Origin of the sequence: Aeromonas sp. 600479 (assembly GCF_049175515.1) — a bacterium.
Taxonomy (GTDB): Bacteria; Pseudomonadota; Gammaproteobacteria; order Enterobacterales; family Aeromonadaceae; genus Aeromonas; species Aeromonas veronii_A.
This window is the reverse complement of record NZ_JAAKVF010000003.1, coordinates 1-57671: the sequence shown is the minus strand read 5'-3', so window position 1 is coordinate 57671 and position 57671 is coordinate 1. Positions and strand designations below refer to the sequence as shown.

Sequence of the window (57671 nt, the reverse complement as noted above, 5' to 3'; positions counted from 1 at the left end):
CCTCTTTCTCGCTGTTGGCCTGCTGCAGCTGTTCATTCTGTTGATAGAGCGCTCTTACCTGGGCAGAGATGGTATAGGCCATCTCCTGCAGCAGCCGACGCACCTCATCGTATTCCACAAAGCGCAGCGGTGCTTGCTGTTGCTGGTAGTTGCCCTTGCCGTAACTGCGCACCAGGGCTGCCAGCGAGCGCAGCGGTCGGGTGAGCCAGCGGGTAAGCCAGATACAGCCGATGGCCACCAGCAGCAACATGACGGCGATGCTGACGGTCAACAACTGCTGAGATTTGTTTAGCTCGCTCACCCTGTCATCGCTGTAGCTGTAGAGGGTGATGGTTGGGGTGATGGTCTCTTCCAGTTGTGGCCAGCCGATGGTCAAGAGCTGTGCCATCTGGCTGGGTACCCGGTCGTTCATATCTTTGGTGTTGTTGTGTGAGCCTTCGTAGAGACGGGTATCTCCTTGTGAAATCACCAGATACTCGCTCCCCTTCAGATAGGGTTCCAGCAGTTGGGCCATCTGCCTCCAGGGGAGGATGGCCATCACAAAGCCCGCTGGGGTCTGCATCACCCCAGCCCGCTGATGATTGCGATAGATGGGGGCCACCAGCGCCAACCCGCCACTGCGATCCTGTTCCATATCGCCGATCAGCAAGGGATCATCCACAGGCATCAGCAAATGCTTGCCCTGTTTGGCTTCCCGCGTCTCGCTCCATGCCATCAGCTGTGGCATCAGGTTACTCGATTCAAGGTAAGAGGCTCGGCCGTTGATGTACTCTACTACCCGACCCTGATCATCGATCAGGTAGGCTGAGGTCAGCAGACTGTTGGACTTGATAAAGGCCGCCAGCGCCAGGCGGGCATGACTGGAGAAGAGAAAATTCTCGAGTGCCTGATTAAGCACCCGATCGTTGCTGAGTTGTTGAAGCTGGGTTCCGATCAATTCGCTGCGAAAGCGTGCCTCACGGGTCATGCTGGTGAGGGCTCGCTCCAGTTGGGATTGTTCGCTCTGGGCAATGATCTGGTGTTGACGAGCCAGCAATATGCCGCTTACCAGCAGCGCTGGCAGCAGGGCTGCGGTGAACAGTATGACGATGAGCGTAGGACCGAGACGAAAGGTGCGGTGGCTCATTTTGACTTGACCTGCTGGTATTGCTGATCGGCCAGTTGCTGCATATAGCGAGCTGCTTCAGCGGCACTGCTTCCCTCCTTGAAACGCTCGAACCCCTTGTCCATCGCCTGCCAGGCAATGGACATGGCGCTCTCTGAAGGCATGGGTGTACTGAGGGTGAACTGTTCCAGCAGCACCTTTTCGTGCAGGGCGGGGTATTGGTTGATGGCGGAAAAAGCCCGCTGGTTGATTGGTAACAGCGAACCCTGTCGATAGATCAATTGCTGAATATCGTCCCGCTGGATAAAGGCCATCAGGGCTTTGATGACGGTCTGACGTTCTTCATCTGCCATTGCCCAACGAGATACACTCAGGACGTAGGCGCCGCTCATGGAGTGCATCGGGCGATCTTCCCAGTGAGGCAGCATGGCAACCCCAAGCTGTTCTCCCATGTTTTTCACCAGGTCATTGAAGGCCCAGTCCCCGTTGACAAGATAGGCACTCTTGCCGTCGTTGAAATTGGCGAGAGCGGTATCATAGTCGCACTCGGGATCGCCCCACTTCTCTCTGGCGACCGTACGGTACGCTTCCAGTGCCTGAATCATGGCCGGCGTGTCGAGTGTGATGCGCCCTTCGGTCACTGGCGAGCCACCAAAAGTGAGCAGAAATGCTGCAAAGTAGTACATGTCGTGGTAGGGCCAGCTGACGGGCTGGATCCCCTTGGCCTTGAGGGCCGGAGTGATGGCTGCCAGTTGCTGCCATTGGGTCACCGGTGTTGAGACCAGCGCCTTATTGTAAAACAGCATCAGATGGTTGCCCTGCATCATGGGCATGCCCCAGCGTTGCTGATCCAGGGTGACATATTGCAGAGCACTGCTCATCAGTGCAGATGAGAACCATCCGGTTGGCAGGGGGGCGAGGGACATCTGTCGGTAGAGGCCGATAAAGTCGGACGGGATCAGCATCAAGTCGGGCAGCCCCCTGGCTTGCGCAGCCAGCAGGATGTCTGCCTTGATCTTGCCGGGCTCGATCTGGGTGACGTGAACCTTGTGATTGCCTTCCTGATTGAATCGCGTGATCACGTCGTCGATCACATATCCGGCCTGCTGGGAGTGCCACAACTCCAGCACTGGCTCCTGGGCTCGCAGTGGCTGGAGGCCAGATAAGATGCAAAGCAGTAAAAGATGATAAAAAACGCGATTTATGGTCATGTTACCATCACATCTGTGCCTTGAATCCAAAATGAAAAATGTAACAAACAACCGCTACTGTCGGTAGTGTGGCGGATCAACTAATTGACTAAAACAATAAAAAGCCCGGCGCTTGGGCCGGGCTGAGGGATAAATTGCTTATCCGGATTACCTTCGAGGCATCTATTGTGGATGTTGTTTGAGGATGTCGTATATCTCCTCTTTCAGTTTGAGTTTCTGTTTTTTCAGATCCCTCACCTCGGCGCTATAGTCGCTGGCGTGATGTTTTTCCAGCTTTCTAATCTCCGCATCCAGGTCGTTGTGCAAGTCAAACTTCTTCTGGAAATGGACATCACTGCTCTTCAGTTTCGAGATAAGTTCTCTGTACTCTGGGAACATGTAATGGAGCCTCCTTGGTTTCGTTTGATTGTGCCTTAGAGACCAAACTACCCCTTACCCCCCCAGATAAATGTGATCCGGATCCAATTCGGCAACAATGGTTTGCTGCATAAAGAATGTGGTTTTTAACTTGTTGAATCAAAAGCAGATCAGATATTCATTAGTCAGAGGGAGAGGGATAAACTGGAATCCTGATCACAGTTGTGACGGCGGGATGATGGTCGCGAGCCGGTAAACGGCAGCAAAAAAGGGGCATAGCGCCCCTTCATATAACCGGTATGGCATTTACTCTTTTTTCTTTTTCTTCTCGGGCAGCGGCTTGCCGTCGCGGTGGATCACCTTGCCCGCTTCAAAGCCAATCTGGGCGGCAAGCTCCTCCAGATCCGCCGACTTGGCCTGATCCCCGATGGCGTATCGATAGTTGGCGATGGAGAGCTTGTCTGCCACCGGCGTGCCCGGGACAATGGGCTCGCGCCAGCCCTGGCCGATGTGAGCCACCAGGGTGCCATTCATCAGCAGCTCGCCAACAATCTCCTGGGTCGGGTTGCCCTTGCCGTAGGTGAGACCCTGCGGGTGCTTCTTGCCGACCAGTGGTTCGTTGCTGGCCGGGATCAGCTTGGTGCGGATCAGCCACTTGGGCTTTTTGGTGTTGCCCACCGCCTTGCCGGTCTGGTACTCGTTGATCTTGATGGTCTTGATCATCTGGGCCATGAAGTCCTTGGTCAGCGCCTTCTGGGCGTCGCTGGTTTCATCGATGGCGATGGGGGCCACATACCAGGTCTGGGTGGCTTGAGCCTTGGGAGCGGCAGGGGCAGTTTGCGCCATGGCCAGGGGGCTGAGCAGGATGGCAGCCAGCAAGAGTCCTATCTTCTTCATTGTGATTCCGCTTTTGTTTCAACAAGAATTTTGTTTTGCCAGCGACGACTGCGCCAGCGCCAGAACATGGCCAGACCGCGCACCCACTCGTCGCAGGCCAGCGCCAGCCAGATACCGACCAGTCCATAACCCTGCATGATACCGAGGAAATAGGAGAGTGGCACGGCAATTCCCCACATGGAGAGCAACGCCATGTAGAGGGGGAAACGGGCATCCCCGGTGGCCCGCAGGGCGTTGATCACCACCAGATTGAAGGTGCGGCCGGGCTCGAGGATAAGGCTGATAAGAAACAGTTGCGCCACCTGGGTGATGATGTCGGCATCATCGGTAAAAAGGCTGATGATGGTGCGGCCGTTGAGGGCCGCCGCCACGGCGATGACGCAGGTGACCGCCAGCCCCAGCTTGAGGCTTTTGAGCAGCTGCTGATAGGCGCGATCGAACTGTCTGGCCCCCGCCAGATGGCCGATGATGATCTCGTTGCCAAGGCCGATGGAGAGGCCAAACAGCAGGATAAACAGGCAGATCTGGAAGAAGTAGGATTGGGTCGCCAGCGCCTTGTCCCCCAGCAGCCCGACAAAGGCTGTCACCACCATAAACTGCAGCATCCAGGAGAGGTTCTCTCCTGCCGCCGGCAGGCCGATATGGAGTACCTTGCCGAGCATCTCCCGGCTGGGGTGGACGATATCGCGCACCACCAGTCGAATGCCGGTCTTGCGGGCTACCAGCCACACCAGCAGCACCACGCCGACCAGTCGGCCCGCGACCGTGCTGATGGCGACACCGGCGACCCCCAGCTGGGGCAGGCCGAACCAGCCGTAGAGCAGCAGCAGGTTGCCGACGAAGGTGATGAGGTTGACGATGAGGGTCACATACATCGCCTGACGGGTGTGGCCGTGAGCGCGCAGGGTGGCTGCCAGACAGAGGGCTGCTGCTTCCGGTAACAGGCAGAGACCGATGATCTGCAAGTAAAGCGTCCCGTCGCTCATCAGGTTGGCAGGCAGGTTCATCAGCGCCAGCATGGTGCTTGCTCCTGCCATCACGCCGATGGCGGCTACCAGACCGATCAGCAGGTTGAAGCCGATGGCGGTGTGGATCACCACCCGACTCTTCTCTCGATCGCCCGCCCCCAGATACTGGGTGATCACCACACTGGTACCGATGCTGACGAAGCTGAACAATGTGATGGCGAGATCGAACACCTGATTGCCGACCGCCAGCGCGGCCACTCCCTGATAGGAGACGTGACCCACCATGAAGGTGTTGAGGGCACCGGTCAGAAAGTGCAGGGCGAGATCGATAAAGAGCGGCCAGGTCAGCGCAAATAGCGTGCCCGGGCCTGCATGGGATTGAGATTGCATGGCATGTCCAACAGCTGGGAGTGCACGGGGGAGTGCCCTCTGGGGGCGCATTTAACACCAAGGCCAAGGCCGGTGCAATCCTTGTGCAGGATTGCACCGGCCAGGGGAGCAGGCCAAGGGATCAGGCAGGCGTGGCGCCCGCCTCCTGTTCGCTTGGCAGGGTGAGGCGAGCCGAGTCGGGCAGGGCATCATCCTGCGGCCAGTTGGAGCGGATGGCATCAGTGGTGCTCTCCACCACCGCATCATCCTTGAACACCGGCTCGCGGTAGCAGCGAGTCAGGCGTAGCGCCTGATACATATCGGGGCAGAGGATGATCCCCTCATCGCCCACCCGCACGCCTGCCTGCTTTAGCCAGTGGGTCATCTGGCCGTGGCGACCCGCCATCACCATATGGATGCCGCGCCGTTTCAGCTCTTTGTGCAGCTCTCCCACCATGCTCATCACGCTGATGTCCTGATGGGTGAAGCAGGCGACAGCATCGATCACCAGACACTTGGGGGCTCGGGGATCCTGCACCAGCAGGGCCAGCACCCGCCGCTTGAAATAGGGTGCATTGAAGTAGGTGAGCGGTGAGTTGAAGCGATAGACCAGAATACCCGGGATCGCCTTGGCCTGTTCGTTGTCCCCCAGGGTACGTACTACCCCCTCGTCATCCATGCCAAGCAGCTGGTCGGTGGGGCGCATCACATTACGCAGGAACTGGAATAAGCCCAGCAACACGGCGAGGGTGATCCCGGGGATTACCCCCATGGTAAGCACGCTGATAAAGGTGACCAGCGCCAGCCAGAAGGCGGAGCGATCGGAGTGACGAAGGGCCCAGAGGCCACGAAAATCAGTGAGCGACAGGGAGGCCATCACCAGTACCACCCCGAGGGCGGCGGTCGGGATGTATTTGAGCGGCGCCGTCAGATAGAAGGTGATGAGGGCGATCACCGCCGCGGCGATGATAGAGACCAGCTGGCTCTTGCCGCCGTTGGCGTCGTTGACCGCGGTGCGTGAATCCGCCCCGCTGATGGCAAAACCCTGTGAGACCGCGGAGGCGAGGTTCGCCATACCGAGGGCTCGAAACTCTTTGTCTGCGTCGATTTCGTAACCGTTTTTGGCTGCAAAGCTGCGAGCGGTCAGCATCATGGAGACGAAGCTCACCATGGCCAGGTTAAGGGCGGGCAGTACCAGCTCCCGCATCAGGCCGGGGGGAAATTCCGGCATCTGGAACGCGGGCAGGCCGGAACCCACCGCCCCCAGGGTGGCGATATCAAACTGGCCGAGATTAAAGCCCCACACCAGCGCAGCGGTCACCACCATGGCCACCATGGAGGAGGGCCATGCCGGTTTGTAGCGCTTGGCCAGCAGCAGGGTGAGCAGGGCTACCAGACTCATGGCCAGGGTCGGCAGATGGGTCTGGGTGATATAGGTGGCGCCGCTGGCGATCCGCTCGATGAGGTAACGTTCGCTGAAAGTGAAACCGAAGATCTTGGAGAGCTGGCCCACCATGATGGTGATGGCCACACCATTGAGCAGCCCCATCAGGATCGGGCGGGAGAGAAAGTCCGCCAGCACCCCCAGCTTGAAGCGGCTGGCAATCAGGCACCAGAAGCCGGTCATGGCGGTCATGGTCATCACCAGTTGCCAGTGACGGGTGGGGTCGCCTGCGGCCAGCGGCGTTACCACGGCGGCGATGACCGCACAGGTGGCGGCATCAGGGCCGACGATCAGCTGGCGGGAGGTGCCAAACAGGGCATAGACCAGCATGGGCAGGATGCAGGAGTAGAGGCCGACGATGGCACCCACCCCGGCAAGCTCGGCATAGGCGATGGCGACGGGCAGCGCCACTGCCGCCACCGAGAGTCCGGCGCGAAGATCTGGCATCAACCAGGCGCGCTGGTAATGCAGCAGGGCGGCGAGGCCCGGTAGCCAGCGTTCGAGAGAGAAGAAGTCGCGCATTATTTAACCCATTGAGTTACAACCAGCTTTTCCCCTAGTGTGCCCAAGGTTATCGAAAGATTGCAATCAGGTTATGGCCAGTTTACCTGAAGGTCAGGCCAGATAGCCTGCCAGCGTTTCTCCTTGATGCGCTGGGTAAAAATCTGTTTGTCCTGGCGACATTTGGGGTTGGCACTCACTTGCAGCGACCAGTTGATGGCAAAGCCGTAGGGGGCAAGCCACTCGAACTCGCCATCCCGGGTGAGGCGTACGCCGATGCAGGTGGGCACCTCGACCCAATGGCTGAGCGCCTCAAGGCTGCTGGCAAACGGCGCTACCAGCTGGCGAGTATGCATGCGGGCCTGATTGCGCACCTCCCACTGCTGGCCGGGCAGGCGTTTGGCGAGCCAAGCTTCGTGCTCCGCTTCGGCCAGCCCTTGCGGATCGGTTTTATCGAGATAGATAAGGTCGATATCGTTGAGCGGGGTGGGCACCGCCTTGTGGTGAAGGTGATCCCAGATGAGGTTGCGGATAAAACCGGCCCCCAGCGCCCAGTCGGGCAGATTGAGCTCGGCCGCGGCTTGCAGGCAGGCCATCCGCTGCGGATCGGCCCGCAGCAGGGCTTCTGTTTTGGCTTGGAATTGCTGTTCGAGGACGGTGTTCAGAGGTTCAGTTGTTGGCATTGCGGCGTAACCAGACATCAATGTAGCGACAGCTCGGCACTATAGTGAGCCCCTCCGCCTGAGTCCAGTTGAAGAAGGCGCGCGCCAGCTGATCGGCAATCCCCTGCACCCGCAGCTCGGGGGGGACGAAAGTACTGTAGGCGTCGATGGTCTTGGCATCGAGGCGCCGGTAGCGCAGTCTCGACTCTTTCCCCTCAACCATACAGATAAACTGTTGCTGGTTGGCCTGATGAATAATCTCGCTCATGGTGGGCACCTCTGGCATCAAGATGGTGTTGTTGGCACAAGATAGCGGTTAGCCAAGGTATAGAACAGATAATGAGAGCCCGTGGTCAATATCATCCCCCTTTGACAGAGGGCGCATCGATATCGCGATGTAGATCAAGGTGCCCGATGGTGAGTCGGGCACCGCGTTAGTGTCAGCACAAGATTATTGGCAAAGGGGAGGGATCAGACCCAGGCTCGCTCCAGCAGGGTGAGTAACTGCTCACGGTCGGCGTCCTTGCGATTGAACAGCAGGGCACCGTCGTTGACCGCCAGATCGCGGATCTCGGTCAGTAGTGAGCGATCGCTTACCCCTGCCTCGCTCATGGTGCGCGGCAGCTTGACCGCTTGCCACAAGGTGTCGCGCAGGGTGCGAATAGCTGTGATGGTCGCCTCCGCCCGCTGATGGGCCGGGGTGGCAGCAAAGCGCTCTGCCCCCACCAGCGGCAACAGCAGCCGGGCCAACTCGCTATCCACCTCGGGGCGGTTGTAGTCGAGCACGGTCGGCAAAAAGAGATTCATGCATAGCCCGTGGGGCAGATGGCAGCGGGCTCCCAGACTGTGGCCGAGGGCGTGCACCAGCCCCACCATGGAGTTGGAAAAAGCCATGCCAGCCAGCGTGGAGCCTTCCGCCAGTTGCAGCCGCAGCTGTTTGTTTTGCGGGTCGTGGATGATTTGCGGCAGGGCGCTGGCGATCTTCTCCACCGCCATCAGGGCCAGCGCATCGCTCACTGGGTTTTTCGCTGTGCCGATAAAGGCCTCGATGGCGTGGGTCATGGCGTCCATGGCGGTAGCGGCGGTGATATTGAGGGGCAGTCCCTGGGTCAGGCGCGGGTCGAGCACCGCCAGCTGGGGCAGCAGGAAGGGGGAGGTGAAGGGCACCTTGCGCCCGCTCGCCTCATCCTTTATCACCGCAACCAGCGTCACCTCTGATCCTGTGCCCGCCGTGGTGGGCACCACCGCCAGCGGCTTGAGGGGACGGGTCAGGCAACCGGCGCCCGAGTAGTCGAGCAGATGATCCCCCCCCATGGAAGTGAGAATGTTGACCGCCTTGGCGGTGTCGATGACCGAGCCGCCCCCCAGCGCCACCAGACTGTCGCAGTCGAGCTCGCGATAGCGTTTGGCGATCCGCTCCACCACGGCGGTGGAAGAGTCGGCCGGGATCTCGTCCCAGATGGCGGCGACCGGCAGCTCCCCTTCGGCCAGCACATTGGCCAGCAGGGTGGCAAGGCCGGTGGCATTGACCCCCTTGTCGGTCAGCAGCAGCGGGCGACAGGCCCCGAGGCTGGCCAGCTCGCTGGCCAGTTGCTCCAGCGCCTGTTCACCGGCCAGCAGTTTGACCGGGCAGAAGAAATCGTAATAGCGGCTCATTTCAAGGCTCCTTGCGCGTTAGCCGGTCACCAGACCCAGATAGATGTTGCAGGCCCGGCCGATCTTGTTGGTCGGGGCGGGATAGTGGCGCAGCAGCGGCCGCGCGATAAAGGCGGGCAGGATCAGGGACTGCAACTGCTCAAGCCCCCGCACCAGATGCATGGCGACGGTCAGATCCCCCTCCACCAGCAGCCGGTTTTCGCCAAATGCCTGATTGACCCCGAGCCGAAAGCTCAGGGCGCGAAAGGCGATATTGGGGTGTTTGAAGCGCACCCGTAGCGGATGGATGGTGGCATGGGGGGCGACAGGCGCACCGGGATACCAGCGGCCACCCTGCTTGTGCATGTTCATGGCGTAGCCGATGCCGCCTACTTCGAGGCGAATAGCCAGCCCGTCCGGCAACGGCGCCAATTCGCGGCGTACCGCCTCATCGGTGCGGGCGGCGCGGCAGAGGGTACGACCCACCACCCAGAGCAGAGTGGTGATCCAGAGGCGGCGGCCAAGGGCGGCCGCAGGTTCAAACATCCGTGTTTGCATGGGGATTGGCTCCTGAGATGGCTGACCAGAAGAGGGCGAACGCACTGGCTTGCCAGTAGTCGTCCTCTCCCAGCTCCGGTTGATCGACAAACAGTGATGCGCAGGCGAGGAACTGGCCTTGACACACCTCCAGCAACAGTGGTGCGGGAGCCTGCATCAGCTCGCCGCTGGCCTGTCCCTTTGCCAGCAGAGCAGGCAGAAAGCGCAGGGCATCGTTCAGGATCTGGCTGCGGGCCGGTCTGGCCAGCAGCGGAGAGTGAAAGAAGCCCAGCACGAATTTGAGCTCATTGGGATGCGCGAGCATCCACCCCATCGCCAACTGCCAGTAGTGGCGGGTCTGGTCGTACAGCGGCAGGGTGGGATCTGCTTCATGGATGGCGCTCCCCATCCGGGTCTTTACATCCTGATAGAGGGCGAGGATCAGCGCCTCCTTGCTCGGAAAGTGGTGGAACAGAGTGCCGTTGGCCACCCCGGCCGCCTTGGCGATACGGGCGGTGGCGGCCCCCTGCAGGCCATCTTCGGCGCAGAGGGCGAGGGCGGCATCCAGGATCTGGCGGCGCTTGTCGGTCATGGTTTGTGGCTGCGGGATAGCCTGCTTCATTGTCATCTCCATCAGCGCAGGAAGAAGGCCATCATCAGCTTCTGGATCCAGCTGTGGTAGGGGGGATGGATCAGGGAGCCGGTGGTGAACTTGCCGCGGGTCAGCACGGTTTTTGCCTTGGAGAAGGTAAGAAACCCCTCGTGGCCGTGGTAGTGGCCCATGCCGGAGGCGCCGATGCCGCCAAACGGCACATCGTCGGCAGCCACCTGAAACAGGCTCTCGTTGATCGCCATGCCGCCGGAGTGGGTCTCCCGGGTCACTCGCGCCTGCAACTCGGGATCGAAGCTCATCAGATAGAGGGCCAGCGGGCGGGGCCGCTCGGCCACATAGGCGAGCGCCTCCTCCAGGGTGTCGTAGGGGATGAGCGGCAGCAGCGGCCCGAAGATCTCCTGCTGCATTACCTGACACTGACCCGGCACCCCGGTCAGCAGATGGGGCACCAGCAGGCGACGCTGGTCGTCGCGGGCCGGGCTGCCACAGGGATGGAGCTGGGCACCCGCCTGTTCGGCTTCATCGAGCCAGCTGACGAGACGTTGATACTGGCGGTCGTTGATGATGGCGCCGTAGTCGGCGCTATTGAGCCCCTGCGGGTAGAGCTTGCTGAAGTGGCGGCGATAGGCGGCGATAAAGTTATCCACCTCGCTGCGGGGCAGCAGCACATAGTCGGGGGCGACGCAGATCTGCCCGGCGTTGAGGCTCTTGCCGAAGATCATCCGCTCGACCGCGGTGGCGACCGGCATGTCGGGGGCGATGAGACAGGGGCTCTTGCCACCCAGCTCAAGGGTGAGGGGGGTGAGCTGGGGCGCGGCGGCGGCCATCACCAGCTTGCCCACCATGGTGGAGCCGGTAAAGAGCAGGTGATCGAACGGCAGTGAGCTGAACGCTGCCGCCATCTGGGCATCTCCCTCGATGATGGCGATCTCGTTTTCGTCAAACACGCTGGTGAGCATGGTGCGCAGCACGGCGTTGGTATGAGGGGTGAACTCGGAGAGTTTCAGCATCGCCCGGTTGCCCGCCGCGATGGCGGTGATGAGGGGGCCAAGGCTCAGCATCACCGGAAAGTTCCACGGCACGATAATGCCGACCACCCCGAGCGGCTGGAAGTGCACCTCCACTTTGGCGGGGGCCAGCAGCAGGCCGGTGTGACGGCGGTGGGGCTGCATCCAGCGTTTGAGCCGCTTCTGGGTGTAGTTGATCTGCATGATGCAGGGCAGCACATCGGCGATCAGGCTGTCGTAGTGGCTGCGCTGACCATAATCTGCCGCCAGCGCCTTGCACAGCTGTCCCTTGTGGGCGAGCAACGCCTGTTTGAGTTTGGTCAGCTGCGCCCGGCGCTCGGCCAGGGTAGGCATGGGGTGAGCCAGACTCGCCCGCTTGAGCCGCGCCAGCTGATCCGGCAGGGACATCTTGATGGCGAGGATATCCTCAGGAGTGTGTTGAAGCTGCGCCGCACCCATGTTGTTCTCCGCATGAAAAATGACCGACTGATTAGTCGGTCTAAATCTAGCTGTTTGTTACCGGAATGTAAAGCTGGCAAGCTGTCTGCCGTTCACCATGAGCCGGACGCAAGAGAGAACTGTGTGTCTCCCCACACTTTTGTGGTTTGCTCGTTGGTGACTTATCTAATAAGGGGTAGTTTTTGGCTATTAACCTACACGGAGAGAGCACTATGACCAGGGAACTGAACAGCTTGTTGGCCCGGCTTGAAGATGTGGTTGAGCGGATGCCGGATTGCTTCAACACCTACGAATTCGCCCAGAAGCTGGCACTGCAATATCAGCCGGAATTCTTTGCCGCGGGCCACTCTCTGGCCGAGCACGAGGGCAAGGTACTGCGGGTGCTGCACCAGAAGATCGCCGAAGCGCTGGCGGGCAGCGAGATGGTGATTGAAGGGGCTCTGCTCCCCTGCGTCACCCCCTGGGGGGAGAAGGCGACCTCACCGCGTTGGCACCGCAAGCACTGAGGATCCGGTCAGGCAGATCACTGCCAGATAGCAGATAACGAACAACGATAAAGGGCGCGGCGCTGGCAACAGGGCCGCGTTTTTTATGCTAATTGTCGCCAGCAGCGCCCCCGCTGCCGGGAGCAAAGGCCCGCTCTGTGATCCCATGCCGGGATATGGGGCCGTCAGCCGGGTAGACTCTCCCTTTTGTCGCAGGGTTTGTCACCGTAGGAATTTCTCATGACCCATAAAATCATTCTGGATACCGACCCGGGTATCGACGATGCCATGGCCATCCTGTTTGCCGAGGCCCACCCCGCCATCGAGCTGCTCGCCATCACCACTGTTTTTGGTAACGCCACCATCGACAATGGCACCCGCAACGCCCTCTGGCTCAAGCAGAAGTACGGCATGAAGGCGGATGTGGCCAAAGGTGCTGCCGCCCCGTTGCTGCGCGAGCCGGTTGGCCCCACCACCATAGTCCACGGCCCGAGCGGCTTTGGCGATATGGAGGCGGGGGAGGTGACTATCGCTCCGGATCCTCGCCCCGCTTGGCAATATATTGTCGAGGCGGTGAAAGCCGCGCCGGGGGAGATCACCATAGTCACTATCGGCCCGCTGACCAATCTGGCGCTGGCGCTACAACAGGCGCCCGAGATCGTCTCGCTGGTGAAACAGGTGGTAGTGATGGGCGGCGCCTTTGGCGTCAACGGCCATCGTGGCAACGTGACCCCCTATGCCGAGGCCAATATTCACGATGATCCCGATGCCGCCGACCGGGTCTTTACCGCCGATTGGCCTGTGGTGATCATCGGGCTGGACGTGACCCAGCAGAGCTTCTTCAGCAGCGCCTATCTTGATGAGCTCAAGGACAAGGCGGGAGAGCCGGGCCGTTTCCTGTGGGATGTGAGCCGCTTCTATCTGCGCTTCTACTCCGAGAAACTGGGGCTCTCCGGTTGCCACGTCCACGATCCGTCCGCCATCGCCTATGTGATTGATCCGACCCTCTTTACCCTGCGCGAGGGGCCGGTACGGGTTATCACCAGCGGTCCGGCCATCGGCCACACCCTGCAAAAGTTCGATGGCAAGCGCCACTCCCACGATGACTGGGCAGCCTATCGTCCGCAGCAGGTCGGGGTGGCGGTGCGTGATGAGGCGCTGCTCGCTCTCTATCGCGAGACGCTGGTGGGTTGGGGCAAGGATTGCTGAGCAAAGGGGCGCTATAGCGCTGAGGCGGGGGCTGTGATCGGCGCCAAACAATCGGGGCGCATGGCCGCTTATACTGCCTGATATCAAGACTTTGGGAGGGATGAAGATGGCCTGGATTTCCTTGATCGTAGCGATTGCGCTGATCTGGTGGTTGATGAAGCTGGGGCGTGGCGCCCTGTTCGAGATCCGCCTTGCTCCCGGCAAGGTGGTGGTCAAGCAGGGCAAGGTCTCACCCGCTTTTATTGACCATGCCAAACAGATCCTGCGCCACGATACGGTACGCGGTCGCATTGTGGGGCAGCGCGATGGCGATGGTGTGAAGTTGATCTTCTCCCGCTCTATCCCCGAGCCGGTGGCCCAGCGGTTTCGCAATATCTTCCCCTATGGCGATTACCGCCAGCCAACGGCGCCACTGCCGGGGCCAAAATCCCGCAAGGGATAAGCACCGGAACGTGGTTAATCAATAGCAAACGGGCCTCCAGTGGAGGCCCGTTTTTTATGGCACTTGGCCAAGAGAGGGCTGACAGCCCTTACTCCTTGCCGTGCAGCTCGCGCTGGGCCTTGACCGCCGCTGCCTTGACGGCGGTGCCTTGATTGCCCCAGGAAGCGCGCAGGGTGTTGACCAGCTCGGCCACCTGTTCGTCGTTGAGAGCCCAGCCATAACCCGGCATATGGTAGCCGATATGCCCCTGCGTAATGGGCGTCTCGGCACCGTGTAGCAGCACGTTGATCAGGCTCGACGGATCGCCCGCCAGCACGGTGCGGTTGTTCACCAGCGAGGGAATGACGTGGTCATTGCCCTGGCCGTTGACCCCGTGACAGGTGGAGCAATACATGGCGTAGTCCGCCTTGCCGCTGGCACTGGCATAGGCACGGGCCCCTTTCTCCGCGACCGGCTCATCTTTCAGATCGGTGAGATAGGTGGCGATGCTGGCCAGATCGGCGTCGCTGAAATACTGGCTGCTGTGAGTGATCACTTCCCCCATGGGGCCCGCGACCGCTTCATGCTGGCTGCGGCCGGTTTTCAGCAGATCGATCAGCGCCTGCTTGCTGTAACGGCTGCCGCGAATGTCGGGGGCATACCAGCCATCCAGCGCCGCCCCGCTTAGGTAGACAGGGTCCGCCTCAGTCAGCGCTTTCTCCTGCATGCCAAGCCCGCGCGGAGTGTGGCAACTGCCGCAGTGACCGGCACCCTGCACCAGATAGGCGCCACGGTTCCACTCTTCGCTCTTGCCCGCCACCGGGGTGAAGCGGCTGTCGTCGTGGTAGATCCAGTTCCATCCCATCAGCGGCCAGCGCATGTTGAGCGGCCAGGGGATGTCGCTCTCTTTGTTGGCGATGGCCAGCGGTTGCACCTCCTTCATCAGGTAGTGATAGAGATCTTCGAGATCCTTATCGCTCATCTTGGCGTAGGCGGTGTAGGGCATGGCCGGATAGAGGTGATGGCCGTCGCGGGCCACCCCTTCACGCATCACCTTGATGAACTCCGGCAGGCTGTAGTTGCCGATACCGTGGGTCTTGTCGGGGGTGATGTTGGTGGCAAATACGGTGCCGATAGGGGTCGGGAATCCTTTGCCGCCTGCCAGCGGCTTGCTGGTTTCGCTGGTGTGACAGGCGGCGCAATCGCCCAGCTTGGCCACGTATTCCCCTGCCGACATGGCGGGGGCTGCGTGGGCGGCAAGGGCGGGCAGCGCCAGCAGCAGGGCGCTGGCAGTCAGTGACAGGGCGCGGCTCATTGGGCACCTCCCTTGCTCATGGCAACCAGCTCGTTGACGGCGCGCCACGCTTCGTCGATGGCGGCGTGGGCGTAGGGGCTCCAGCCTGCATCCGAGTTGGCGATGGTGATGTTGCCGATCGGTTGGCGACCCAGCTCGATCCACTTCTCGCACTGCTCCTCGTCATCAAACAGGGTGTTGGTGATATAGGAGTAGCCGTGAGACCAGCGGTTGACCGTGATGGCGAGGATATCCTGCTCATGGTTGAAACCGGCGCTGCCGAGCATTCCCTGCAGTTGCTCGCGGATCATCTGCTCGTGCTGCTCGAATGGCATGCCGAGGATCATGGCGCGCCCCTTGCGGGACTGCTCGCGTGCCGACAGGCCGCTGCCCGGCAGGGTCGGTACATAGACCATGTGCAGGCACATGGGCTGATCCGGGTTTTTGGGATGCTCATAACCACCGAGGTTGACCGGATAGTCGAGTTTGACCCGACTGTAGGGGGCTGCGGGGGAGTAGACCTCGTGCACCCCCAGCTTGACGAATGCTTGCCAGTTCTTGATCACCACCTTGGTGTAGACCAGCGGCGCCTTGACGTTCTGGCGCAGAGCCTCCTTCTGGGGCTCCGGCATCTCGGGCACCATATAGGGGATCATCATGTTGTAGCCCGCCATGATCGACTGCTTGGCCCGTACCCGATGCAGCTTGCCCTCTTTGATGTAGGTGACATCCACCGCCAGCTTGCCATCGGCGAGGCGCACGTTTTTAGCCTGTAGCGCCGTGCTGCCAAGACGCAACCGTACCTTGTGCTCGGGCAGGTCGAGTTTGCTGTAGTCAAACTTGGCCAGTACCACATCCTGCATGGTGTGACCCGGCGCCACCTGCGGAATGAGCTTGCGTACCATCAGGCGGGTGAGACCGGCGTTGCCATCGGGGAAGTGGAAGATGTAGGGATCGTCCAGCTCCGCCTGCTCCTCGGCATCAAGCGGCGTCAGATTGAGGCCGTCGAAACCCGGCAAGGCGCACAGACGCGCATCGGCGCAGGCGGTGGCGTCGATGCCGACCGCCTGGAAATCGTTGGTGCGCTGCTGGAAGTAGGTGATTGCCCGCTCGCTGAGACCCACTTTATCGCGCAGGAAGGTGGTGTAGCTGTTGCGAGTCACCCACTCGTCCTGCTGCTCGCGGGTCATGCCGCTCAGGTAGTCGATCTTCGATTCGTGCAGGGCCAACAGGGCGGCCTTGTCGGCATCATCGAGGGGGAAGTCACCGATAAATTCTGCCAGCGGCCGGCCGTTCAGGCGATCGCGCGGGATATCGTCCGCCACGTTGTGGCCCGGATCCCCGTTCACTATCTTGTTGACGCCAAAGTGCTTCTCGTCGAAATAGACGCCGCGGCTGAGCCCCAGATCCGGATAGAAGGTCTGCTGGAAACCGGCGGCCAGCTCGTCGATGTTGACCTCCAGCGCCTTGAGCAGACCGAGTGCCACCGGGCTGTAGACCGAACGCGGTGATTGCAGGGACTCACTGCCGCCGTAACCCAGACGCAGGCCATCGGGGGTGGTGAACTCGTTGCGCTTGGCGTGGCCGCCGAAGTCGTCGTGGTTGTCGAGTAGCAGGATCTTTTTATCCGCGCCGAGCAGTTGCTGATAGAAGCAGGCGGCGGCCAGACCGCTGATCCCGGCGCCGACGATCACCAGATCGTACTCCCCCTCAAGGGGAATATTGGCAAAATCATACTGCTTGCCGTCACGGGCGATGCTGTGGGCCGGTTCGAAAGAGCCCGGGTGGTTGCCGCGCAGGCCGGTGAGGGCGGGCGGGTAGGCCAGGGTTTTATCCGCCAGCGTGCTGCCGCCTTCGGCAGCCTTGAGCAGATTGATGGGGGCGACGCCTGCCGCAATGGTGATGGCAACGCCGTTGAGAAAATCTCTGCGTGTAATACTCATGGCAATACCTGCTGTATGAAAAATGGAAAAGCACAGAGTGGAATGGGTAGCTGACCAGCAGCAAGAGGACGCAACCTACCGCCATATTCGCATGGCGTCTATATAGTTTGATAATAACTTATTAAACAAATTATTCAAACAAGGGGCCAAGTGACAGACTTGTTCTGGTTAGCCGATTTTAAAAATAAATGCAGCATAAATATAGGGCAGCTATCTGTGGGTGCATTTAACTATGTAAATGCAGATGTATTTAATTGGTCATTTATCATCGTAGCCAGCAGCTGTTTATTATTCATGCTGGAGGGCGAAATTTTAGCCTCATATATCCATATACTATGTGGGGTTTGTTGGTAGTTTAGTGTGCAGAGTTCAACTGTAATTTGAGATGGCAGTTCTGTTGATTAATTATAGGGAAAAGCACTATTTATAGTGACTTGGATGGTTGATTAACAATTTTCACATGCGTTCGCCAAGTTTTGCACAATCTCGGGATTAATTTTTCATGTTGTTTACATGTTCTGGTTCTGATCACAATGTTGCCCGTTTTTACAACTTTAGCCTGCGACCATAAGGACACTGCATGAGACCTTTTGAATTAAAGAGGGGCTTGGGTGCTTTGCTGTTGCTCGCATCGGCCAGCTTGCTGACCGGCTGCGACATGGCCTTGATGAACCCCAAAGGGCAGATTGGTCTGGAGCAGAAATCACTGATATTAACCGCCTTGGGGCTGATGTTAATTGTGGTGATCCCTGTAATTATTATGGCTGTGGTCTTTGCCCGCAAATACAGGGCATCAAATACCAACGCTAAATATACTCCGGATTGGTCTCACTCCAATAAAATTGAAGCGGTTGTGTGGACCGTGCCAATTATTATCATCGTCATCCTGGCAACCATTACCTGGAAAACGTCCCACGAACTGGATCCTTACAAACCGTTGGATTCTACGGTGAAGCCGATCCAGATTGATGTTATTTCCCTCGACTGGAAATGGCTGTTTGTCTACCCAGAATTAGGGATTGCCTCGGTCAATGAATTAGCATTCCCGGTCAATACCCCCGTCAATTTCCGAGTGACTTCAGACACAGTCATGAACTCTTTCTTCATTCCCAAGCTGGGCGGGCAAATTTATGCCATGGCAGGTATGCAGACCAAGTTGCATCTCATTGCCAATGAAGCAGGCGCGTATGACGGTATCTCCAGCAGTTATAGCGGAGCCGGTTTCTCGGGCATGAAGTTCAAGGCGATTGCCACGCAGGATCAGGCCGGTTTTGATGCCTGGGTTGCCAAAGTCAAGGCCTCTCCCAAGATGCTGACCACCATGGATGAGTTCAATGCGCTGGCCAAGAAGAGCGAAAACCACCCGGTGGAGTATTTCTCAAGTGCCGATCCGGCCCTTTTCGTCAAGCTGATCAACAAGTTTATGGGTGACATGGGGCATGGCGAGCACAAGGGGATGACCCATAAAGCCCCCTCAGAGCATGGCGCCGCCATGAATCACGATGACATGGCACATATGCAGATGGACCATGCCGCTATGGCGCATGACGGGCAGAAGGAGCATGCCGGACATATGAACGCGCCGTTAGATAACAAGGCTGTGCAAGCAGGATCCGAGGAATAACCGATGTTTGGAAAATTAACACTCGATGCCATTCCGTTCCATGAACCCATCATCATGGTGACGGTAGCCGGTATCATTTTGGGGGGGCTGGCCGTTGCCGGCCTGATCACCTATTTCGGCAAGTGGCAATATCTGTGGAAAGAGTGGCTTACCTCGGTCGACCACAAGCGTCTTGGGGTCATGTATCTGATCCTGGGTATGGTCATGATGCTGCGCGGCTTCGCCGATGCGGTGATGATGCGTACCCAGCAGGTGATGGCTTCGGCTGGTGGTGACGGCATTTTACCGCCGCATCACTACGACCAGATCTTCACCGCCCACGGGGTCATCATGATCTTCTTCGTGGCCATGCCACTGGTGATCGGTCTGATGAATATCGTCGTGCCGCTCCAGATCGGTGCCCGTGATGTGGCTTTTCCCTTCCTCAACAACATCAGCTTCTGGTTCACCGCCGCCGCCGTAGTGCTGATCAACGTCTCCCTCGGGGTCGGTGAATTCGCCCAGACCGGCTGGCTGGCCTATCCGCCCCTCTCCGGGCTGGAGTACAGCCCGGGGGTCGGGGTTGATTACTGGATCTGGAGTCTGCAGATCTCGGGTCTGGGTACCTTGCTGACTGGCGTCAACTTCTTCGCCACCATCATCAAGATGCGCGCTCCTGGCATGACCATGATGCGTCTGCCGGTGTTCACCTGGACGGCTTTGTGCTCCAACGTACTGATCATCGCCTCCTTCCCGATCCTGACCGTTACCATCGCCCTGCTCACCGCAGACCGCTATCTGGGTACCCATTTCTTTACCAATGACATGGGTGGCAACATGATGATGTACATCAACCTGATCTGGGCCTGGGGCCACCCCGAGGTTTATATCCTGGTGTTGCCGGTATTCGGGATCTTCTCCGAAGTGGTGGCCACCTTCAGCAAGAAGAAGCTGTTCGGCTACACCTCGCTGGTATGGGCGACCATTGCCATTACCGTGCTCTCCTTCATTGTCTGGTTGCACCACTTCTTCACCATGGGCTCGGGCGCAAACGTGAATGCCTTCTTCGGCATCACCACCATGATCATCTCCATCCCGACCGGGGTGAAGATCTTCAACTGGTTGTTCACCATGTACCGTGGTCGCATCGAGTTCACCTCACCCATGTTGTGGACCGTCGGTTTCATCATCACCTTCACCATAGGTGGCATGACAGGGGTACTGCTCTCGGTGCCGGCGGCCAACTTCGTGTTGCACAACAGCCTGTTCCTCATCGCTCACTTCCACAACGTCATCATTGGTGCCGTGGTATTTGGCTGCTTTGCAGGAATCACCTACTGGTTCCCCAAGGCGTTCGGCTTCACCCTGAATGAAACCTGGGGCAAGCGTGCTTTCTGGTGCTGGATTATCGGCTTCTTTGTTGCCTTCATGCCGCTTTACGTACTGGGCTTCATGGGGATGACCCGCCGCATCAGTCAACAGCTGGATCCGGCCTTCCACCCCTGGCTGGTGGTAGCCGCCTGTGGTGCCGGCCTGATTGCCCTTGGTGTCTTGTGCCAGGTGATCCAGCTGGTGGTCAGCATCCGTGACCGCGAGCAGAACCGTGATGTGAGTGGTGACCCCTGGGGTGGCCGGACGCTGGAGTGGGCGACCTCTTCACCGCCGCCCTTCTACAACTTCGCCATCGAGCCGAAGATCACCGGTCTGGATGCCTTCTGGGAGGCCAAGCAAAACGGTTCAGCCTATCAGCAGCCCAAGCAGTATGCACCGATCCACATGCCCAAGAACACCGGGGCAGGGGTGATCATCGCGGGCTTCAGCGCCGTCTTTGGCTTTGCCATGATCTGGCATATCTGGTGGATGGCCATCCTTGCCTTTGCCGCCATGATTGGCAGCTGGATCATCCACAGCTTCAACGATGACGTGGACTACTACGTCCAGGTTGACGAGATCACGCGCATCGAAGATCAGCATTTTGCCAACATTAACAAGGGGGCGTGACGCTATGGCGACCGACGTTCTACATCACACTCACGAGAGTGCCTATGACCATGGGCACCATGATGCCGGTGCCAACAAGGTGTTTGGTTTCTGGATCTACCTGATGAGTGACTGCATTCTGTTTGCATGTCTGTTTGCAACCTATGCGGTTCTGGTCAACGGCACTGCCGGCGGTCCGAGCGGCAAGGATATCTTCGAACTGCCGTTCGTATTTGCCGAAACCATGCTGCTGCTGTTGAGCTCCATCACCTTCGGTTTTGCCATGTTGGCGATGAACAAGAACCGGGTGTCTACCGTCAATGGCTGGTTGCTGGTGACCTTTGTGCTGGGTGCCGGTTTTATCGCGATGGAGATCTACGAGTTCCATCACCTGATCGCAGAAGGTTACGGCCCGGATCGCAGTGCCTTCCTCTCAGCCTTCTTTACCCTGGTTGGTACTCACGGTATCCACGTGACCAGTGGCCTGATCTGGATCATCGTGATGATGGTGCAGGTGGCCAAGAAGGGGCTGACCGATCGCAACCGCTCCCGCCTGATGTGCCTGAGCCTGTTCTGGCACTTCCTCGACGTTGTGTGGATCTGCGTCTTTACCGTGGTCTATCTGATGGGAGCAATGTAAATGAGTCATTCCGTTGATTCTCACGGCGCCAGCCACGGCAGCGCCAAGAGCTACCTGATCGGCTTCGTGCTGTCACTGATCCTGACTGCCGTACCGTTCTGGATGGTGATAGATGGCTCCGCCTCCCACACCACCGTGCTGGCCACCGTGGTTGGCATGGCGGTGGTGCAGATCTTCGTGCATCTGATCTACTTCCTGCATATGAATACCTCGTCTGAAGAGCGCTGGAACCTGGTGGCACTGGTCTTTACCGTGCTCATCATTGCCATCGTGGTCGTGGGTTCCCTGTGGATCATGTACAACCTCAACATCAACATGATGGTCCACTGAGCAGGCTGGCAATGATGAAGCAATACCTGCAAGTGACCAAGCCGGGCATCATCTTCGGCAACCTCATCTCGGTGATCGGGGGATTTCTGCTGGCTTCAAAAGGAAGCCTGGACCTGCCCCTGTTCATTCTGACCATGGTGGGTGTTTCGCTGGTGGTGGCCTCCGGTTGCGTGTTCAACAACTACATCGACCGGGACATCGACTGCATCATGGAGCGCACCAAGAACCGTGCTCTGGTGAAGGGGCTGATCGCCCCCGGCGTATCGCTCTGGTACGCCACCGCGCTTGGCATGGCGGGCATTGCACTGCTCTATTGGGCGGCCAATCCGTTGGCCGCTCTGCTGGCGGTGCTGGGCTTCATTGTCTATGTGGGGGTCTACAGCCTCTACATGAAGCGTCACTCGGTCTACGGCACCCTGGTGGGCAGCCTCTCCGGCGCCGCGCCGCCGGTCATCGGCTACTGTGCGGTGAGCGGTCAGTTCGACTCGGGGGCCTTGATCCTGCTGGCGATCTTCAGCCTGTGGCAGATGCCGCACTCCTATGCGATCGCCATTTTCCGCTTCAAGGATTATCAGGCGGCCAACATTCCGGTGTTGCCGGTGGTGAAGGGAATTTCGGTGGCCAAGCACCACATTACCCTCTACATCCTGGCCTTTATGGTGCCGACCCTGATGCTGTTCCTCGGCGGTTACGCCGGCTACAAGTATCTGGTGGTGGCCACTGCGGTGAGTGTCTGGTGGCTGGGGATGGCGCTGTCGGGTTACAAACAGCTGGTTGATGATGCTCTCTGGGCGCGCAAGCTGTTTATGTTTTCCATCGTCACCATTACCTGTCTGAGTGTCATGATGTCGGTAGACTTCCAGCCAGAGGCCGAGCCTGTGGCGCTGGTGAGCATGTTGCTCCGATAGTGTGCGTTGCTTCCGATTGCACGAGATCCAGAGCCGGGAACCTTCCCGGCTCTGTTATTATGGGGCCGCCCATCGGGTACTTTTCCCCTGTGTAGGGTGTGGCATGGTGCGTGTCGGCCACCCCTTGACTCTTCCTTGTTCCCTGAACTATCGAGGCCATCATGAATGATTTCACCATGACGAGGGGCGAGCGCCGTGCCACCTGGGCGCTCGGCTCCGTCTTCTCTCTGCGCATGCTTGGCATGTTTATGGTGCTGCCGGTGTTGACTACCTATGGCATGTCGCTGGCCGGTGCCTCCGAGGCGCTGATTGGCCTGGCCATCGGCATCTACGGCATGACCCAGGCTTTGTTCCAGATCCCGTTCGGTTTGCTTTCCGACAAGGTGGGCCGCAAGCCACTCATCATCGGCGGTCTGCTGGTGTTTGCTCTTGGCAGTGTGATCGCTGCGCTGACTCACTCTATCTGGGGCGTGATCCTCGGCCGCGCCCTGCAGGGGAGCGGCGCTATCTCGGCGGCCGTGATGGCGCTCTTGTCGGATCTCACCCGCGAACAGAACCGCACCAAGGCGATGGCTTTTATCGGGGTGAGCTTTGGTATCACCTTCGCCATTGCCATGGTGACTGGCCCCCTGATTACTCATGCGCTGGGACTCTCCGGCCTGTTCTGGCTCATCGCCCTGCTGGCGCTGGGGGGCATCGCCGTCACCCTCTGGCTGGTGCCGACACCGACAACTCATCTGCTCAATCGAGAGTCCGGCATGGTCAGGGGCGGGATGCGCACTGTGCTGACCAATCCGCGCCTGCTCAAACTCAATCTCGGCATTTTGTGCGTGCATACCCTGTTGATGTCGAGCTTCGTGGCGTTGCCGCCGCTGCTGGAGCAAGCGGGTCTGCCTCGGGACAGCCAGTGGCAGGCTTATCTGGTCACCATGCTGATCGCCTTCGTCAGCGTTGTGCCCTTCATCATCTATGCCGAGACGCGCAGAAAGATGAAGTTGGTGTTCCAGATCTGCGTGCTGGTGATGCTCAGCGCCGAAGTGGTGCTGTGGCAGGCTGGCCTGCAGTTGTGGGGCCTGCTCGCCGGCCTGCAGCTCTTCTTCATCGGTTTCAACGTGATGGAAGCGCTGTTGCCATCCCTGATCAGCAAGGAGTCGCCACCGGGTTACAAGGGGACGGCCATGGGGATCTACTCCACCAGCCAGTTTATCGGAGTGGCTATCGGTGGCAGCCTGGGGGGCCTGCTCTACAGTCTGGGTGGTGGCGCCCTGGTGTTTGGCGGCTGCTCTGCGCTGGCCCTTGTCTGGCTCGGGGTCAGCCTCACCATGCAGGAGCCCCCCTATGTGAGCAGTCTGCGCATCCTGTTACCGGAAGGGGTGGAGGCGAGCCCTGCACTGGAGCAGAAACTCCGTGCCTGCGATGGGGTGAACGATGTACTGCTGGCACGGAAGGAACGTTCGCTCTATGTGAAGGTGGACAGCAAACGGGTCAGTCGCCAGGATCTGGAGCTGCTGGTGATCGACGCCGGACACTGATCGCGCTAAGCTCGGTTCGGATCTGCAACTACTTGTTTTTGAAAACAGTCTGGAGGCGCAATGAACTGGTATCTCTCGGTCCTCAAGCAATATGCGGTATTCAGCGGACGGGCCCGTCGCACCGAATACTGGATGTTTGTGCTGTGCAACGTCATCGTCATGCTGTTGCTCGGCATGGTGGACAAGCTGATTGGCGGCGACAAGGAGCTGATCAGCTCCATCTATTCGCTGGCTGTGCTGCTGCCCTCGCTGGCGGTGGCGGCCCGTCGCCTGCACGATACCGACCGCAGCGCTTGGTGGCTGCTGCTCGGGCTTATCCCCATTATCGGTACTCTGGTGCTTATCTACTTTATGGTTTGCAACGGTCAGCAGGGACCAAACCGCTTCGGTGATGATCCCAAAGCGGCCCCCTCGCAGGGTTTTATCGTCAGCTAACGGGCGCGGCTTGGCCAATCATCGGTCAATAAAAAGAGAGGGAGGCATCACGCCTCCCTCTCTTTTTCGTTTTGATGGCCGATCAACGCTCAATCAGCGGGGCGGAGCGGTAGCTCCACATGCCGTAGGTGCGCAGGGCGTCGCGGTAGATGCCGAGCAGCTCGCTCTCGCTCGGGGTGGCCAGCTCCTCGAGGGGCTTGTCAGGGTAGCTGACGCTCGCCACCTTGATGTTGGCTGGGCCAATCTGGTCGCAGGCGATTTCCAGCACCGTCTGACCGCGGCGCACATGGCTGGCTGAGCTCACCAGCACCGCATAGTCAATCTGGTGGCGGGCGAGGGCATAGGCGCTGTAGAGGGCGTTATCCACCGTGCTGGTGGCGTAGTTCTCTTCAATCAGGCGGCTGCGATCGATGCCGTGGTTGGCCAGCCAGTCGGCCATCAGCTTGCCCTCGGTCTGGCGGTTCTGGGGCACGCCGCCGGTCAGGATGATCAGCGCTTCCGGGTCGGCCTTGGCCAGCTCAAGGGTGGTTTGCAGGCGGCCCAGCAGGATCTTGTCCATGCTGCCGTCGGGATTGAGGGCGTAGCCCAGGGTGACGATGGCGCGTTTGCCCTCCCTGCTGGCCTTGACCTGATCCTCGGTTAGTTCGGTCTGCAGCGGGGCGGCGGTGATCCGCTGCACCCGAGCGATGATCTCCTCCAGATCGGCAGCGCGGCCACTGTTGCGATCCGCCACTTTCGCCAGATAGCTGCGGGAAGCCTCCTTGTTACCCTTCACCAGCTGCCAGATGGCGAGATAGCTGTTGATGTCGAGATCATCGGGGGCGACGGCCTGCGCCTGCTCCAGCAAGGTGATGGCGCGGCTCAGGTTGCCGTTGTAGATCTGTGCGTTGGCCGCCGAGATGAGCAGGTCGGTGCGGTAGGGCTCAAGCTGGTAGGCGGCCAGCAGCCGCTCGGTCACCAGCTCCATATTGCTCGGCATTTTGGCGGTAAAACCGGCGTGGGAGATTTTGGCTGGCGACTTGTAGATCTGCAGCGCTTCGCCGAGCAACATGTCCACCGCCTGGCGTTTGCTGACCAGGGTATTGAGGTCGTGCTCCATTTGCATCGAGCTCTCGGCCGCTTGCAGGGCGAGGGGCGAGAGCGCCAACAGGCCGCCGAGGGTGAGGGCAAGAAGGGTCTGTTTCATCAAAAGGTCCTCTGTCGGGCTGAATCGCGCCGTGGGCTCCGGTTTGCGGGCCGATGGGATAAGGCAAATGTGCGTCAATTCAGTCTGTTAGTGCCAAAGAGAGGGCAATATAGCAGCTAACGGTGCGGCAAACTGTGAGTCGGGGCGGGTCGTCGGGGGATGCCACACCTGTGGCCGCAAAAATGGCCGCAAAGGGTCAGCTGCCATCTGAAAAGGGCAGGGGGGGCGTGACTCCCCCTGCTGGGAGGGGCGCGGGCCCCTCCCTCTATCGCGATTCAAGAGAGATGGAGTGTCAATCTATCTGCTGATAAGTATTCGCGGTCAGTTCCACATCTGGGAGACGCGGGCTTCCAGCGTCTCTTGCTGCTCTTCGGGCATATCGCTGAAGAAGTTGAGCCGGGTTTGCTCCTCCACCTCACGTACCGAGACCCGGTAGTCGGCGATCTGGCTGATGGGCACCTCTTCCTGCGGCATGATAAAGGCGATGGCCTGCAGTCTGGCCGGGTCCATCACGATCTTGTAGTAGGCGCTCGGGATCGCCACACCCTGACCGATGGACTCTTCAGAGCCGGTAAAGATGGGGCCGGTGATCACCTGCACATCCTTGCGGGAGACCGCCCACTTGTTCACCTTGTCCTCCAGCACGCGCCACGCCTTCTGGTTGAGCACCCCGATCTGCGGTGTCATGTTGCTCAGCAGGAAGCTCTCTTTCATGGTGTTCTTGTTCGATTTCATGTCCCCCGCCGGGGCCTGATGGCCACGGTCGTAGCCCGAGCCCTTGTAGTCGGAGAGGGTGGCGCGGTAGGCGACCGGGATCTCCCTGTCCTCGGCGAAGGCATCCTTGCGGGGCACTGTGCCCTGTGCGCTCTGGGCGGTCATTCGGTAGGAGACCCAGTCCGCCACCTTGTAGTCGTAGTTGTAGCCGACGGCATACCCTTCACGGCAGAGCTTCTGATCCGATTCGGAGGGGAGGCCAAAGCGCACGTGCTGGCCGCATTCCCAGTGGGCGGCCAGCAAGGGGGTGGCAGTGAGGGTGAGGGTAACAGCCAGAACCAATTTATTGATTTTTATCATTTTTGTGATGCTCCAGTTTAGTAGGCGGAGCCATTTGACATGAGATCTGACCAGCGCTTCAATTGCTGTTTTTTTACACGTCACCGTTCTGTGACGGCTCGCCAAGATCCGTGATGTGACTGGTTAATATGTTTTAAATCAGTGGCTTGGTCGGTGGGATGATGTGCGATTGCTCGGCAGGCAACGAAAAGGGGCCCGTGAAGGGCCCCTTGTGATAGGTGGAGTCTGACGGCTATCAGGCGGCGTTTTCCTTGTTGCCCAGCGTGCGGGCCAGCAGACCTTCCGGATTGTGAATCGCCTCCTTGGTCTTCACATCGATGACTTCGATATCGGTGAAGCGTTCACGGTATTTGATGGCCACATCGTGGGCGAAGATGACGTAGCGGGCGTTGGCGACATCCTTGGCGGTGATGCGGTTGATGATGCCGTTGGCGCCCTGGGTCTCGACCTTGATCTTGATCCCCTGCTTGGCGGCGGCTTTCTGCAGGCTCTTGGCGGCCAGGAAGGTGTGGGCCACGCCAGACGGGCAGGCAGTGATGGCCAGTACGTCTGCTTCCCCTTCCGCTTCAATGACTTCGAAGCTGGTTTGGGTGGTGGTTACATCATCTTCTTCGCTCACCGGCTTCTTCAGCAGGTTGACGATGATGGCGGTGGTCAGGGCGCCGAGGATGGTACCCAGGATGTAGCCCATCTTGCCTTCAACAACCGGCAGGACAATCCAGCCACCCCAGGGGGCGTGGTTGATGCTGTGCATCATGAAGCCGGTGATGTTGCCGACGATGCCGCCTGCGACGATGGCCGGGATAACACGCATGGGGTCAGCGGCAGCAAACGGGATAGCACCTTCACTGATACCGATCATGCCCATGATGGCGGCCGCTTTACCGGATTCACGCTCCTCTTTCTTGTAACGCTTCGGAGACATCAGGGTAGCCAGTGCCATACCCAGCGGCGGTACACAGATGGCGATGCCGACGCCGCCCATCAGCCAGGGCTGGGTGTTGACCTGAGTCTGGGCAAACAGGGTAGCAACCTTGTTGACCGGGCCGCCCATATCGAAGGCGGTCATACCACCCAGAATGGCACCCAGCATCACTTTACCGGAGCCCGCCATGCTGGAGAGCCAGTGGTTCATCCCTTCCATCATTGCGGCGATCGGGGCACCGATGCCCCACATCACGATGCCACACACCAGGAAGGTACCGATCAGCGGATAGATGAAGATGGAACCAAGGGAGGTCATGGAGTCAGGCAGCTTGATCCGTTTGAGCTGATTGACCACGAAACCGGCGATAAAGCCCACCAGAATGGCGCCAAGGAAACCGGTTTGATAGTGCTGAACGGCAATCCAGGAGCCGATCATGCCCGGAGCCAGGCCCGGCTTGTCAGCCAGCGAGTAGGCGATGTAGCCACCCAGTACGGCGGTAAACAGGGTCAGACCGGCGATACCCATGGTGGCCATGTCTTTGAGGAAGCCCGCTTCCGGCACGGCGCCCTTGCCGCTCATCATCACCGACAGGGAGAGCAGCACACCACCGGCCACGATGAAGGGGATCATGTGGGAAGTACCAAACAGCAGGTGCTGCTTCATGGTGTTGAGGCGATCCTTGAAGGTGCGCTCTTCGGGCTCAGCCGGTGCAGTGGCAGCCGGTTTGGCGGCAGGCGCCGGTTTTTCCGCTTTCGGGCCTTGCTTGAGCAGAGTCAGGGCTTGCTCGACAGTGGTGGCCGCCTTCATCTGCTCGATAAAACCCGGCTCCAGCAGACGGGTAGAGAGCTCCGCCAGCACTTCGATGTGGTGATTGGCACCACCATCCGGGGAGGCGATCATGAAGATCAGTTGAGTTGGCTTGCCATCTTCGGCGCCGTACTCGATACCCTGACGGCTGACACCGATGGCAATGGCCGGACGGCTGACCGCCTTGCTCTTGGCGTGGGGCAGGGCGACACCCTGCTCGAAGCCGGTGCAGTCCAGCTGCTCGCGGGCCCAGATATCCTTGACGAATTGCTGTTGATCAGACACGGCGCCATCGCGCGCCAGCATCTGTGCCATCTCGTCGAACAGAGCCTCCTTGCTGGTGGCCTTCAACTCCAGGCAGATGAGTCTGCCGTTGGTCATGGTGGGTAACATCTCACTCTCCTTCCCTGTAAGGGCTAAGTCATGCGTTGCGAATTGGGCTCATTATTGCCCTCACGGGTAGGGTTGGACAGGCGATGAATGTAGCAATAACTGGATTTTTGTTGCATGGTTTTGCTGGTGTGATCCAGCTCGCAAAGTGTTGATCTTTAACTCAATAGTGGTTTTTGTTTAATTAATGGCAGGATGTGACAGCGGTCAAGGTATGACAGAAAAACCCTTGTAATGGGATTTACAGCCATTTTTTGCGGTTTATTGCCCGATTTAAGGCATATTTGAGAAAAACGGGTTAATGGCTGAACCTGGGTTTCCCACTGGAAAATAAAATGGCCCAGCGCTGATTGGATTTTATCAATCCATCTGGCGTGGGCCGTCGGGTATCACAAAGTGACATTTTCGGATTGCGTGCTGAATGTCACTTCAATGCTATCGATCGTTACTTTTGTGGCGGGGTATCGCCCATCACGAAGTGGAGGTTGCCCCCCGGTACAAACTCCTTGTGCTCGAAGAAGAGACCATCCTTGAGCGGTTTGCCATTGATGGTGACCGACTGGACATAGCGGTTCTTGGCGCTGTTGTTATCGGCGATGATGGTGAAGGTTCCCCCCTTGACCGGGATGGTCGCTTTGGCAAATAGCGGGCGGCCAATAGTGTAAACGGGGTCTGCCGCATTCACCTGATAGAAGCCAAGTGCTGACATCACATACCAGGCAGACATGGAGCCCACATCCTCGTTGCCTATGATGCCTGCCGGGGTGTTCGAGTACATGGTGTCGAGGATGTAGTCGACCGTCTCCTGAGTTTTCCAGGGCTCCGATGTCCAGTTGTAGAGGTAGGGAATATGGTGGGAGGGTTCATTGCCGAAGGCCACCTGACCCATCATCCCGGTCATGTCAGCGGTCTCCGACCCCTGACTCTCGGCAGCAAAGGTGGCGTCCAGATTCTGCTTGAAGGCCTCTTCTCCGCCCATCGCGGTTTTCAGACCCTTGATGTCATGGGGCACAAACCAGGTCCACTGCCAGGCGTTGCCCTCGGTATAGTTGCCGGTCTCATGTTCGGTGCCATAGGGATCAAACGGCGTCATGAAGGCGCCATCGATCATCACCGGACGCATGAAACCGGTCACCCCGTACTGGGCGTATTCGGCCGCATTGTGGTCGAAGTAGCGCTGATAGCCGTTAGAACGGGCCAGATAGCGCGCTTCGGCCGCCGGGTTGCCGGCCGCCTTGGCGATCCGGGCGATGGCCCAGTCATAGAAGGCGTTCTCCAGACCGTAGGAGACCGACTCGAGGGTGTAGTCAGCGAAGACGGGCTGACCGTCGATCCGCTGCACTGCCGGGGCAAAGCCGTTCTTTTCGATGTAATCGATGTGGTTGGTCAGGGTCTTGTCCAGCACTGCCTTGTCCCACTCGGTCGCCAGCATGGGGTAGTTGGTATAGGTGGAGGAGTCGATGGCGGCCGTGAGCGCCAGATTTTTCTCCTGCGCAGTGAAGGCATCGGGGTATTTGGTGATGGCGTCGGCAATCACCACCACCGCCGGATAGCCCACCATGGTGCCTGTCTCATCCCCCAGATGCTCCCACTTGGGCAGCAGGCCGCTCTCCAGATACTTCTGGAGCAGGTTCTTGGCATACTGCACGGCGCGGGTGGGTTCGGTGATGGTTTTAAGCGGGTGCAGCGCTCGCTGGGTGTCCCACAGTGAGTAGACCGAGAAGTTGGGCTGATCTTCGCTTGCCTGGCCATAGTGGATGGAGTAGCTGCCTTCCCCCTTGGCCTGCGCCCCTTTGCCCATGCCGCGGTAGTTGCCATCCACATCCTGATGGACGATGGGGGCGATCTTGGTGTGGTAGAGGGCGGTGTAGAAGATCTCGTTTTGCTCCTTGCTGCCCCCCTCGATGGTGAAATTGAGGGCGTTGGCCCACTTCTCGCGGGCGTTGGCGCGGGCCTCGTCAAACGAAACATCCCCTTCGGCCTGGTAGTTGTTCCATGCGCCGGTGGCATCGACCGCCGATAGGGCAACTTTGGCGTTCAGTTGGGCTGAGCCGCCCTCTTCAAATTCGACGTAAGCGGTGACATCCGCTTTGGATTTGGCCTTATGCTCGGCGCTCAAGCCCTCTACCGGCACACCACCAGCGAGGATGTAGACCCCTTTGATCTTCTTGTCGAAGGTCGCATGGAAGAAGATCTTCTGGTTTTTCGCCCAGCCGGAGAAGTGAGTCGCATCTCGCTCGCCTGTGATGGTGTAGCCATCTTCGCTGACGGTGAGTTTGTTGCGCAGCGAACTCGCTCCCCAGTCGCTGTTGAGGATCGAGTTCAAATCGATCTTCAGCCGTTGGGGTTGCCCCTGCGGATAGGTGTAGCGGTGAAAGCCCACCCGCTCGGAGGCGGTCAGCTCGGCCTTGATGCCATTCTCGGCGATGCGCACCGCATAGTAGCCAGGCTCGGCCTGCTCGGATTTTTTGTCCATTTTGACCGAGATGGCTTTGCGGTAATCATCGCTTTGCTCGATGTATTTGGATTTATCTTCGGTAAAGGGCAGGAACAGAATATCCCCCAGCCCCCCCATGCCGGTGCCTGAGAGGTGGGTGTGGGAAAATCCGAACAGGGTATCTTTGTCAAAGTGATAGCCGGAGGAGGAGTGCCAGCCTATCAACTCGGTATCCGGCGAGAGTTGCACCATGCCCTCCGGTACCACAGGGCCGGGAAAGGTGTGACCGTTAAAGCCAGTGCCAACGAATGGGTTCACATATTGCAACACATTGGTTGGCGTTGGCTTTTGATCGTCGTTATTGTCGCTGCTGTTATCTGAATCGCAGCCGGATAACATGGCTACTGTGCTGGTCAGGGCAATGGCCAGAATATTTTTCTTGAACATATTGAGCGGCTCCATCGGGTAGAGGGTGAGCAGTCATGATCTATTTTTATGAGACCGGAGCGATCCCTGAGCAATATTGGTGCTCGATGGCATTGATCCCGGCGAGCACTATTATTCCCATGCCATCTGTTTCATCGACAGAGTAAAAAAGTGTCATTCACTAGATTTTTGTGGCAAGGCAGTCTGTTTGTGATCTGCGCATCATCTGATGCAACATCTCATATTTTTTGAGGTGCTTGGTGAGTCGACAAAAAAAAGAGGCCCAAAGGAAGCTTTGGGCCTGAACATATATTGATAATGCATGATGGTTATTTATTATCTGAGCGGATCGGTTTTTGCGCCGTCATGATAAATTTCAGTTCACCACCAGCCCGAATATCGCTGTGGCTGAACGTCAGGTTTTCCCCCAACGGTTTGCCATTGATGGTGACCGATTCCACATAGATATTTTGGGGACCATTGTTTTCGGCGATCACGGTGAATTTTCCGCCATCGATATCCATGGTCACCTTGTCAAACAGTGGCCGACCTATGGTGTAGACCGGGAGCCCCGGCGTGACCTGATAGAAGCCCAGCGCACTCATGATGTACCAAGCGGACATTTGCCCCACATCCTCATTGCCAATCAGCCCTGTGGTGGTCGGGTGGAAGAAGCTGCGTACCGCCTGATCCACATACTCCTGGGTTTTCCACGGCTCTCTGGTCCAGTTATAGAGGTAGGGGACATGGTGATCCGGCTCGTTACCCATCACGAACTGGCCGATATAGCCGGTCATATCCCCTTGCGAGGTATCGGCGTTGGAGTTGGCGGTGAAGAGGGCATCCAGATTCTTCCGGAATCCCTCCTCGCCCCCCATCACCTCTTTGAGCCCCTCGATATCGTGGGGAACAAACCAGCTCCACTGCCAGGTGTTGCCTTCGGTAAAGTCCTGCCCCCTGTGCTCGGCCCGATAGGGCCAGAAGATGTCATAACGGCTGCTGTCGTTGGTGTCACAGTTTTGTGGTGGTGTAACGGGATTGCCGTTTTCATCGATGGCGCAGGAGGGGTAATTGTTGACCCAGCTGCCATCGTAATTTTTGGGGCGCATAAAGCCGGTCGCGCCATATTTGCCATATTGCGCCGGGTTGTAGTCAAAATAGGCGCGCCAGGTAGTCGCCCGGGCCAGATAGCGGTTCTCGGCAGATTTGTCGCCAGCCAGTCGGGCCAGCTGGGCGATACACCAGTCATAGTAGGCATTCTCGACACCGTACGAGACGGACTCGTTGACCAGTTCATCGTACTTGTCCTGCGCCATGCCGCCCTCTTCCGGCTTGAGTTTGACGTTGGCGGGGACATAGCCGTGCTGCTCGGCATACTGGCCGTGACGGGTCATCACGGTGAAGCGCTTGTCGCCGTTCCAGGGATCCTGATAGGGCACCCAGCTTTTGGTCAGCGCGAGGTCAAAGTTGGCGGAGACATTGGCCGCCTGCAGCGCCAGCTTTATCTCTTCCTGTGTGAATGCATCCGGGTATTTGACGATGACGTCGGCGATGATGGAGACCGCCGGGTAGCCGACCATCTCGCCGGTATAGTCGGAGTGCAGCTCCCATTTGGGCATGATGCCGCCGGTTTTATATTTGTTGAGCAGATCGTGCACATAGTCGATGGATCGCTCTTTTTCGATGATGGTCTTCAATGGGTGGGCGGCGCGGAAGGTGTCCCACATGGAGTAGACCGAATAGTTGGTAAAGCCCGGCTTGGCCTGATGCACCTTGCCATCCATTCCGCGATATTGACCATCCACATCCTGATAGACGAAGGGGGCGATGTAGGTGCGATAGAGCGAGGTATAAAACATCGTCTTGTCGGCATCGCTGCCACCCTCCAGGGTGAACTTATTGAGCACTTTCGCCCATGCCTGCTTGTTCTCCTGCACCACCTGATCGAAGCGGTAGTCATGTTCATCGGCGCGCAGGTTGGCCATGGCCCCCTCAATGCCGGTGCCCGAGATGGCCATCTTCATGGTGATGGGCCGTTCCCCTTTGGCAAAGTTGAGCTGGGTCACCACATCCCGTACCCGGGGTCTGGTTTCGCCATACCCGATGTAATCGGCCAACCCCACCTCGGTGTCGTTGCTCAATTTGCCATCGACATAGAGGATCTGATCCACAAACGGCTCGGAAAACTCGGCGTAGAAAAAGACCGTCTGCCACTGCCCCCACTCGTTGCTGGTTCTGGCTCCGGCAATGGCGTTGTCGCTCACCCGCTTGAAGTAAATATTGCGGGAGTGGTTACCGTACTGCTCCAGCAGCTCGTGCTGCAGATCAAGCTGGACTTTGCGATCTTCACCCGCCGGATAGCTGTAACGGTGGAAGGCGACCCGCTGGGTGGCAGTGAGTTCGGCCTTGATGCCGGTCTCCACCAGATCCGCTTTGTAATAGCCTACTTCCGACTGTTCGCTCGTCTTGTTGATGGTGACCGGGTCGGTATTGCTGCCGATGAAGGGCAAGAAGGCGAAATCATTGAGATCCCCCTTGCCTGCCCCCGAGATATGGGTGCTGCTGAAGCCGGAAAGCTTGGCCAGATGGTGGTGATAGTCGGAAGGGGATCCCTTGCCATTCCAGTTGGCCGGATTCCAGTTGTCCGGGCCCGGCTGGATCATCCCTTCCGGCATGACCGGGGCCGGATTGACATTGCCCAGCCCATCGGTGCCGATCAGCGGATCGACATATTGCAGCACCTGCAGGGCATTATCGGGACGGCCATTGTCAGTAGTCTCATCATTTGTGTTGCAGCCATAGAGGCCAAGCAGGGCTGTCACCATGATGGCCAGCTTGTGGGGTTTGAACATTGTTGTTCCTCAAATTCCGGAGATGAAAAAGCGGCAAGCCGGGTGGCTTGCCGCTTGTAGAGTTACGGGGTCGGTTGCTGGTTGGTCATCACAAAACGCAGCTCACCACCGGGACGGATCTCGCTGTGGGCGAAGGTGTTGTACTGGTTGAGTGGCTTGCCATTGATGGTGACCTCTTTGACATAGAGGTTGTCCGGGCTGTTGTTCTGCGCTACCACGTTGAACTGACCGTCGGGCAGGTTGATGGTGACCTTGTCAAAGATGGGACGACCGATGGTGTAGGTCGGGTCGCCCGGGGAGATTTGATAGAAGCCCATGGCACTCATGATGTACCAGGCCGACATCTGGCCGACGTCTTCATTGCCGATCAGGCCATCCGGGGTGGTTTTGTAGAACTCCTTATAGACCCGGTCGAGGTACTCCTGCGCTTTCCAGGGCTGGGCGGTGCGATTGTAGAGATAGATGACGTGGTGTGAGGGCTCGTTGCCATGAATGTACTGCCCGATGTAACCGGTCATGTCCTGATGTGCTTCGCCCCCGTTGGGGTCGGCGTTGAACAGGTTGTCGAGCTTGTCGTTCAGTCCCTGCTGGCCACCCATGATCTCGGTCAGCTTGTCGAGATCCTGCATGAAGGACCACTGCCACTGCCAGGCATTGCCCTCGGTGTAGTAGAAGGCATCCGACTTGTAGGGATCGAAATCGGCCGCCGCGTATTTCAGGGCGCACGGGTCACCGTTTTTCAGCTCGGTCGGTACGAAGAAGCCTTTGCCATCGGCATTGCCAGCCTGGGGATCCCAATGTTTGAGCGAGTTGTAGGATCGTGCCTTGAACTCCTGATAGGTAGTCATGTCGCCCGCGGCTTTCGCCATCTCGGCGATGGTCCAGTCGTAGAAAGAGAACTCCAGCGAGTAGGAGACCGAGTTCCAGTTGGGATAACGGACGCACTGCTCTTTCTCGTGATAGCTGAGCTGACCGGCCATCAGCGAGCTCAGGATGTCGTCATGGATCTGCGGGTAATCGGCAGGCCGGTAGTGGGCCGATTTGACCGAGGCTTCCAGTGCCTCTTGCGCATCGATTAGCCCCTTGGTCACCGCATCGGCAAGGATGGCCGCCGAGGGGTAGCCAATCATGGTGCCGGTTTCCGAGCCGTGGCCTTCCCATTTGGGCAGCAGGCCGAACTCCACGTTGGATTTGCGGATCAGATCCTTGGCGTAGAGAGTCGCCTGTGGCGGGTCCATGATGGTCCACATGGGGTGAACGGCGCGGAAGGTATCCCAGGTCGAGTAGATGGAGTAGTTGGGGGTATCGCCAGGTTGCAGGGTGCGCAGGGTGCCTTGCATATCAAGATACTTGCCATCCACATCGTAGAGCTCGATAGGGGCGATCATCATGTGGTAGAGGGCGGTGTAGAAATTGGTCTTCTCGGTTTCCGTCCCCCCTTCGGTTTTGAGTGTTGCCAGCTTTTCGGCCCACGCGTATTCGGCGTCTGACTTCACCTTGGCGAAATCAAAGGTGGGGGCTTCCGCCTCCAGATTCTTCTGTGCTCCTTGCCAGCTCACCGCCGAGATACCGACCCGGATCTCGATCGGTTGGTCACCCTGGCCAAAATTGAGGTAGGCGGTCAGGTCATCCCCTTGATAGACGCTGTTGGGGCGCATCTCCCGGGTGGGCATCTTGTCCTGCTCGCCCAGCATGGCCCTGGCCACAGGTTGGTTGAATTTGGCGTAGAAGAAGATGTTCTGGCCCTGATGGTTCTGTCCCTGGAACCAGCCAGTGGAGGTTTTGCGGCCACGCAGGGTGTACTCATCCACCACTTCGACTTTGTTTTTCAGCGATTGGCCGTTGTTGTTGAGCAGGGTATGACCCAGATCGAATTTCACATTCCGATCCGATCCTTTGGCGAAGGTGTAACGGTGCAAACCGACCCGTTTGGTGGTGGTCAGCTCAACCTCAATCTCCCCCTTGCTCAGTCTGGTTTTGTAATAACCGGCGCTGGCGTGCTCATTGGTTTTGTCAAAGGCGTTTATCTGGGCGTCGGCCATCTCGGCGTAGGGCAGTACCAGAATGTCGCCCAGATCGGTGGCGCCGGTGCCGGAGAGATGGGTATGGGAGAAGCCGTAGAGCGGAACATCGGTTGCGACGATCTCGCCCGTGAGGTAATTGGAAGAGTCCCAGTAGCCGGAGGCTGAGTGCCAGGGGTTGAGTCCGCTCTCGTGATCGGTGTTGGATCCAATAAAGGTATCCGGCGAGAGCTGCACCATGCCGGCAGGGCGGGTGGCACCGGGGAAAGTGTGGCCTGATGCGGCGGTGCCTATCATGGGGTCAACGTATTTCAGTACCGACAGATCGACAACCGGAGTTACCGGTTTCTCGATAGCGGTAGACTCGCTCTCACTGTTGCAACCGGCGATGCCACCGGTCAGCGCGGCAATCACCGCAAGAGAAAGAAGATTGCACTTGAACATGGTCATTCCATTTTTGAGTGGTGATGGGGGAGGGAACCCTCCCCCGAACGGGTGATTAACGGGAACCTGCAGGCAGGTTGCCTTCGTGCAGGAAGGTGCCGATACCTTGCGCGGGCGGCAGATCTTCCGGCTGGCTGCCCCAATTCTGGTTGGGGCTATCGCCCATCACGAATTCAAGCGTGCCGCCACTGAGGATTTCCTCATGGGTGAGGTAGCTGCGATTGAACTCGCTGCCATTGAGGCGAGCAGACTGGATGTAGATGTTGTCGCGGCTGACATTCTGCGCCGTGACGGTGAACTGCTTGCCCGCACCCACATCGAGCGAGGCGGTTTCGAACATGGGGGTGCCAATCTCGTAGATGCCGGAGGAGGCATTGACCGGGAAGAAGCCCAGCGCCCGGAACACGAACCAGGCAGAGAGGGTGCCAAAGTCATCGTTGCCACAGATGCCGTCAGGGGTGTTCTTGTAGCAGACGTTGGTGGCTGCCACGATGGCGGCCTGTCCCTTCCAGGGCTGTCCTACGTAGTTGTAGAGGTAGGGCACATGGATATCGGGCTCGTTGCCCTGCACATGCTGTCCCACGTTGCCGGTGTTGAATACCGGGAACTGGTTGTCGCCAGCGTTGCGATCCGGATAGGTACTCCAATACTCGTCCAGCCGTTTGGCAAACAGTTCGCCCCGTTTGGCCTGAGGATTCCGGGTCTGGTCGAAGCGGGTCATCAGATCGACCAGGCCATGAATGTCATGTTGAACGCTGAAGGCGTATTGCCAGCCGTTGGACTCGGCGAATGACCAGTTGAACATGTCGGGGCGCCAATCCTTGCCCACTGCCCGGCCGGTTTTCGGGTCTACCCAACCGGCATCAATGAAGTTGCCAGCGTAGTCGCGGGCCTTGAACCACCCCTTGTACTGCTTGCCGCCAAAGTCAAACTGCGCCTGCCAGTTCTTGGATCGATCGGCAAACTCCTGATAGCGGGGGTCACTTTCGCCAAATACTGCCTTGATCGATTGGGCGATCGCCCAGTCATTCATGGAGTACTCCAGCGAGTAGGATGAGGTCCAGGCATCCTTGAAGGGGGAGTGAGATTCCCAGTCATTGCCCGGCGGTGTGTCATGCAACTGGGCAGGTACATAGCCTTGCTGCTCGTACTCCTTGATCCAGGCGACCCCCTGGCTGGTGGCAGCGCGGGCGTCGGTGATCATGGCGGTCACCAGTCGCTCCTTGATCTCCTGACGTTCCGCATCGCTGAAGCCCAGCGCGATCATCCGTCTGTCCAGCGAGCCTTTGGAGAGCACGTCGTGGATCACCGGCGTGGAGTGCATCCCCATCATCATGCCGGTCTCGTTACCCTTGAAGGTCCACTCCGGCAATCTGCCCTTGCGCAGGTTGCCCAGATCGTCCATCCACTCCTCCTCGGCGTAGGAGAGCATGGAGAGCACCACATCGGCGAGGCGATCCGGCTCCAGTAGTGACGAGAGGGGTTGTACTGCGCGGTAGGTGTCCCACAGGGAGAAGGTGTCGTAACGGGTAAAGTCCGCTTTGCCATCCCGGTTGGCATCGGCGGTGCGAACCGACTCCTTGAGGGTATCGATCTGCTCGCCCCACGGTGTGTTGCCATCCGGATAGGCGTTGCGCCCCTGATGCACCTGACGGTAACGCCCGTCCAGATCAGAGTGAATGGTCTGGCCCAGATAGGTGTGGTAGAGCGCGGTATAGAAGGTCTGTTTGTACTCCTCATCCCCACTGACCCGGATCTTGCCCAGCTCCTTTTCCCATTTTTGGGTCGCAGCCTGACGGACATCGTCAAATGACATATTGGCCACTTCGGTCATGTTGAGTGAGGCGCCAGCGTTGCCATCCCGGCCGATCTCGACGTTGGATAGCGCGACTTTTGCCTCAACGGTCAAACCGGCTTGCGCGGTATCGAATTCAACATAGGCACGCGCGTACTGATATTTGCCACGTGTCTCATTGCCGATCTCGGTGGTGCCTTCCGGCAGGTCCAGATAGCGGTTTTGGTCTTTGTCAAAGTAGGCGAAGCGGATGTTTTTGATGGGCTGGTCGAACTCCATCACGAAGAACTCTTTCTGGCTGGGGGCCCAGCCGTCAGAGAAGCGATGGCCCTCGATCCGGTTGTGGGTTTTGTCCCATTTCAGATAGGAGTCGGAGGTGTAGTCCCAGTTGACCTTGAAGCCGAGGTTGACCACGATTTCCGATTTTTGATCTTGCGGGAAGGTGTAGCGATGGACTCCCACTCGATCCGAGGCGGTCAGCTCGGCCTTGATCCCGTAATCCTTCAGATTGACCTTGTAGTAGCCCGCCGTTGCCTCTTCATCCTTGTGGCTGTAGCGGGAGGCCTCCAGATTCAGTGAGGCCGACCCCTCGTTCAGCATGAAATTGGAGCGTGAGTTGATCGGCATCACCAGAATATCGTTGAGATCTCCAGCTCCGGCCCCCGAGAGGTGAGTGTGGGAAAACCCGGCGAGGCGGTTGTCGTGGTAGTAATAACCGGAGATATATTCCCAGCCATTGGCCCCATTATTGGGCGACAGTTGCACCATGCCATGCGGGGTAGTGGCACCAGGATAGGTGTTGCCCAAATTACCTGTGCCGATGAACGGATTGACGTAACGGGAGACGCTGGTCTCTTTATTGTTATCGACAGCGGTATCCGAGTCATTTTGACAACCGGATATACCAACCAGGCCAGCCAGTACGGCACACGCGAGCAGGGAACGTTTCAGTTTCATATTTGTCGCCACAGGTTAATGAAAGTAGGGTATCGAACGTATAAAAACAGATAATGCAGAACGCCGGGCCAGCCAATGAATATCTGCCGGATGAGAGAGCCATCTGCATGTATTACCCCGACTGTCACTGGATATAGAGGGTGACGGGGGGAATATCAGCCAGATAAAATGGATAGTGAAAACAATCTGGCTATACAGGCGAAAAAATAAAAACGCAGGGAAATAACAGGCATCCATAGCCTGATTTAAAAAATCGCCCCTTACACTTATGAAATAAGTGGCTGAGCTGTGTTACATCTGGAATATATAAATGCTCTTAAATGTTTTTCCTGCTGCCTGTAAATTAACGGTTTCTATTATTTCGTTGATTAATATCCTGGGACAGAGGAAAAAAATGGCATTAACTGGATTTTTATGACGTGTGGGGAAGGGTGTGAGCTGGCTCGCATAACCGCAGGGTGGCGTGACCACGGAGGCTAAATGATATTAATCATTATAAGTCAGCGTGTTATTCTTCGACGTTGAGTTAAATGACCGATTTTGTGAGTCGTACCGGGCTCCACATGGTCAGATGAGCTGAAAAAAAGGGCCCTGCAGGGCCCTTTGAACAGAGGGTGATGAGCCGATGGCCCACCAGGATCAGCGGTTGCTGGCGCGGGCAAAACGCCCTTCAGCCGTCACGCGATAATCGCCGGTGCTGGCGGGTACAAATGCAGATTGCCCTATGGTCAGTGTCAGACGCTCGCCATCCTGGCCAATGAGGGTGATGGGCCCATCGATGGCGAACAGGATCTCGGCATTGCCGGTGGTGAGGGCATGTTCGCCTGCGCCATACACGCTGAAGGTGAAGTCCGGTACCGGCACGTCGAAGTGCTGTACTGTGCCTTCCATGCGAGGGGTGAGCAGGATCTGGTCGTCCGGTTTGGCGACACAGCGGGTGCAGGCCAGCAGCTCCGGCACATCCATGTATTTGGGGGTCAGACCGGCACGCAGCACGTTGTCCGAGTTGGCCATGATCTCGAGGCCAGTGCCGTGGATGTAGGCGTGGGGGGTCTGGGCATCGAGGAACATCGCCTGACCCGGCTCAAGTGTTACCACGTTGAGCAGCAACGGCGAGAAGAGCCCCACATCACCCGGGTACTGGTTGGCCAGCTTGCTGATGGTGGCGAAAGTCTCTTCATCCTGATGGGCGGCGGCATAGGCCAGCAGGCCAGCCAGCGCCTCGTCCTTGCGATCACCGCTGAGGATCAGCAACTGGTGGAAGAAGTGCTGCAGGCCAGCTTCATCCTGTGACTGGCGAAGCGCCGCGGTCAGGTCGACCAGGGCGGGCAGCGCCATGCGATCGAACAGGGCCAGGATGGCCGGGATGGCGCGAAAGCCGTTCATCGCCTGATAGCGGGTGAGGGCAAAGACCAGCTCCGGCTTGTGGTTCGGATCCTTGTAGTTGCGGTTGCTCGCCTTGATATCGATGCCTGCGGCCTCTTCTCTGGCAAAACCGGCTTCGGCCTGTGCCTTGCTCGGATGTACCTGAATGGAGAGGGCTTGCTCGGCGCAGAGCACCTTGAACAGGAAGGGGAGTGAGCCGAAACGAGCCTGGGTAGCTTCGCCCAGCATGGCGACGGGGTTGGCGTCAATCAGGCTGGATAGCTTCACGCTCTCGCCTGCCAGGGTCACTTCGGAGCAGCCATTGGGGTGAGCGCCCATCCACAGTTCAGCTTGTGGTTTGCCTTCGGGATTTTTGATGCCAAACAGCGTGGTCAGGGAGTCACGACTGCCCCAGACATAATCCTGGATCGGGTTGCACATTAGAAAAAACGGCGGGTAGCTCATGGATGGCTCCTTGTATCAGAACGATTTTTTGGGAATTTCAGTCTGGCGCGGACTATAGCATGGCAGGGGCAGCGCACCGCAATCGGTTGCTCTCTGCATCTTGATCAGGATCATTCATGAGTATCATCTTTACCCAGCTGTTGGACGGCTTTCTAAGTGAGGGGGGAGGCTTTGAGAAGGTGTTGTTTGCCTCTGACAAAGGGGTGCCTCCCTGCTTCAGTTATCAGGTCAATTTTCCGCGTCTCGAGCTGGTATTCAGTGGCCACTATCTCAACCAGATCTGGTCCCCGGAAGGGGATGTGCAGTCGGTACAGATGGGGCCGCGGGAGGCGATGTACATTCCCCCCAACGGCTGGAACAAGCCGGATTGGGACAATGACTGTTCCGTGCTCAGCCTGTTGTTCGGCAAGCGTCAGATAGGGTTCAGTCTGGTGAGCAAGCACAAGGGAGACACCGGCTTCTTCGATGTGCAGAAGCACAGTATTCAGGCCGGTGCCGGACGGGCGCTCGATCATATCCTGCTCTCCCTCAACACCCTTGCGCAGGAGCCGATAAGGGCACCGATGGACAATCACCTGCTGCAGGCGCTGCTAAGTTATTCACGGCAGTTGCTGGTGGAGTCGGAGAGCGGTCGTCCTCGTGGCTCCGATCTTTTTCACGGCATCTGCATCTACATTCAGGAAAATTTCCACCGCCCCATCAGTCGCGAATGCATCGCCGCCCGCTTCAATCTCTCCCCCAGCCACCTCTCACGTCTGTTCCGCCAGCAGGGGCACATGCGGCTGGCGGACTACATCAGCTGGGTGCGGCTGGAGCGGGCCAAGTTCATGCTGAAAAAGTATCGCTTCCGTCTCGAAGAGGTCGCCAATCGCTGCGGGTTTACCGACGTGAACTACTTCTGCCGTGTGTTCAAACAGAAGACCGGCTTGACCCCTTCCCAGTACCGTTCCCTGAGTCAGCCGCAGGCGACGGCCAGCGAGCTGGAGGCATAACGGGGCGGGGTCGGCAAGGCGTTGTGACGGCGCACTGGCGGGTGGCTACCTCTTTGGTCTGACATGCTTTCTTGTCGTTTTATTATGAAAATGAATGGGCTAAGATGGCCGCGCGCAACAAACAAGTTGATAACAAACGGAAGTTAGGAGATGCCGATGGAAAGCAAAGTAGTTATCCCGACCCAGGGCCAGAAAATCACAGTCGATGCTAACGGCAAGCTGCAGGTTCCCAACCATCCGATCATTCCGTTTATCGAAGGGGATGGCATCGGTGTTGACGTGACCCCAGCCATGTTGAATGTGGTGAATGCTGCGGTCGAGAAAGCCTACAAGGGCGAGCGCAAGATCGCCTGGATGGAGATCTACACCGGCGAGAAATCGACTCATGTTTATGGTGAAGGTGCCTGGCTGCCGGCCGAAACCCTGGATTTCATTCGCGAATACTGCGTGGCCATCAAGGGCCCGCTGACCACGCCGGTCGGCGGCGGTATCCGCTCTCTCAACGTGGCCCTGCGTCAGGAGCTGGATCTCTACATCTGCCTGCGCCCGGTACGTTACTACGATGGCACCCCGAGTCCGGTGAAGCGTCCTGATCTGACTGACATGGTGATCTTCCGCGAAAACGCCGAAGACATCTACGCCGGTATCGAGTGGAAGGCTGACAGCGCCGAAGCGAACAAGGTGATCGCCTTTCTGCAAAACGAGATGGGCGTGAAGAAAATTCGCTTCCCGGAGTCCTGCGGGATCGGCATCAAGCCGATGTCCAAAGCCGGTACCGAGCGTCTGGTACGTGCCGCTATCGAGTATGCCATCGATAACGATCGCGACTCAGTGACCCTGGTGCACAAGGGCAACATCATGAAGTTCACCGAAGGTGCCTTCAAGGATTGGGGCTATGCTCTGGCCCAGAACGAGTACGGTGCCCAGCTGATCGACGGCGGCCCCTGGTGCTCCTTCAAGAACCCGAAAACCGGCAAAACCATCGTCATCAAGGATGTCATCGCCGACGCCTTCCTGCAGCAGATCCTGCTGCGTCCGGCCGAGTATGACGTCATCGCCTGTATGAACCTCAACGGTGACTACATCTCCGATGCGCTGGCTGCTCAGGTAGGCGGTATCGGCATCGCACCGGGTGCCAACATCGGCGACGGCGTGGCCCTGTTCGAGGCAACTCACGGTACTGCACCGAAATATGCCGGTCAGGACAAGGTCAACCCGGGCTCCCTGATCCTCTCCGCCGAGATGATGCTGCGCCACATGGGCTGGGTTGAAGCGGCCGATCTCATCATCAAGGGGATGGAAGCTGCGATCCGCAACAAGACCGTCACCTATGACTTCGAGCGTCTGATGGAAGGGGCCACCCTGCGTTCCTGCTCCCAGTTTGCTCAGGACATGATCGACCAGATGTAATCTGCTGCTTGCCAGAAACGCAAAACCGGCGCCATGTGCGCCGGTTTTTTTATCGCGAAAGAGTGCAGGGGCTTATTGCGCCTGCTCTACGTGTTGCTGATAGCGTTGCTGCCATTTGCTGGTTTCTGCTTCATCACCCCGGGCCTTCCAGAAGGCGCAGATGGTGTTGGCAAGTTCCGAAGCCATCGCGTGATCTCCGTCACGTCGACTCATCAGATAATCTCCCAGCCAGCTTTGATATTGTTTCATTACCCGATCTCCTTATCTCATGTGCCCTTGAGGGGGCCCACCTTGACGGGAGCCTGACGGCTCATCTTGGGGGGAACATCCTCAGGCATGATGGTGCAAAGTCACGACCCGGGCAGAGAGCCTGATGGGCAATCTGGCGGCGAACATGACGCGAGATGTCAAAAAATGAGCGCCATTTTAGCACAAACTGACCAACTTGGGGAAATTGTCGCCACGGATTGTAATGGAGCGGCTCCATCCCCTTGTTCCCACAACAGAAAACTCGCCGTGAGGGCACGCTTGGTTTGGATGAAACTCGGGGAAACAGGGTAGGTAACCCTGTTGTGTCCGATTGCATCGACGAGCTCGACACTTGGTTCTGGATGAGCTGTGTCATGGACTCAAGAAATGGTCGAGGGGGGATGCAAAAGGGCGTTATGCGGGAGCTGGCTATGCGCGAAGCAATAGGGGGGCGGCCTTGCTGCCAACAGATGGCTGGCAGCAAGGTGACGGTCGGGATCAGGTGGTCTTTTCCAGATGGTTCTGGTAAATCTGTTGCCACTTGTCCAGTTCGGTTTCATCTCCCTGTTGCTGCCAGAACTCGCAGATGGAACTCGCCATCTCGCACGCCATGGCATGGTCGCCGTCACGGCGACTCATCAGGTATTGTCCCAGCCAGTTTTGATACTGTTTCATTGCACGATCTCCTTATCTATTTAGCCCTTGATATTGCTGCTGTGGGCCACTCGTCCGGCAGTGTTGTCACAGCCACTTTCGCCGCTTCGCTTATTGTCAATCAGGACAGATAGCGTATGAGAAAAGCGCGAAAGTGCTAAAAAGTGGCCACCACCTTACCACAAAATGGTATGAAAGGCAGGTTTTGGGGCCAATTGAGTTTTCAGTGCAGGGGATTATCTCGACCTGGCGACAGGGATTGACGGAGTCCAGCAGTATAACGGACAGGTGTTTGAACCCCTTTACTGGGTTACCCGACGTGCTTGCCAATAGCGGCTGTTCCAGTAGACGTTGTCGAGTCTCGAACGGATTACTCCCTTGCTCGTGGAGGCGTGGATAAACTCGCCGGCACCGGTATAGACCCCCACATGGTACTGCTGCCAGCCGGTTTTGAAGAAGACCAGATCCCCGTGTTGCAGCCGGTAGCGATCGACTGGTTTACCGATACTGGCCTGGGATTCGGTGGTTCTTGGCAAATTGACCCCCAGCACCTGATTGTATGCGAGCTGTGTGAATGCGGAGCAGTCGAGTCCGGCACGGTTGGTGCCGCCCATCCGGTAGGGGACGCCACGCCACTGCTGGTAGAAACCGTCAAAGGCACTGCTCTGCTGGCGGGGCGGCGGTGGCTCTGGTGTGCTGGAGCAGGCGGCCAGCAGCAGGGTCAGCAGGGATAGCAGCAGCTTGCGATACATCGGGCTCTCTCCACGGACGGGTCTACCAAACGAGACATTTATCGAGCGCCATATCCTGCCAAATCGTTCTGGCGGTAGGGGGCGCGACAATTTTTCCATCATAAACAGGGATCTGGCTCCAGACCTAGTCTCCGAGAGGAAAAATGTGGTGGGGCACTGAAAAACGCCAGCCGAGGGTTGGCGTTTGTTGTCACTCGTTGTGGCTGATCAGCGGTTTAAGCAGCTCGGCCAGTTTGTAGAAGGTCTGCACCCGGGTGGTGCTGGGGCGCCAGACCAGACCGATCTCGCGATAGGATTTTTCCCCCGGCAGCGGGATGGCCACCAGATCGGAGTTGGCAAGAATGCCGGCATCGATGGCCATTTGCGGCAGGAAGGTGGTGCCAAGACCCGCTTCCACCATCTGCACCAAGGTGTGCAGGCTGGTGGCGGCAAACGGGTTGATCTTGCTCTTGTCCCGCAGACGGCAAGCGCTCACTGCGTGCTCGGTGAGGCAGTGCTCCCGCTCCAGCAGGAAGATGCTCTGGTTTGGCAGCTCCTTGTAGTCAAACGGGGTGTGAAGACCGGCCGCCATGCTGGCGGGCATTACCATGTGGAACGGATCCTGGCCGACGGTCTTGCAGTGAAATCCACCTATCTCGATGGGCAGGGCGAGGATCAGCAAGTCGAGCTGACCCTGTTCCAGCTGCCTGAGCAGATTGCTGGTGGTGTCTTCCCGCAGTAACAATTCGAGGTCAGGATAGGTTTTGCTGCACACTTTCAGCAGCTTGCTGAGCAGGAAGGGGGCGATGGTGGGAATACAGCCCAGACGCACTGTCCCCTGCATTACACCGCCCTGGTGTTGACCTAGCTCCATCAGATCCCGCGCATCGGAGAGCAAATTGCGAGCTCGCTCGACGATTTCCATGCCGACCGGGGTCATAATGAAGCTCTTGTGATCTCGCTCCACCAGTTGCAGGTTCATCATCTCTTCCAGCGTCTGGATCCCGGTACTCAGGGTCGACTGGCTGACATGACAGGCTTTGGCGGCACGATTGAAGTTTTTGTGCTCGTCGAGAGCGACCAGATATTGCAGCTGTTTGAGGCTGGGCCAACGTTGCATAGGAAAACCCGATTAATGCTATCTATTTAATTTGATTTAACTAATCTACCACCGGGTCTATAGTTTGTCGCTTGATTTAGACGGACTAGGCTCTTGGTAGCCCAATCCTGACTGGATTGTTCACTTCACTTAAAGAGGAATTGAATATGGTATTGGTAGGCCGTCCCGCACCCGATTTTACCGCCGCAGCCGTTCTGGGTAATGGCGAAATTGTTGATTCATTCAACCTGTCATCCCACATCAAAGGCAAAGCTGCTGTTGTCTTCTTCTATCCGCTCGATTTCACTTTCGTCTGCCCGTCCGAGCTTATTGCTTTTGATCACCGCTATGAAGAGTTCCAGAAACGTGGCGTGGAAGTGATCGGTGTTTCCATCGATTCCCAGTTCTCCCACAACGCATGGCGTAACACCAAGGTTGAAGATGGTGGTATCGGTCAGGTCAAGTACCCGCTGATCGCCGACGTCAAGCACGAAATCTGCAAGGCCTATGACGTTGAACATCCGGAAGCCGGTGTGGCGTTCCGTGGTTCCTTCCTGATCGACAAGAATGGTGTCGTTCGTCATCAGGTGGTCAACGATCTGCCGCTGGGCCGCAACATCGACGAGATGCTTCGCATGGTCGATGCCCTGCAATTCCATGAAGAGCACGGCGAAGTGTGCCCGGCTCAGTGGGAAAAAGGCAAAAAAGGTATGCAAGCCTCTCCGGACGGTGTTGCCAAGTACCTGTCAGAGAATGCTGACGCCCTGTAATGGCCGTCGCACTCTGTTTGAAAAACCGGCGTCTTTGCGCCGGTTTTTTTATACCTGCGATTTATCTATCCCCTGACATATTGGCCACACTCTTTTCGCCCCTTCTCCTCTTCGCCCCTCGCTGTTCCAAGCTGCCGTTAGCTGACGTACTCGTCGTTTAGGGATGAGATGCTGACCCTGGGGCTGGAAACGGGATGTGCCCACAGACAGATAAGAGCTATAAAAAAAGCGCGCCATAGGCGGCGCGCTCAGTTCACAAGCAGAGGCATTATTCCTCAAAGATCCCGAAGTGTTCTTTGGCAAAGCTGACCCGCTGCGCCACACTCATCTTCACTTGGCCCAGCTTCTCGATGGTCTTGAGGTTGGGCACCAGGCCACGACCGTTGGCGATTTGAATGGCCAGACCTGGGCGGGCGTTGAGCTCCAGCAGCATGGGGCCGCGGAACTTGTCCAGCACCATGTCGGTACCGATATAGCCCAGACCCGACATCTCGTAACAGGAGGCAGCGAGGGTGAGCAGAGTATCCCAGTGGGGCACCTTGAGCTCATAGAGGTCGAGACCTGTATCAGGATGGTGTCGCAACGGATTGCCAAACTGCACCGCCCGCAGCGCGCGGCCAGTACGTAGGCACAGACCCACTCCCACGGCGCCCTGGTGCAGGTTTGCCTTGCCGTCGGAGGCAGAGGTTGAGAGACGCATCATCGCCATCACCGGGAACCCCTTGAAGATGATCACCCGGGCATCGGGCACCCCTTCAAAGGAGTAGCCGTCGAACACGTCATCGAAGTTGATGAGGCCTTCGACCAGCGCTACGTCCGGCTTGCCCCCCAGCGAATAGAGTCCAGCAAGAATGTTGGAGACATGGCGCTCCAGATCCTGGCCGTTGCTGGCGCTGCCGTTGGGCTTGTAGAAGAGACCCTCTTCCTGGCGCAGGATCACCAGGATCCCCTTGCCGCCCGAGCCTCGAGCCGGCTTGATACAGAAGCCAGGCCAATCCTTCACCAGCTCGGTGATACGACCCACGTCGTGCTGGGCTCGGATGGTGCCGATCAGCTCGGGCACCGTCACGCCCGCATCCAGCGCGATACGCTTGGTTTGCAGCTTGTCATCCACCAGCGGATAGAGGCTGCGCGGATTGTAGCGGCTGATATAGGAGTGGTTGCGCTTGTTCATGCCGAGGATACCTGCCTGCGACAGGCTCCACGGGGTAGTGTACTTTTCCCAGAACCACATCTGTTACTTGTCCTTACCCGGGGTGGCGCCAGACTTGATCTCGTCCACCAGCGGCTTGAAGCGTTTGAGTTCGCTCAGCTTGTAGCCGGTGTAGTTACCCATCAACAGCACGGTCGCCATCAGCACCAGCTGCAGGCCGAGGAAGTTGAATGTGAGGTGACGGATCAATTCGTTATCCATAGCCAGATAGGCGATGATGGCCACCAGCAGGGAGCCACCGCCCTGACGGAATACCTCTTTCGGGCCCTCTTCTTCCCACAGGATGGACATCCGCTCGATAGTCCAGGAGAGGATGATCATCGGGAAGAAGGTGATCTTCATACCGTCGGTCAGCCCCAGCTTGAAGGCAAAGGCGGAGAAGATACCGATCATCGAGATCACCATGATGATGATGGCCGATATTCGGGCGACCAGCAGCAGGTTGAGCCGCGACAGGTAGGAGCGGATCACCAGACCGGTGCCGACGATCAGCAGGAAACCTACCAGACCGGTGATCAGCTGGGTCTGGATAAAGGCGACCGCGATCAGCACCGGCATAAAGGTACCCGAGGTCTTGATGCCGACGATGACGCGCAAGAACACCACCATCAGCACACCGATGGGGATCAGCAGCAAGCCCTTGAACAAGGTCTGCTCTTCCAGCGGCAGGCTATGGATGGAGAAGTTCATCATCTCTGATTTTTCAAACTTCTGGGCCAGTGCCACGCTGACCGGCTGCTCCTGCTCGATCATCGAGAAGCTGACACGGGAGTTGTGACCACCTGTCACATCCAGCAGGGCGCCGGAGTTATACTCCCACAGCAGCAGGTTGGCAGGACGACCCTGTTCACCGGTTTGCGGGTTGAACAGCTTGTAGTCGGTCGGGCTGTTGAACACCTGCAGGTAATCGACCAGCTCCTGACGACGGCGACCATCTTCCAGATTCAGGGCATGCACTACGCGGGTCGGCACATCAGCATTGTTGAGCAACTCGGCGATCAGGTTGGCGCGGCTCTTGTGCTTTTTCAGTAGCTCGGCGTTCTGCTCCTGCTTTTCGATCTCCTTGATGATCTCGCGGGTCAGGGTATAGCCGTCAGCAGAGCGCTCCTGGGCGCGCTCCAGGATCTGCTTCATCGCAGTGGCATAGGGCTCACTCTCGATCTGCTTTTCGATAGCGGGCGGCTGCGGGTTGGCGGCCGGCTTGGCGTGGGCATCCGCCATCATGTCGACGCGATAGTAGAGCTCCTGACGGCCGGTAGCACTGCGGATCGACCATTCGGCACGGGCATCGCCATCCTTCTCGACAAAGGAGAGGCCGTAGCCGGGGCTGGCGGCGTTCTCGTTCATCAGGGTGAAACCGGGCTGGGTGCCCGGGATAGCCAGGGAGGCGATCACTGGCTCACCGGTAGCTTCGAACTCCAGTTTGGCTTCGATGGACCAGATCTGGCGCTTTTCACCGGGCGTCAGCGGCACATCCAACGCGATATGGTGATAGATCGTCATCCCCAGGCCGACAATGTACAGCAGGGCTACCAGCAAATAGAACGGCTTACGGGAAACCATGGATTATTTCACATCCTTGAGCTTGGGTTTGGGTTGGATATATTCGCGGGCCACATCAACCACGGCGATGTCTTTCAAAAATTCGCGACCCAGCAGCACCGGGAAGGTCATATCGCTGCGGTCTTTCAGGGTAAATTCGGCTTTCTCGGTCATGTCGCCAATGCGCACGGCCAGACGCACCACCGGACGGCGGTCCAGATCATCGGCAGAGGCCTGACGCACCCGCACGTGACGTACCAGCGGCGCTTCGATCTGGATCTTGTCGTCCACATCCTGATGGCTCAGGAAGAAGCGCACCCAGTTTTTGCCGTTGCGCTCGAAAATGGTGATCTCCTGCGCACTGATGGAGGAGGTGGTCGCACCGGTATCGACCCGGGCCTGGAAGGCGTCGTTGGCGGCATCAACCCAGATCCACTCCGCTTCACCGACCATCAGCTTGCCATCGATGGTGTGGCCCTGATTGGGGGCCGGGCACTTCTCGGTGGGGATCGCCATCGGTTTGGGCGGCTCGGAGGGGAGAGCTGCGAGCTTGTGGTCTACTTGCTTGACGGACTCTTTCATATTGGTGACATCTGTGTTGAGCTGAACCAGCAGGTGCTGTTGCTGCACATACTGCTTCTGTTGCTGTTCCATGGATGTTTGCAGGCGCTGCTCGCTCTGGCTCAGCTCGCTACGAAGCTCGGCCAGTGTCAGAGCGGGAACCTGAGGCGTTTTTTCCATATTGACACACCCGCCGAGACTGAGCAGGGAGAGCAGGGTCATTCCTTTTAATTTGCTTTTCATGTCATTCATTTAACTGTGCTTCCTGGAATTGGGTCAGTGTAACTTCCACAAGCGCCACCGGCTAGTCTTTGGCCTTGCGGGCAATCAGTACGGCACGTTTCGGCGCCGGGTGTCCTTCTACCGTGAGTGCCGGATTGTCTGGATCCAGATAGTCACTTAGGGATTCATTAATCATCCAGTCGGTACGACGCTGTTCGTCGGTGCTGGTCATATTCTCGTCTACTATCCGCACGTCGGTGAAGCCGCAGCGCTCGACCCACAGCTTGAGGGCGCGGCTTGAGGGAATAAACCAGACGTTGCGCATCTTGCCGTAACGGTCGGTGGGCATCAGCACGTCGTTGACCCCGCCGTCGATCACCAGGGTCTCCAGCACCAGTTCGCCATCATCTTTCAATTGATTGCGCAGCTGCTCGATGTGCTCGATGGGAGATTTGCGGTGATAGAGCACCCCCATGGAGAAGACGGTGTCAAAAGCGCGCAGCTCCGGCAGCTCCTGAATGCCGAGCGGCAACAGGTGGGCGCGTTGATCATTGCCCGCGAAGTGGCGAATGGCCTCGAACTGGCAGAGAAACAGCGGACTCGGATCGATGCCGACCGCCAGCTTGGCTCCTTCACCCACCATACGCCAGAGGTGGTAGCCGCTGCCGCAACCCACATCCAGCACGTAACGGCCTTCGAGCGGGCTGATATGGGGCAGCACCCGATCCCACTTCCAGTCGGAGCGCCATTCGGTATCGATGTGGATGCCATGCACGGTGAACGGCCCCTTGCGCCAGGGCATAAAGTGGCGCAGCAGGCTCTCGACCTTCTTGCGCTCCCCTTCGCCCAGGCTCTCGGCCGAGCCTATCTCGACCCGGCTTTTCAGCTCGATGTTGCCGGGGGAGACCACCGGTAGCTTGTTGAGGGCGCGGTTCCAGCGCGGCAGATCGCCATGCTGGTTGTCATGTTGCCAGGCGTGCAGCTGGGCGGGCAGGGTATGCAGCCAGTGGCTCAGCCGGTTTTTGGCAATCAGTTGATAGAAATTGGCAAAGTCGATCATGGCTGGGCGTCGCTGGATTTGATGGCAATCATGGAGCCGAAGTTGAAGCACTGGAACCAGAGATCCTGATGGATGAAACCGGCGTCGTGCAGGCGGGCGCGGTGGGTCTCCAGGCTGTCGGTGCGCATCACGTTCTCAAGGGCAGTGCGTTTCTGGCTGATCTCCAGCTCGCTATAGCCGTTGGCCCGCTTGAAGTCGAGGTGCAGATCGATGAGCAGCTCGTTGACCGGCTCATCCTCGAAACGGAACTTCTCGCTCAGGATCAGGATCCCGCCCGGGCGCAAACCGTCGTGAATGCGCTGGATCAGGGCTGCCCGTTTCTCGGGCTCGACAAACTGCAGGGTGAAGTTGAGCACCACCACGGAAGCGTTCTCAATCTCGATGTCGCAGATATCCGCCTCCACCAGCTCCACCGGCACCTCGGATTTGAAACCGGAGAGGTGGGCGCGGGCGCGCTCGATCATCGGGTGGGAGAGGTCCACCGCGGTAATGCGGCAGCCGGGCTGGCTGATATGGCGACGCATCGCCTGGGTGGCGGCGCCGAGCGAACAGCCGAGATCATAGAGACGGCTCTCGGGTTGAGCGTAGCGGGCGGCCATCATGCCGATGGCTGAGATGATGTTGCTGTAACCCGGCACCGAGCGCTGGATCATATCGGGAAATACGTCGACGACCTGTTCGTCAAAACAAAAGTCGCCCAATCGGGCGATCGGGGCGGCAAAAATTTGGTCTTTGGTCTGCATGCTGGCGCAACCTGACAGCCGGCATATCGGCCGACTGCTTTGTTCAATTGAATCGTTGGGGGGCACCCGTCTGGGGGTGGCTCATCACCTGTTTACGAACGGGGTAGTCGGTCATGAGCTCCTGGTGACCGGTCCTGTTCGTAGGGGTCATCTCCGGACCCTTATCCAGAGCCGAGTCATTTGTTACCACTGATTAACAGTAACGGTGACAGGGCTCCTTGCATGGGGCGCTAGTGTAGAGGATTGACGGCCATTTGTCTTGACGCCGGGCCCTGCCAAACCACAAAAATCGCCCTTTTTTTACTGCGTTTTCGGGGGGCTGCGAGGGTTGCTTGTGCCACTGGTTAAAAGCGCAGCACTCCCTGCCGTGCGCGATCGTTTTCCCCCCGCCAGGGGGCCATCTCCTGCCCCAGCAGACGACTCACCTGACGGGCCAGCTCGGGGGCTTGAGTGTTGTCGGCCGTGTGGATGTAGAGGTAAAGATCCTTGCCTTCGGAAAGCCACTGGCGCCAGTGGGGGAGCCAACTGGGCAGGAAGGGGTGATTGGCCGCCGGATCCGGCAGGCCGATAAAGCGCACCATGGGAGCGTTGGCGGTGGCCAGCAGATGTACCGGCAGGCGTGGCTTCTTGCCCTGGGCATCGACAAGGGATGGCGTGGTTGCTGGCACCGAGAAGAGTGGCCGGCTGTCGAGCATCACCCGGTTCACTCCCTGTTCCATCAGCAGCCGGTTTAATGCCCGCTCGGCCTCCCCCTTGGCGAAGAAGTCGGGATGACGCACTTCGAGGGCGTAGCGAAACGCCCGTGGCAGCCGCTCGATAAAGGCCGCCAGTCTGGCCAACCCCTGTGGCCCGAAACGGGCGGGCAACTGCAGGGTGAGCAGCCCCAGCTTGTCGTGCAGCGGGGCAAGCAGGCGAATAAAGTCGGCAACCTGTTTGTCTGTGCTCACCAAATCGCTCTGGTGGCTGATGTTTTGCGGAAACTTGAAGTTGAAACGAAAGTGATCGGGCACCGCATCGGCCCAGCGCTGTACCGTGTTCGGTGTCGGCTGGGCGTAGAAGGTGGTGTTACCCTCCACCGAGTTGAAGACGGTCGCATAGTGGGCGAGGTGTTCGGCAGGCTTGGCGCCAAGGCCCAGCAACTGGCCTGGCCAGCTGGGGTGGGACCACTGCGGCAGGCCCAAATAGAGGCTCATGATGGCTATTCTCTTCGCTCTTGGTGCATTCGTGCCGATTTTTTGCCCGCTTTTTGCCATCGAGTGCAAAAAACTGGCGAAAGGAGGCTGCTGGCCATTTTACCCAAAAGGGGGTTTTCCTCTATAATGCCAGCCCTTTTGTTTTTCAATTTCTTGTGACCCATGCCTATCTACGAATATCGTTGCGACGTCTGTGGCCATGAATTGGCAAAACTGCAAAAGCTTTCCGATGCCCCCCTGACCGACTGTCCGGCCTGTAGCAAGCCGAATCTGGTCAAGCTGATATCGGCGGCAGGCTTCCGGCTCAAGGGAACCGGATGGTACGAGACTGATTTCAAACCGGGTAAGAAAAAGAATCTGGCCAGCTGTGAGACAGACGGTGCTTGCCAGTCGTGCCCGGCGGCCCAAGGTTAACCGTCTCTCTACAATTTCGAAGGAAGAAGTCCATGCGCTCTATCTATTGCGGACAGGTCAATGAGGCCCATGCAGGGCAGACCATTACATTGTGCGGTTGGGTTCATCGTCGTCGTGATCTCGGCGGTCTGATCTTTATCGATATGCGCGACCGGGAAGGGATCGTTCAGGTGTTCTTCGATCCGGACAAGCCGGAGGCGTTCGCGCTGGCCTCCGAGCTGCGCGGCGAGTTCTGCATCCAGGTGACAGGTGTAGTGCGCACCCGTCCCGAGTCCCAGCGCAACAGCGACATGGCCACTGGCGCCATCGAAGTGTTCGCCCACGAACTCAACATCATCAACCGTGCCGAGCCGCTGCCGCTGGACTTCAATCAGGTCAACAGCGAAGAGATCAGCCTCAAGTATCGCTACCTGGATTTGCGTCGTCCCGAGATGGCCAAGTACCTGAAGACCCGTGCCAAGGCCAGCGCCTTCGTACGCCGCTTCATGGACGAGCACGGCTTCCTCGATATCGAGACCCCGATGCTGACCAAGGCCACCCCAGAAGGTGCCCGTGACTATCTGGTGCCGAGCCGCGTGCACAAGGGCAAGTTCTACGCTCTGCCGCAATCACCCCAGCTGTTCAAGCAGTTGCTGATGATGTCCGGCTTCGATCGCTACTACCAGATCGTCAAGTGCTTCCGTGACGAAGACCTGCGTGCCGACCGCCAGCCGGAATTCACCCAGATCGACGTGGAGACCTCCTTCATGACCGCGCCGCAGGTGCGTGAAGTGATGGAAGAGATGATCCGCAAACTGTGGCTGCACATCCTGAACGTGGATCTGGGCGACTTCCCGATCATGACCTTCGACGAAGCCATGCGTCGCTACGGCTCCGACAAGCCGGACCTGCGTCTGCCAATGGAGCTGGTTGATGTGGCTGATCTGCTGACTACTGTCGAGTTCGCCGTGTTCGCGGGCCCCGCCAACGATCCGAAAGGCCGTGTGGCTGCCCTGAAAGTCCCGGGCGGTGCCGAGCTCTCTCGCAAGCAGATCGACGAATACACCAAGTTTGTCGGCATCTACGGTGCCAAGGGCCTGGCCTGGATGAAGGTCAATGAAGCGGCCAATGGTATCGAAGGCGTGCAGTCTCCGGTTGCCAAGTTCCTCTCTGACGCCATCGTGCGCGAGATCCTGGCCCGTACCGGCGCAGCCGACGGCGACATCATCTTCTTTGGCGCTGACAGCAAGAAAGTGGTTTGCGATGCCATGGGCGCCCTGCGTCTGAAAGTGGGTCGCGATCTGGGCCTGCTGGAGAACAGCTGGAAACCGCTGTGGGTCATCGACTTCCCGATGTTCGAGGAAGATGGTGAAGGTGGTCTGGCCGCCATGCACCACCCGTTCACCGCGCCGAGCAACATGAGCCCGGCCGAGCTGAAAGCCAACCCTGTGGGTGCTTACGCCAACGCCTACGACATGGTGATCAACGGCTACGAAGTGGGTGGTGGCTCTGTCCGTATCCACAACAGCGAGATGCAGTCCACCGTGTTCGACATCCTGGGTATCACCCCGGCCGAGCAGCGCCTGAAGTTCGGCTTCCTGCTGGATGCCCTGAAGTACGGTACCCCGCCGCACGCCGGTCTGGCCTTCGGTCTGGACCGTCTCAGCATGCTGCTGACCGGCACCGAAAACATTCGGGACGTCATCGCCTTCCCGAAAACGACCGCGGCCGCCTGTCTGATGACAGACGCCCCCAGCCTTGCCAATGCCGCCCAACTGGGTGAGCTGGCGATTGCAACCACCGTCAAGGGCGACGAGTAAGCCGATACCGGCACCGGAGGCCGCCGCCGTGCGGCCTCTGTGTTTCCCTTGGGTTAGTCATGATCAGTGTTACTGACATTTAAAAAATAACGGAGAGTCTCTATGGCAGGTCACAGTAAATGGGCCAACATCAAACACCGCAAGGCCGCTCAGGACGCCAAGCGTGGCAAGATCTTCACCAAACTGATCCGCGAAATCACTACCTCCGCGCGTCTGGGTGATGCCGATCCCGCCAACAACCCGCGTCTGCGTGCTGCGGTGACTGCCGCCCTGACCAACAACATGACCCGCGACACCATCAACCGTGCCATTCAGCGTGGCGCCGGTGGTGGCGATGGCGAACAGCTCGAGACCATCGTATACGAAGGTTACGGCCCGGCTGGCTCTGCCGTGATGGTAGAGTGCCTGACCGACAACCGTAACCGTACCGTAGCCGAAGTGCGCCACGCCTTCAGCAAGTGCGGTGGCAACCTGGGTACCGACGGCTCCGTTGCCTATCTGTTCAGCAAGAAAGGTCTGCTGACTTTCGTGGGCGTAGACGAAGATGCCCTGATGGATGCCGCGCTCGAAGCGGGCGCCGATGACGTGGTCACCGAAGAGGATGGCACTATCGAGGTGTACACCACCCCGAACGACTTCGGTACCGTGCTGGACGGTCTGGAAGCTGCCGGCTTCAAGGCCCAGAGCGCCGAAGTGACCATGATCCCCTCCACCGAAGCGGAGCTGGATGCAGAGACTGCACCCAAGCTGATGCGTCTGATCGACATGCTGGAAGATCTGGACGACGTGCAAGAGGTGTATCACAACGGCTCCATCTCCGATGAAGTCGCTGCGACCCTCTGATCGCTGAATCGTGCTCTCCCGATGGCAGCCTGATGGCTGCCATTTTTTTATCTTTGCATCGTGGCAACTACTGATGTGTCGGTTGAGCAATCGGCGCAACAACTCTCTTCACTGACAATCTTTCCCGCTTTCTCTGCGAATTATCATTGCTCTGTCTCTGCCAGTCGGTTGGCCCTGTACGTATGCCAGTCGCAGTTCTGCTGCATTGCGTTAGCGAGGCTCCGCTTATTCTGTTTATCACACCTTTAGCTCTTGAGATGGCGTTGACTGCTCACATCTGCCCGTCAGGGTAATTGTGTTGCGGGTAGGGGGAGGAGGTGATGGGACGTGCTCTTGTTATCACAGGTGGCCCATCAATACAGAGTCACAGGTTGGGATATCGATAGCGGATTGGCTGGGACGAGTTGGTTGGTTGGTTGGTTGGTTGGTTGGTTGGTTGGTTGGTTGGTTGGTTGGTTGGTTGGTTGGTTGGTTGGTTGGTTGG

The 57671-nt window shown here is 58.3% G+C and carries 48 protein-coding genes (1 of these 48 running past the window's edge); 16 read left to right on the top strand and 32 right to left on the bottom strand.

What is annotated here, in order from left to right; genetic code table 11:
* The 12 genes from G5149_RS04870 to G5149_RS04815 form a co-directional block, all read right to left on the bottom strand.
* Positions 1 to 1126 carry the 5' portion of a diguanylate cyclase domain-containing protein gene (locus G5149_RS04870; protein WP_421211842.1) on the bottom strand. Its footprint begins 1013 nt before the window's first position, so 1126 of the gene's 2139 nt are visible here — the first part of the coding sequence; its start codon is at positions 1124 to 1126; its stop codon lies off the left edge, out of view.
* Positions 1123 to 2235 (bottom strand): sugar ABC transporter substrate-binding protein, encoded by a 1113-nt coding sequence (locus G5149_RS04865; RefSeq protein ID WP_254204442.1) that lies wholly within the window; start codon positions 2233 to 2235, stop codon positions 1123 to 1125. The genes G5149_RS04870 and G5149_RS04865 overlap by 4 nt, the downstream gene beginning before the upstream one ends.
* 243 nt (positions 2236 to 2478) lie before the next feature.
* Positions 2479 to 2694: a YdcH family protein gene (locus G5149_RS04860; protein WP_005337763.1), complete on the bottom strand. Its 216-nt coding sequence runs from the start codon at positions 2692 to 2694 to the stop codon at positions 2479 to 2481.
* 285 nt (positions 2695 to 2979) lie between these two features.
* Complete coding sequence (locus G5149_RS04855) at positions 2980 to 3570, bottom strand: hypothetical protein (RefSeq protein WP_204382038.1); 591 nt, start codon at positions 3568 to 3570, stop codon at positions 2980 to 2982.
* On the bottom strand, positions 3567 to 4928 hold the full coding sequence (locus G5149_RS04850; RefSeq protein ID WP_005361670.1) for an MATE family efflux transporter: 1362 nt from the start codon (positions 4926 to 4928) through the stop codon (positions 3567 to 3569). The genes G5149_RS04855 and G5149_RS04850 overlap by 4 nt, the downstream gene beginning before the upstream one ends.
* Positions 4929 to 5049: 121 nt before the next feature.
* A complete protein-coding gene (locus tag G5149_RS04845) occupies positions 5050 to 6873 on the bottom strand; it encodes a SulP family inorganic anion transporter (RefSeq protein ID WP_194495774.1) in 1824 nt (607 codons plus the stop codon).
* 71 nt (positions 6874 to 6944) lie between these two features.
* A complete protein-coding gene (locus tag G5149_RS04840; RefSeq protein ID WP_202005573.1) occupies positions 6945 to 7535 on the bottom strand; it encodes a nucleotidyltransferase family protein in 591 nt (196 codons plus the stop codon).
* Positions 7522 to 7782 carry a GNAT family N-acetyltransferase gene (locus tag G5149_RS04835; protein ID WP_005347229.1) on the bottom strand — a complete coding sequence of 87 codons (261 nt, stop codon included), beginning with the start codon at positions 7780 to 7782 and terminating at the stop codon, positions 7522 to 7524. The genes G5149_RS04840 and G5149_RS04835 overlap by 14 nt, the downstream gene beginning before the upstream one ends.
* Before the next feature lie 203 nt (positions 7783 to 7985).
* The gene (locus G5149_RS04830; protein WP_421211838.1) at positions 7986 to 9170 is read right to left on the bottom strand and encodes an iron-containing alcohol dehydrogenase; all 1185 of its coding nucleotides are present in this window, start codon (positions 9168 to 9170) and stop codon (positions 7986 to 7988) included.
* An 18-nt stretch (positions 9171 to 9188) separates the two neighbouring features.
* Positions 9189 to 9707, bottom strand: coding sequence for a hypothetical protein (locus G5149_RS04825; RefSeq protein ID WP_005361659.1), 519 nt, complete (start codon positions 9705 to 9707; stop codon positions 9189 to 9191).
* Positions 9688 to 10308, bottom strand: coding sequence for a TetR/AcrR family transcriptional regulator (locus G5149_RS04820; protein WP_216978413.1), 621 nt, complete (start codon positions 10306 to 10308; stop codon positions 9688 to 9690). The genes G5149_RS04825 and G5149_RS04820 overlap by 20 nt, the downstream gene beginning before the upstream one ends.
* An 11-nt stretch (positions 10309 to 10319) precedes the next feature.
* Entirely contained in the window at positions 10320 to 11765 is a 1446-nt protein-coding gene (locus tag G5149_RS04815) for a coniferyl aldehyde dehydrogenase (RefSeq protein ID WP_368171789.1), read from the bottom strand.
* A 212-nt stretch (positions 11766 to 11977) separates the two neighbouring features.
* Between G5149_RS04815 and G5149_RS04810 the strand changes: the two genes are divergently transcribed.
* The 3 genes from G5149_RS04810 to G5149_RS04800 all read left to right on the top strand — a co-directional run bounded on the left by G5149_RS04810 (position 11978) and on the right by G5149_RS04800 (position 13901).
* The gene (locus G5149_RS04810) at positions 11978 to 12271 is read left to right on the top strand and encodes a hypothetical protein (RefSeq protein WP_005353197.1); all 294 of its coding nucleotides are present in this window, start codon (positions 11978 to 11980) and stop codon (positions 12269 to 12271) included.
* A 219-nt stretch (positions 12272 to 12490) separates the two neighbouring features.
* On the top strand, positions 12491 to 13459 hold the full coding sequence (locus tag G5149_RS04805) for a nucleoside hydrolase (RefSeq protein WP_368171788.1): 969 nt from the start codon (positions 12491 to 12493) through the stop codon (positions 13457 to 13459).
* Positions 13460 to 13565: 106 nt separating this feature from the next.
* A complete protein-coding gene (locus tag G5149_RS04800) occupies positions 13566 to 13901 on the top strand; it encodes a DUF3634 family protein (RefSeq protein WP_005347215.1) in 336 nt (111 codons plus the stop codon).
* An 88-nt stretch (positions 13902 to 13989) separates the two neighbouring features.
* Here G5149_RS04800 and G5149_RS04795 read toward each other — a convergent pair whose 3' ends face one another.
* Complete coding sequence (locus G5149_RS04795; RefSeq protein WP_421211834.1) at positions 13990 to 15195, bottom strand: c-type cytochrome; 1206 nt, start codon at positions 15193 to 15195, stop codon at positions 13990 to 13992.
* Positions 15192 to 17117 carry an NAD(P)-binding protein gene (locus tag G5149_RS04790; RefSeq protein WP_421211832.1) on the bottom strand — a complete coding sequence of 642 codons (1926 nt, stop codon included), beginning with the start codon at positions 17115 to 17117 and terminating at the stop codon, positions 15192 to 15194. Before G5149_RS04790 ends, G5149_RS04795 begins: the two co-directional genes overlap by 4 nt.
* Before the next feature lie 580 nt (positions 17118 to 17697).
* Here G5149_RS04790 and cyoA point away from each other — a divergent pair.
* From cyoA to G5149_RS04755, 7 genes are all read left to right on the top strand, one after another.
* The gene (cyoA, locus tag G5149_RS04785; protein WP_005347211.1) at positions 17698 to 18741 is read left to right on the top strand and encodes a cytochrome o ubiquinol oxidase subunit II; all 1044 of its coding nucleotides are present in this window, start codon (positions 17698 to 17700) and stop codon (positions 18739 to 18741) included.
* Positions 18742 to 18744: 3 nt separating this feature from the next.
* Positions 18745 to 20721, top strand: coding sequence for a cytochrome o ubiquinol oxidase subunit I (cyoB, locus tag G5149_RS04780; RefSeq protein ID WP_216978418.1), 1977 nt, complete (start codon positions 18745 to 18747; stop codon positions 20719 to 20721).
* A gap of 4 nt (positions 20722 to 20725) precedes the next feature.
* Positions 20726 to 21340: a cytochrome o ubiquinol oxidase subunit III gene (locus G5149_RS04775; protein ID WP_421211829.1), complete on the top strand. Its 615-nt coding sequence runs from the start codon at positions 20726 to 20728 to the stop codon at positions 21338 to 21340.
* Positions 21341 to 21670, top strand: a complete 330-nt coding sequence (locus G5149_RS04770; protein WP_216978420.1) for a cytochrome o ubiquinol oxidase subunit IV — start codon at positions 21341 to 21343, stop codon at positions 21668 to 21670. It abuts the gene before it with no gap.
* Between the two features lie 11 nt (positions 21671 to 21681).
* Positions 21682 to 22578: a heme o synthase gene (cyoE, locus tag G5149_RS04765; RefSeq protein WP_216978421.1), complete on the top strand. Its 897-nt coding sequence runs from the start codon at positions 21682 to 21684 to the stop codon at positions 22576 to 22578.
* A 161-nt stretch (positions 22579 to 22739) separates the two neighbouring features.
* Positions 22740 to 24110, top strand: a complete 1371-nt coding sequence (locus G5149_RS04760; RefSeq protein WP_421211827.1) for an MFS transporter — start codon at positions 22740 to 22742, stop codon at positions 24108 to 24110.
* Between the two features lie 60 nt (positions 24111 to 24170).
* Entirely contained in the window at positions 24171 to 24545 is a 375-nt protein-coding gene (locus G5149_RS04755) for a DUF805 domain-containing protein (RefSeq protein ID WP_216978423.1), read from the top strand.
* Between the two features lie 82 nt (positions 24546 to 24627).
* On the opposite strand, the gene G5149_RS04750 is transcribed toward G5149_RS04755, so the two are convergent.
* The 8 genes from G5149_RS04750 to manA all read right to left on the bottom strand — a co-directional run bounded on the left by G5149_RS04750 (position 24628) and on the right by manA (position 41692).
* Entirely contained in the window at positions 24628 to 25731 is a 1104-nt protein-coding gene (locus G5149_RS04750; RefSeq protein WP_111899504.1) for a YdcF family protein, read from the bottom strand.
* Positions 25732 to 26052: 321 nt separating this feature from the next.
* A complete protein-coding gene (locus G5149_RS04745) occupies positions 26053 to 26805 on the bottom strand; it encodes a DNA/RNA non-specific endonuclease (RefSeq protein WP_421211825.1) in 753 nt (250 codons plus the stop codon).
* 235 nt (positions 26806 to 27040) lie between these two features.
* Complete coding sequence (locus tag G5149_RS04740) at positions 27041 to 28933, bottom strand: PTS fructose transporter subunit EIIC (protein WP_421211823.1); 1893 nt, start codon at positions 28931 to 28933, stop codon at positions 27041 to 27043.
* Between the two features lie 442 nt (positions 28934 to 29375).
* Positions 29376 to 31814, bottom strand: a complete 2439-nt coding sequence (locus G5149_RS04735; RefSeq protein WP_421211821.1) for a GH92 family glycosyl hydrolase — start codon at positions 31812 to 31814, stop codon at positions 29376 to 29378.
* 308 nt (positions 31815 to 32122) lie between these two features.
* The gene (locus tag G5149_RS04730) at positions 32123 to 34645 is read right to left on the bottom strand and encodes a GH92 family glycosyl hydrolase (protein ID WP_421211819.1); all 2523 of its coding nucleotides are present in this window, start codon (positions 34643 to 34645) and stop codon (positions 32123 to 32125) included.
* Between the two features lie 62 nt (positions 34646 to 34707).
* A complete protein-coding gene (locus tag G5149_RS04725) occupies positions 34708 to 37110 on the bottom strand; it encodes a GH92 family glycosyl hydrolase (RefSeq protein ID WP_421211817.1) in 2403 nt (800 codons plus the stop codon).
* A 55-nt stretch (positions 37111 to 37165) separates the two neighbouring features.
* Complete coding sequence (locus tag G5149_RS04720) at positions 37166 to 39862, bottom strand: GH92 family glycosyl hydrolase (RefSeq protein ID WP_421211815.1); 2697 nt, start codon at positions 39860 to 39862, stop codon at positions 37166 to 37168.
* 639 nt (positions 39863 to 40501) lie between these two features.
* The gene (manA, locus tag G5149_RS04715; RefSeq protein ID WP_421211813.1) at positions 40502 to 41692 is read right to left on the bottom strand and encodes a mannose-6-phosphate isomerase, class I; all 1191 of its coding nucleotides are present in this window, start codon (positions 41690 to 41692) and stop codon (positions 40502 to 40504) included.
* Positions 41693 to 41808: 116 nt separating this feature from the next.
* Between manA and G5149_RS04710 the strand changes: the two genes are divergently transcribed.
* Entirely contained in the window at positions 41809 to 42684 is an 876-nt protein-coding gene (locus G5149_RS04710) for an AraC family transcriptional regulator (RefSeq protein ID WP_216978431.1), read from the top strand.
* A gap of 156 nt (positions 42685 to 42840) precedes the next feature.
* Positions 42841 to 44094 carry an NADP-dependent isocitrate dehydrogenase gene (gene icd, locus G5149_RS04705; RefSeq protein ID WP_005347179.1) on the top strand — a complete coding sequence of 418 codons (1254 nt, stop codon included), beginning with the start codon at positions 42841 to 42843 and terminating at the stop codon, positions 44092 to 44094.
* A gap of 72 nt (positions 44095 to 44166) precedes the next feature.
* On the opposite strand, the gene G5149_RS04700 is transcribed toward icd, so the two are convergent.
* From G5149_RS04700 to G5149_RS04685, 4 genes are all read right to left on the bottom strand, one after another.
* Positions 44167 to 44343, bottom strand: coding sequence for a hypothetical protein (locus G5149_RS04700; RefSeq protein WP_216978432.1), 177 nt, complete (start codon positions 44341 to 44343; stop codon positions 44167 to 44169).
* A gap of 498 nt (positions 44344 to 44841) precedes the next feature.
* On the bottom strand, positions 44842 to 45018 hold the full coding sequence (locus tag G5149_RS04695; protein ID WP_005347176.1) for a hypothetical protein: 177 nt from the start codon (positions 45016 to 45018) through the stop codon (positions 44842 to 44844).
* Between the two features lie 281 nt (positions 45019 to 45299).
* Positions 45300 to 45749, bottom strand: coding sequence for a C40 family peptidase (locus tag G5149_RS04690; protein ID WP_216978433.1), 450 nt, complete (start codon positions 45747 to 45749; stop codon positions 45300 to 45302).
* A 190-nt stretch (positions 45750 to 45939) separates the two neighbouring features.
* Complete coding sequence (locus G5149_RS04685) at positions 45940 to 46848, bottom strand: hydrogen peroxide-inducible genes activator (RefSeq protein WP_337072784.1); 909 nt, start codon at positions 46846 to 46848, stop codon at positions 45940 to 45942.
* Between the two features lie 146 nt (positions 46849 to 46994).
* Between G5149_RS04685 and G5149_RS04680 the strand changes: the two genes are divergently transcribed.
* Positions 46995 to 47597, top strand: a complete 603-nt coding sequence (locus G5149_RS04680; protein ID WP_026457190.1) for a peroxiredoxin C — start codon at positions 46995 to 46997, stop codon at positions 47595 to 47597.
* A 268-nt stretch (positions 47598 to 47865) separates the two neighbouring features.
* On the opposite strand, the gene G5149_RS04675 is transcribed toward G5149_RS04680, so the two are convergent.
* From G5149_RS04675 to G5149_RS04650, 6 genes are all read right to left on the bottom strand, one after another.
* Positions 47866 to 48831: an alpha-L-glutamate ligase-like protein gene (locus G5149_RS04675; RefSeq protein WP_236345234.1), complete on the bottom strand. Its 966-nt coding sequence runs from the start codon at positions 48829 to 48831 to the stop codon at positions 47866 to 47868.
* A gap of 3 nt (positions 48832 to 48834) precedes the next feature.
* On the bottom strand, positions 48835 to 50373 hold the full coding sequence (locus G5149_RS04670) for an inactive transglutaminase family protein (protein ID WP_216978437.1): 1539 nt from the start codon (positions 50371 to 50373) through the stop codon (positions 48835 to 48837).
* 3 nt (positions 50374 to 50376) lie between these two features.
* Positions 50377 to 51165, bottom strand: a complete 789-nt coding sequence (locus G5149_RS04665) for an ATP-dependent zinc protease (protein WP_279463262.1) — start codon at positions 51163 to 51165, stop codon at positions 50377 to 50379.
* Positions 51166 to 51217: 52 nt separating this feature from the next.
* The gene (gene cmoB / locus G5149_RS04660) at positions 51218 to 52195 is read right to left on the bottom strand and encodes a tRNA 5-methoxyuridine(34)/uridine 5-oxyacetic acid(34) synthase CmoB (protein WP_013723597.1); all 978 of its coding nucleotides are present in this window, start codon (positions 52193 to 52195) and stop codon (positions 51218 to 51220) included.
* Complete coding sequence (gene cmoA / locus G5149_RS04655; protein ID WP_337072783.1) at positions 52192 to 52938, bottom strand: carboxy-S-adenosyl-L-methionine synthase CmoA; 747 nt, start codon at positions 52936 to 52938, stop codon at positions 52192 to 52194. The genes cmoB and cmoA overlap by 4 nt, the downstream gene beginning before the upstream one ends.
* A gap of 344 nt (positions 52939 to 53282) precedes the next feature.
* Positions 53283 to 54131 carry a DUF72 domain-containing protein gene (locus G5149_RS04650; protein WP_421211809.1) on the bottom strand — a complete coding sequence of 283 codons (849 nt, stop codon included), beginning with the start codon at positions 54129 to 54131 and terminating at the stop codon, positions 53283 to 53285.
* 162 nt (positions 54132 to 54293) lie between these two features.
* Here G5149_RS04650 and G5149_RS04645 point away from each other — a divergent pair, with 162 nt between their 5' ends.
* The 3 genes from G5149_RS04645 to G5149_RS04635 all read left to right on the top strand — a co-directional run bounded on the left by G5149_RS04645 (position 54294) and on the right by G5149_RS04635 (position 57187).
* A complete protein-coding gene (locus G5149_RS04645) occupies positions 54294 to 54545 on the top strand; it encodes an FmdB family zinc ribbon protein (RefSeq protein WP_005337686.1) in 252 nt (83 codons plus the stop codon).
* 32 nt (positions 54546 to 54577) lie between these two features.
* Positions 54578 to 56344: an aspartate--tRNA ligase gene (gene aspS, locus G5149_RS04640; RefSeq protein ID WP_319919923.1), complete on the top strand. Its 1767-nt coding sequence runs from the start codon at positions 54578 to 54580 to the stop codon at positions 56342 to 56344.
* 102 nt (positions 56345 to 56446) lie between these two features.
* Positions 56447 to 57187, top strand: coding sequence for a YebC/PmpR family DNA-binding transcriptional regulator (locus tag G5149_RS04635; protein WP_005337681.1), 741 nt, complete (start codon positions 56447 to 56449; stop codon positions 57185 to 57187).
* The last annotated feature ends 484 nt before the right edge of the window (positions 57188 to 57671 follow it).

Excerpts from the sequence above, each read along its gene's own strand:
- G5149_RS04860 (WP_005337763.1), bottom strand. The coding sequence starts at position 2,694 with ATGTTCCCAGAGTACAGAGAACTTATCTCGAAACTGAAGAGCAGTGAT.
- G5149_RS04855 (WP_204382038.1), bottom strand. The coding sequence starts at position 3,570 with ATGAAGAAGATAGGACTCTTGCTGGCTGCCATCCTGCTCAGCCCCCTG.
- G5149_RS04850 (WP_005361670.1), bottom strand. The coding sequence starts at position 4,928 with ATGCAATCTCAATCCCATGCAGGCCCGGGCACGCTATTTGCGCTGACC.
- G5149_RS04845 (WP_194495774.1), bottom strand. The coding sequence starts at position 6,873 with ATGCGCGACTTCTTCTCTCTCGAACGCTGGCTACCGGGCCTCGCCGCC.
- G5149_RS04840 (WP_202005573.1), bottom strand. The coding sequence starts at position 7,535 with ATGCCAACAACTGAACCTCTGAACACCGTCCTCGAACAGCAATTCCAA.
- G5149_RS04835 (WP_005347229.1), bottom strand. The coding sequence starts at position 7,782 with ATGAGCGAGATTATTCATCAGGCCAACCAGCAACAGTTTATCTGTATG.
- G5149_RS04830 (WP_421211838.1), bottom strand. The coding sequence starts at position 9,170 with ATGAGCCGCTATTACGATTTCTTCTGCCCGGTCAAACTGCTGGCCGGT.
- G5149_RS04825 (WP_005361659.1), bottom strand. The coding sequence starts at position 9,707 with ATGCAAACACGGATGTTTGAACCTGCGGCCGCCCTTGGCCGCCGCCTC.
- G5149_RS04820 (WP_216978413.1), bottom strand. The coding sequence starts at position 10,308 with ATGAAGCAGGCTATCCCGCAGCCACAAACCATGACCGACAAGCGCCGC.
- G5149_RS04815 (WP_368171789.1), bottom strand. The coding sequence starts at position 11,765 with ATGGGTGCGGCGCAGCTTCAACACACTCCTGAGGATATCCTCGCCATC.
- G5149_RS04810 (WP_005353197.1), top strand. The coding sequence starts at position 11,978 with ATGACCAGGGAACTGAACAGCTTGTTGGCCCGGCTTGAAGATGTGGTT.
- G5149_RS04805 (WP_368171788.1), top strand. The coding sequence starts at position 12,491 with ATGACCCATAAAATCATTCTGGATACCGACCCGGGTATCGACGATGCC.
- G5149_RS04800 (WP_005347215.1), top strand. The coding sequence starts at position 13,566 with ATGGCCTGGATTTCCTTGATCGTAGCGATTGCGCTGATCTGGTGGTTG.
- G5149_RS04795 (WP_421211834.1), bottom strand. The coding sequence starts at position 15,195 with ATGAGCCGCGCCCTGTCACTGACTGCCAGCGCCCTGCTGCTGGCGCTG.
- G5149_RS04790 (WP_421211832.1), bottom strand. The coding sequence starts at position 17,117 with ATGAGTATTACACGCAGAGATTTTCTCAACGGCGTTGCCATCACCATT.
- cyoA (WP_005347211.1), top strand. The coding sequence starts at position 17,698 with ATGAGACCTTTTGAATTAAAGAGGGGCTTGGGTGCTTTGCTGTTGCTC.
- cyoB (WP_216978418.1), top strand. The coding sequence starts at position 18,745 with ATGTTTGGAAAATTAACACTCGATGCCATTCCGTTCCATGAACCCATC.
- G5149_RS04775 (WP_421211829.1), top strand. The coding sequence starts at position 20,726 with ATGGCGACCGACGTTCTACATCACACTCACGAGAGTGCCTATGACCAT.
- G5149_RS04770 (WP_216978420.1), top strand. The coding sequence starts at position 21,341 with ATGAGTCATTCCGTTGATTCTCACGGCGCCAGCCACGGCAGCGCCAAG.
- cyoE (WP_216978421.1), top strand. The coding sequence starts at position 21,682 with ATGATGAAGCAATACCTGCAAGTGACCAAGCCGGGCATCATCTTCGGC.
- G5149_RS04760 (WP_421211827.1), top strand. The coding sequence starts at position 22,740 with ATGAATGATTTCACCATGACGAGGGGCGAGCGCCGTGCCACCTGGGCG.
- G5149_RS04755 (WP_216978423.1), top strand. The coding sequence starts at position 24,171 with ATGAACTGGTATCTCTCGGTCCTCAAGCAATATGCGGTATTCAGCGGA.
- G5149_RS04750 (WP_111899504.1), bottom strand. The coding sequence starts at position 25,731 with ATGAAACAGACCCTTCTTGCCCTCACCCTCGGCGGCCTGTTGGCGCTC.
- G5149_RS04745 (WP_421211825.1), bottom strand. The coding sequence starts at position 26,805 with ATGATAAAAATCAATAAATTGGTTCTGGCTGTTACCCTCACCCTCACT.
- G5149_RS04740 (WP_421211823.1), bottom strand. The coding sequence starts at position 28,933 with ATGTTACCCACCATGACCAACGGCAGACTCATCTGCCTGGAGTTGAAG.
- G5149_RS04735 (WP_421211821.1), bottom strand. The coding sequence starts at position 31,814 with ATGTTCAAGAAAAATATTCTGGCCATTGCCCTGACCAGCACAGTAGCC.
- G5149_RS04730 (WP_421211819.1), bottom strand. The coding sequence starts at position 34,645 with ATGTTCAAACCCCACAAGCTGGCCATCATGGTGACAGCCCTGCTTGGC.
- G5149_RS04725 (WP_421211817.1), bottom strand. The coding sequence starts at position 37,110 with ATGTTCAAGTGCAATCTTCTTTCTCTTGCGGTGATTGCCGCGCTGACC.
- G5149_RS04720 (WP_421211815.1), bottom strand. The coding sequence starts at position 39,862 with ATGAAACTGAAACGTTCCCTGCTCGCGTGTGCCGTACTGGCTGGCCTG.
- manA (WP_421211813.1), bottom strand. The coding sequence starts at position 41,692 with ATGAGCTACCCGCCGTTTTTTCTAATGTGCAACCCGATCCAGGATTAT.
- G5149_RS04710 (WP_216978431.1), top strand. The coding sequence starts at position 41,809 with ATGAGTATCATCTTTACCCAGCTGTTGGACGGCTTTCTAAGTGAGGGG.
- icd (WP_005347179.1), top strand. The coding sequence starts at position 42,841 with ATGGAAAGCAAAGTAGTTATCCCGACCCAGGGCCAGAAAATCACAGTC.
- G5149_RS04700 (WP_216978432.1), bottom strand. The coding sequence starts at position 44,343 with ATGAAACAATATCAAAGCTGGCTGGGAGATTATCTGATGAGTCGACGT.
- G5149_RS04695 (WP_005347176.1), bottom strand. The coding sequence starts at position 45,018 with ATGAAACAGTATCAAAACTGGCTGGGACAATACCTGATGAGTCGCCGT.
- G5149_RS04690 (WP_216978433.1), bottom strand. The coding sequence starts at position 45,749 with ATGTATCGCAAGCTGCTGCTATCCCTGCTGACCCTGCTGCTGGCCGCC.
- G5149_RS04685 (WP_337072784.1), bottom strand. The coding sequence starts at position 46,848 with ATGCAACGTTGGCCCAGCCTCAAACAGCTGCAATATCTGGTCGCTCTC.
- G5149_RS04680 (WP_026457190.1), top strand. The coding sequence starts at position 46,995 with ATGGTATTGGTAGGCCGTCCCGCACCCGATTTTACCGCCGCAGCCGTT.
- G5149_RS04675 (WP_236345234.1), bottom strand. The coding sequence starts at position 48,831 with ATGTGGTTCTGGGAAAAGTACACTACCCCGTGGAGCCTGTCGCAGGCA.
- G5149_RS04670 (WP_216978437.1), bottom strand. The coding sequence starts at position 50,373 with ATGGTTTCCCGTAAGCCGTTCTATTTGCTGGTAGCCCTGCTGTACATT.
- G5149_RS04665 (WP_279463262.1), bottom strand. The coding sequence starts at position 51,165 with ATGAATGACATGAAAAGCAAATTAAAAGGAATGACCCTGCTCTCCCTG.
- cmoB (WP_013723597.1), bottom strand. The coding sequence starts at position 52,195 with ATGATCGACTTTGCCAATTTCTATCAACTGATTGCCAAAAACCGGCTG.
- cmoA (WP_337072783.1), bottom strand. The coding sequence starts at position 52,938 with ATGCAGACCAAAGACCAAATTTTTGCCGCCCCGATCGCCCGATTGGGC.
- G5149_RS04650 (WP_421211809.1), bottom strand. The coding sequence starts at position 54,131 with ATGAGCCTCTATTTGGGCCTGCCGCAGTGGTCCCACCCCAGCTGGCCA.
- G5149_RS04645 (WP_005337686.1), top strand. The coding sequence starts at position 54,294 with ATGCCTATCTACGAATATCGTTGCGACGTCTGTGGCCATGAATTGGCA.
- aspS (WP_319919923.1), top strand. The coding sequence starts at position 54,578 with ATGCGCTCTATCTATTGCGGACAGGTCAATGAGGCCCATGCAGGGCAG.
- G5149_RS04635 (WP_005337681.1), top strand. The coding sequence starts at position 56,447 with ATGGCAGGTCACAGTAAATGGGCCAACATCAAACACCGCAAGGCCGCT.